Here is a 57,671-nt window from a genome sequence, read left to right on the forward strand (position 1 = left end):
TATTTCAATAAAAGACGACGAGTTGGGAATTTACCACCTATCTCTTTATATTTTAAGCTTAACGCCCATGCGGTTGATAGCACCTGTCAGCAAAATGACTAGCAACGAAAAGCAAGCCGACTTCACCAGACCGATGACCCCGGTACGCAGAATCATGGGAAGGCTGATGCCTGCCAGCGTGATAACGGCGTACCATATATATGGAATTAGATAGCAAGTCAATGTTGCTGTCCCGGCCGGTTTAATAATGTTCGCCCAGTTTTTGAACTTTTGCAGATCGACCAGCCAGAATAGAAAGGAAAATGCCAGAAAACTGATTCCGGTACAAATGCCAACCCATGCGGGTGTAGCCCTGATCTTGGAAATACCCCAAAACGGCCGGGTGCCAAATCCGTAGGCCAGGCAGACGACACTCAGTACAATCAGAATTATCCAATAAGTATTCCCTATCGTATTTCGGCTGACGCCGTTCCGATAAATCACCGAAGCTACCACGCCACCCACCACAAATGCAGGCATCGAACCGCTTCCGACGATCCAGACATACTTTTTCACCGGATCGAGAAAATCCAGAATGCCTGCGAAATCAGCAAGATTGAAAAGTTCGAAAAACAGCCAGCCTGCAATCGCCCACTTCATGCGGTCGCCGGTAAGCAGGTATGTGAGCGCCCCTAGCAGGTAAGACCACCCGATCAGCCCGAGAATGCCATACCAATGCACCCCCATCCACGACGGATTCTCCGAATCTCCGCCTTTGTAGATCATCGCCAACCCTGCAAGTAGCAGATAACCAGCAATTCTCAATGCAGTGTAAAGCCCGTTCTTTTCTGGATTTGCGGGATAGACATTCCAGATCATAAAGAAAGCCACGACCATTCCGATTTCCCAGACATACTTACTGACAGCCATCGCAGGGCCTGCGATATTTTCATAGTTGACAATGAATATACCCATGAGCAACAGTGCGAACGTCCTCTCCGCAATATGCATGATAATCAATGTATTATTATCACCTTTTTGCTTACGATTGGAGATCGCAAAGGGAATCGAAAGGCCTACAATAAATAAAAATCCAGGAAAAACGACATCGGAAAGTCCCATGGCGTCTTCGGCGGCTTTGCTGTGTTCCAACCAGTCGGGCACATCTTCGAGCGTCCAGAGGTCATTCACAAAAATCATTAAAAACATGGTGACCGCCCGGAAAACATCAATCGAATCCAGGCGGAGCGAGGGAGAGGCAACTTTGTTCATCAGAAATGATAGGATTTAGGAAAGTCGAATATAGCGGTTTTTCGTCTTTCTATGTTAAGTTACAGGCCCCACATACTCCTTTGGGTTAAGTTCGCTCATAGATTACGCTGCGACCGCTGTCATCTATTCGCACATAAAAAAATCGTCCCTAACAGTTAGGGACGATAATTCTCTATTCGGACTCCGAAAGCGTTCAAATGGATTAAGCAATGGGAGGTTGAGAATGTTCTCACATTGCAACCTCCTCGACTAGCGTCGATTAAAAGCTTGCACCTGCTAGCGATTTACCATATTCGATTACACCATTTTGATACTTTACATATGACCTCGCGTTCATGCGTTTCGGCTTTGCAATAGGTATCACTTTGCTGTGAAAACCGAGTGAGACTGGCAAGTCAAAAGTTAGTTTGTTATCGGCCAAGGTGGGGAAATCGGCCAAAGTTTCGCCGTCATTATTGATGTAAGAATATACGATACCATATTCTGCAATTGGAAGTCCCCCTAAATCGGTCACATTCATTTTACCAAATAAGAATCCATTCAGAAAGACCGGCGACTCCGCTTCAATGACCGCCGTGTCATACCAAATATATTCCAACACGTTTCCATAGACAACCGTATCATCTTCCAGAATTGCAAACGCACGATAGTACATTTTCTCAAAACTGCTTACAGGTAGATTGCGCCCAGTCCGATAATTGTCGATTTGTCCGGGATTTGTCTCGGAAACAACTTTTGTGTCAGCGAGAGTTGGGATAGCATGAAACGATGGATTGTTCAAAAAACGAAGAGAATACACAATTCCAATCTCTTTTATCGACTTAGAACCAACCACTTCAAGCCTTGCACCAAAGATGTAGAAATTTTCAGGCTTATAATTTAATTGTGTTTCCAAGGTCGTTATTGTAGTCTCAACTTCCGGATCAGGTGGTATTACATGATCCGTACAACCAATACAACATAAAAAGACAAACGTGAGCATTCCGCAGTGTCGGAGAGATAATTGTTTCATGACAAAATTTCGTTTAATTGGAAGAGTTTCTCGATTATGCGGCAATTAAATACGGTTGCGCAATAATCCGATCACGACCTGCGCCTGTATTGAACTAACGGCAGCTAGTGAATTAACTACCGGGCGTCATCGCTTTTATCCGGTACTCCCGAACCTGGTCAAGCTAGATACGATTACTTCTTAGCATGTCCGATATATCTTCCGTAGTCGATTGCACCATCAGTATATTCGACGAAGCTTCGGACGTATATCTCATTGATGCTATTGTCCGCAAGGTTATCGAGAAGAAATCCTATACCGGCTCCGCCAACCGGGATCTTAACTTTTTCGTACGAAAATTTGATGGATTTGTCCGCAATAGTCGGGACTGACTTGATCGCCTGATTAGCCGCGGTATTGTAAGAATACACCACACCGAAATTCTTGATTGGTTTCTGCCCGAGATCCAGCAGAATCACGCCGGCATGATAGGGCTTGGCCAGCTTCGGAACACCCACAAATTCGAGTATCGCCCTTTCCGATTTATCTTGCTGATAAGATTTGACTTCGCCATACAATGTCGACCCATTGTTCAGCACCGCATACGCACGGTAATAAATCCGAAAAAAGCTTGTGGCTGGGGCTACCACGTCCTTGGTGTGAAGCGCATTAGATGGACTGTCGGTGAAGAGGATTTTTGACCAACCCAGCTCAGGTTTGTCTGTGAAGGCTGCCTTCAATACATCGTAATACTGAACGCTGTAAACTACGCCAAATTCTTTGATTGCCTCGGCCGTGAATTCATTCAAATTTACTGCGAAACGGAAGAGATCCGGGTTTATCACGGCCATATTGCCGGTCGTCACCTGAGGCGCATTGGTTTGCGGGCCATGATCGGTACAGCCGATGTAGAGCAAACCCATTAAAAAAAACACGAAATTAAGTCGGCAAGAACTCGTTCTCATAGCTGTGATGTGTTAGTGTTTTGTGATTAATATCACAATGATACACATGACAAATCAAGCCTGTAAGCAATAGATCTTGACGATGAACAAACGGCTAGCACTGTTTATCCCGTTACAAAATCAAGGGCCATTTCTATTTTGTAAACAGGTCAATACTGGATCTTAAATCGCGAAAGATCCGGCAGGAATTCCTTTTTCCTCTTTAACTCGTAATCATAGATCAGCTGCCCCAAATTTTTCATAAAAGGGTAGCAAACCTCTTTGTATTCATACCGATCGTCGTTGTAGACACCATCCTCATTGGACTGCACGACGGCGCTCAGCATAAATTCCACTCCGTTTTCAAAATCAACGATGTAAGCATTGTCTATAATGAAGCCGTAAGAATCGCCATATTTGTTGAATATCCGCATTCCGCGCTGTGGAGCGCGCTCCTTATCAGCACCATAGAAAAGAAATTTTGCATATAGCGGCCGGTATTCGACGGGATCATAATGTGGATAATCGCTTTCCGTCGGCAGCTTACTCATATAGGTGTAAATTAATTTATAGTCGTCTGCCGCGAGGTTGAAGCGCTCGTTAGCCGGAAAAGCCTCTGGGAAAAGTAGCTTTTTCATCACACGTTGCTGGTCAGTGAGGCTGAATGCATTTTTGTTAGCCATGTTGAAAGGCCTGTTCACGAGCCGATCGGAACTGTCCATATAGGCCCGCCCCATTAATGTGTTGGACAGGTTTAGCGGATAATTCTGCGGATCAAACTGCCCAGGCTGGCTGTAAAGTAGCTTTTGACCATCATAAAAACTGACCGGATTTGTGTGCCTGGAAGTTTCTTCGGTGTCCTTAACCGCATACCGGTTCAGTATCCTGCTGGTGGTAAGGCCGTGTTGCCGCAGCCGCTTGTTGATTTCCGCCCGGCCAACCCATTCGTAAAGGCGGTTGTAGGCATCATTGTCACTGACCAGCAGTATTTTTTTGATGTAATGCCCCAAAGAAGGCGATCCGCTGGCAGAAGTACTGTCTTTTTCCACCCGGGTTTGTTTGGTAAAATCAGCACCGGTTATCATCGTACTGGTGCGCGTCAGACCATTGATTTTGAGCTCATTCAATTTTTCCAGCGCAAAAATCACCGTAGGCAACTTCACCGTGCTCGCAGGGAAGAAGTAATGCAAATCGTCGAGGTTGTAGCTGTAACTTTTGAAATGCGGCACATTATTCCTGTCCCGGTCGATCTGCGTGTAAAGGATTTGAACCTGATTCTTTTGCGGATGACCCAGGATCTTGCGAAACAGGTCCGGACGGCTGCGAAGCAGGTTTTCGAGTAGCAGCGTGTCCGGTCTCTGAGCCATCGAGGCCAGGCTGATGGTGAGGAGTACGACCAGGATTAGTGATTTAGGCATATCTTTTGGAGATAATGTTTTAGTGCTGTGCATCGGGGAGCTGTTGGTCTGCGCCTCGATGTCCTGCTGCCGTCCGGTCGCACGCCCAGGGTTGAAACCCTTCCTCCTTTCTTCCCCTTATCTCTCTACTCGTCCCATTCGTCAAGGTACGAGCCTTCTTCCGTCTTGGTCGACTGTCTCACAGCTTCGTTGATTTCGTTCATTTCTGCGGGTGTAAGGTCTCGCCATTTGCCTGTGGGCAGGTCGTTGAGCGTTACATTCATGATCCGTACGCGTTTCAGTTTGGTTACATTGTAGCCCAGGTATTCGCACATACGCCGGATTTGGCGGTTGAGGCCCTGGGTCAAAATGATGGTAAATACGAAACTACTTTCTTTCCGTACAAAGCACTTTTTGGTGATAGTCCCTAAAACAGGTACACCTGAGGCCATCTTTTGCAAAAAATCGGGTGTAATCGGTTTGTTAACGGTTACCACATATTCTTTTTCATGATTATTTCCGGCGCGCAGGATTTTATTCACAATGTCGCCGTCGCTGGTCAGGAATATCAGTCCTTCCGAAGGCTTGTCGAGCCGGCCGATCGGAAAAATACGTTCCTTATGGCGGATGTAATCGATGATATTACCTTTGATGTGTCGCTCCGTTGTGCAGGTAATGCCTACCGGCTTGTTGAATGCGATGTATACGGCGGGCTTTTTGGCTTTCAGCGCTTTTCCGTCGACACGTACATCGTCGTCACTTGTCGCCTTGTCGCCCAAAACTACTTTCCGGCCATTAAGCGTAACACGGCCTTGCTCTACGAGCTTGTCGGCTTCCCTCCGCGAACAAAAACCGGTTTCACTGATAAACTTGTTGATCCTGACTGGGTCCAATGCTTTCTATCCTTTTTCCAATGCCTTACCCGACATTACTGGCCGCAAATTAATTGAAATCACAAAAAAAATAGGGTTAAATATAAAGATTCGGGCATTTTTGCCCTTTACCTCTCAATGCTAACTCTTTCCGATCACAAAATAGAACAAATTGCCGGTCTATGAAAAATCGCTTTTTACTGAGCCAATTATTTATTTGGATAACCATTCTGTCCTTGCACGCCCAGCCAGTGCGGCGGCCCGTTGAGGTAATCGTCACTGCCGACCGCGATGACTGGACTTACAAACCGGGCGATAAAGTACAATTTATCGTTAGTGTTCTCCGCAACGGCAACCCCGTCAAAAATGCGCAGGTCCGCTATGAAATTGGTTTGGAAAAACTCGACCCAACCGTTAAAGAAACCAAAACAGCCACTAATGGCGCATTAACGATTGATGGCGGCACCCTTAAAACCCCGGGATTCCTGCGCTGCATCGCCTGGGCGACCGTGGACGGTGTCGAATATCGTGGACTGGCCACTGCGGGCTTTGATCCATTAAAGATCCAGCCGACAGTGGCTAACCCGGAGGATTTCGACACATTCTGGGACAATGCGAAAAAGGAACTGGCTGCCGTTCCAATGGATGCCAAAATGACCCTTTTGCCCGAACGCTGCACTGAAAAAACCAATGTGTATCATCTGAACCTTCAAAATAACCGTCCTGGCGTACGCGTCTACGGCATTTTGAGTATCCCTAAGAAGGAAGGAAAATACCCTGCGCTTCTGCGCGTGCCGGGTGCTGGCGTACGCGCATATTATGGTGATGTGGTTACGGCTGATAAGGACATTATCACCCTCGAGATAGGTATCCACGGCATTCCGGTGATTATGGACCCATCGGTGTACCTCGACATGGGCCAGGGCGTCCTGAACGGATATCCAGCTTATAATTTAGACGATAAGGACAAATTTTATTACAAACACGTATACCTAGGCTGTGTTCGTGCAAACGATTTCCTCACCAGCCTGCCGCAATATGATGGTAAAAACCTGGCTGTCACTGGTGGAAGTCAGGGCGGTGCATTGTCTATTATCACAGCTGGTCTGGATCCGCGCGTGAAATGGCTGGGCGCATTTTATCCGGCATTAAGTGATGTAACGGGTTATCTGCATGGACGCGCGGGCGGATGGCCACATTATTTCGATAAAAACGGTGTCAAAACCAACAACACCAAAGAAAAGCTGAATACCGTTTCCTATTACGATGTCGTCAATTTCGCTAGACGTGTGAAAGCACCAGGGTTCTATATGTGGGGTTTTAATGACGAAACCTGCCCCCCCACTTCCATGTACGCGGCCTATAATGTGACTTCGGCTCCTAAAGAATTGAAGCTTTATCTGGACACAGGCCACTGGACCTACTCCGACGAACGTGACCTGATGAACAACTGGCTCATCGAAAAATTGAAAGGCAAATAATAAAATCAAGCAAACCGGAACAGACCTATATGGATCGCAGAACATTCATTGAAAAATCGACGTTGGCGGGGGCTGCATTCTCTTCGCTACCACTGCTTACTGCATTAAAACGCGCTGCACCTTACCGAACGGCATTGATCGGCGCGGGCTGGTGGGGTACGAACATCCTTCGTTGTGCAGTTCAGGCGGGGGAATCGAAACTTGTTGCATTGTGCGATGTCGATCAAAACCAGTTGAAAATTTGTGCGGACGTCTTTTCCAAACTCACCCCGGACAAACCGAAGCTATACAGCGACTACCGTGAAATGCTAGCCCAGGAAAAACCCGAGATCGTGATCGTGGCGACACCCGACCACTGGCATGCCTTATGCTGTATTGCGGCCATTGAAGCCGGTGCGCATGTGTATGTCGAAAAACCAATTTCCCATACTATCAAAGAAGGCCGCGCGATGGTGAATGCTACGCGCAAGCACGGGCGCATTGTGCAAGTAGGCACACACAGACGGGTGTCACCGCATAATGTATCCGGTATGGAATTCCTGAAATCAGGAAAAGCTGGTAAAATCGGGATGGCACGGGCATTTGTGCATTATGGTGGCGGACCTGGGCAGAAGACGCCTGATTCCGAACCGCCACAAGGTCTCGACTGGGACTTCTACTGCGGACCGGCCCAACTCGTTCCCTATAATAAGACAATCCATCCCAAAGGTTTTAGGGGGTATCTCAATTTTGCAAACGGCACATTAGGTGACTGGGGCATCCACTGGCTAGATCAGGTGCTCTGGTGGTCGGAACAGAAATACCCGAAAAAAGTCTACTCGACGGGGGGAAGGGCCATCCGGCAGGACAATACCGATGCACCCGACCATCAGGTGGCCGTTTATGATTTTGATGGGTTTACGCTTGAATGGGAACACCGCAATTTCGCGGCCAATAATGCCGAGAAGACACATCCCAACCAGGCAGTGGGCGTCTACTTCTACGGCACCGAAGGCACATTCCACATGGGCTGGCTTGATGGCTGGACATTTTACCCAACCAATCCTAACAAGCCGGTAATCCACCAGGATGCGCAGCTCAACAAACCCGATGATCAGAATATCCAGCAGCTTTGGGCCAATTTCCTCGAATCCATTAAAACCAATAAACCGCCGATCTCCGAAATAGAAGTGGGACAACGCTCCACAAACGTGGCGTTATTGGGGATGCTTTCCTACAAGCTCGGACGGAGCATCGTTTGGGACGGTGAAAAAGAAATTATTCCGGGCGACGACGAAGCTAACAAGCTCCTAAGCCGGAATTACCGCGGGGAATGGAAGTATCCGCAGGTGTAAATGTCAGATATTGTCAAGGATAGTCAGGCATTGTGGGGCAAATTATTGAAGTAGATTTAAATTCTCTACCTGATTAACCATGACAATACCTGACTACCCTTAACTACAAATGACCACTCCTGACGACAGCTGACCCGTCAATCGATTTTAACGACCTCTGCAGGAATCTTATACTGGTCCACGGCCTCACGGGCGAAGCGGACGTGCCCACGCGGGGCCATCAAATAAAGTTTTGCGCCTTTTGCACCAGCTAATTCGCTTAGTAGTTTCCATTTGGAAATATTACCGCGCATTTCGTCTGTCTTCACACACACTTCTAAATAATGGCGGTTGAACATATTTACGCCGGTTACGTCGGGTGTGAAACGGATATTGTCAGCCGCCCTTTCATATGACTTGGGTGTTTCATACCCTTCCATGTTTGCCTGGATTTCCTTAAACCCATGCGATTTTGCCCACTTTATTACCAGCGGGATAAATGCTTCCTTTTCCATATTATGCATGAATAATTTTTCCGACAGGATCTTCCAAACCGGAAATTTGTATAAAAATCAATCTTGACCGAGCAGAGGAGATGGGGCAGGAATGATAATCCCAGTGTAAGGGAAATTTCATCAAAGATAGCCTATTTTCCTCGAAAGACCTAGTTTCAGATTAATCTTCCCATTCATCCAGAAAATTATTGTATGCCGATACAAGTTCCCGGTGCGTTTTGGCATTCCCTTGCAGAAGCGCCAATTTCACCCCTTTCTGATAGATTTCCTCAGCCTTAGCCACATTTTCGATGCCAGCAAAAAATGCACCAGCATGGTAATAAGTCGGCAAATAATCGGAATGTTTTTCGAGAAGAATGTTAAAAAAACGCTGAGCTTCCTTCAAATCCGACTTGGTATACTCGATAGCCAGCGCATACGCATTGAACGGGTCGGCCGGATCCTCGTCATAGAATGCCTGTAAATTGGTGAGCAGGGTGTTATTCATCGATTTTATTATGCTTGCATACTGTTTACTTTTCCCTTAATTTGCCGGGCAAAGTTATTCTCTTCAAACGTAAAGAAAAGGAACCATACCATCATGAAAATACTCGTTTGTATAACCAATGTCCCCGATACAACAGCCAAAATAAGTTTCACCGACAACGACACCAAGCTCAATAAAAACGGAGTGCAGTTTATCATCGGCCCGTACGACGACTATGCGCTGGCCCGGGGGGTAGAGTTAAAAGAGCAACTGGGTGGTAGCCTCACCGTGCTGCATATAGGCGAGGCCGATGCCGAGCCACAAATCCGCAAGGCCTTGGCAATTGGCGCTGACGATGCAATCCGTGTAAATGCCGATCCGCAGGATTCCTATTTTGTCGCGACCCAAATCGCCCACATTGCCAGCCAAAACAGCTACGATCTCATTCTGATGGGCCGCGAGTCGATCGACTATAACAGCGGCGTAGTACATGGTCTGGTGGGCGAAATGCTGGGCGCCCCCTCCTACTCGCCGGTGATGAAGCTCGATCTCGACGGCAGCAATGCGACTATTACGCGGGAGATTGATGGGGGAAAAGAAGTGTTGAAGGCACCTCTTCCGCTCGTACTAGGCTGCCAGGAGCCAATTGCCGAATGGAAAATCCCGAATATGCGCGGTATTATGACAGCGCGAACCAAGCCGTTGAATGTGGTAGAGCCGATTTCTGTCGACGATGTGACCGTGCCTCAATCGTACAAACTGCCTGCACCGAAGGGTGCTTGTAAAATGATTCCCGCAAGTGAGGCGGAAACGCTCATCAGATTGCTGCAAACAGAAGCAAAGGTGCTTTAAAGCATTCCCTATTTTTTACTTACAAAAGAAAACAGTCATGTCAGTCCTTATATGTGTAGAACTCGATAACGGTTCGATCAAAAAAACTTCCCTGGAAGCCGTAGCTTATGGCGCGCAAGTGGCGGAAAAAACCGGTGGCCAGGCGGTGGTAATTGCATTTGGCAAGGCGGATCCTGCCGAATTGGTCAAGGCGGGGCAATATGGCGCCTCTAAAGTCCTTCATGCTGCCGATGCCAGATTGGAACACGAAAACAGCCTTGCCTACGCGGACGCGCTTGTACAGGCGGTGCAGCAGGAAAGCAGCAAGATCATAATCCTTTCCAAATCCGGCCTCGGCGACGCAATAGCCGCCCGTGCAGCTGCAAAATTGAAAGCAGGTATTGTCTCAGGTGTCACCGCATTGCCTGAAACTGATGGCGGTTTTAAGGTAACACGGGCTATTTTTACCGGAAAGGCCTTCGCCACGGCCGAAATCAGATCTGAGATCAAAGTTTTGGTCATCCGTAAAAATGCGATCGAAATTGATGAAACCAGCTTGTCTGGCGGTGATGCGACGGTTGAAGCATTCCAACCGACGCTTCGTGACAGCGATTTTACAGCCACCATCGTGAGCGTGGAAAAAGCTGATTCTGAGCTATCATTGACAGAAGCCGAAATCGTCGTTTCGGGCGGCCGGGGCATGAAAGGTCCCGAGCACTGGCAGCCGCTGATCGACCTTGCCAAGGCATTAGGGGCCGCAACAGGCTGTTCCAAGCCCGTGTCGGACCTCGACTGGCGCCCTCATCACGAACACATTGGTCAGACAGGCATCAAAGTCGCACCAAACCTGTACATTGCCTGTGGTATTTCCGGGGCTATTCAGCATTTGGCCGGTGTAAACGGTTCGAAATGCATTGTAGTAATCAACAAGGATCCCGAAGCCCCATTCTTTAAAGCGGCGGATTACGGGATCGTCGGCGACGTTTTCGAGATCCTGCCGAGATTAACCGAGGCAGCTAAAAGCCTTAAATAGTCTCGCAAAGGCTATCTTTTCATATTTAGTTAATAGGGGCGAACTCAAAAAGGAAGCTTAAAATCAGTTGATTAACCTCATCCGGTATTTCTTATAACAATCGTCACCCAATCTTAACCCTTACTGCATTTTTTTATGCAGTGAGGGTTATTTATTTTTGCAACTTTGATTTGCGCAATAGCGCTTATTAAACAGGAACACTTTAAAAGGTTTAAATGTTAACCGGTTGAAAATCAACATTCGTTAACATCTAAATTTGCCGAATTAACTGGCTTCCGTAGCCAGGAGAGATATTCACCACGACTGTTAACCATTTGCGCATTTAATTTACACGTGAAAAAAATCAAGTTAGAAATCCTGGGGCTCTCACCAAGCCAATCCCAAGCCGGTTCGTTTGCATTGGTACTTGGAGAAGAACTAGGCAACCGCAGGCTGCCTATTATCATCGGCGTATTCGAAGCGCAAGCCATTGCCGTCCAGATTGAAAACATAGTACCCAACCGCCCGATGACGCACGACCTTTTCAAGTCGTTCGCCGACGGCATGAATTATACATTAAAGGAAATCGTCATTTCCGACCTTAAAGAAGGCATTTTTTACGCCAAGATCATTTGCACCGACAATCTCCGCGAAGTAGAGATTGATGCCCGCCCATCGGATGCCATCGCAATCGGTTTGCGTTTTGACATACCTATTTACACCTACGAAACCATCTTATCGGAAGCCGGCATTGTTTCCAGCTCCGTGAGCGAGGAAGAAGATGAGGATGAAGACGCAGTTCGCGAAACCATCCGGCCTGCCGGATCAAAAGATTCCCTCCGCGACCTTAGTTTTGACGAGTTACAGCGCATGCTTGATGATGCCCTCACAAAAGAAGATTACGAAAAGGCCGCCAAGATCCGCGACGAAATGGGAAGAAGGAACTAATGCCTTCATGATCGTTAAAAATAGTTAAGGATTACACCAAGAAGGGCTGTTTTGAAATTTTAATCCTTATTTTTGCCCGAGTCGTTTTCCAGTAAACCGAACCAACGACGAGCGAAATCCTACGCTGTTATGCCTAAAAAAAAGAAGATCGGGAGTTATCCCAACGCGATGATCGTCATGAGCCTTACGGCTGCATTATTTCTGATCGGTTTTTGCGGACTCCTGGTGATACAATCCAAAAAGCTGGTATCCATCATCCGCCAGAACATCGAAGTAAGGGTGTTCATTAATAAAGAAGTCTCCAAGGCCGGGCAGGATTCGATACTCAATATCATTCAGGCAAAACCATTTGTCCTGAAATCCACTGATGTAAAGCCTATTACATTTGTCTCAAAAGAAGAAGCCGCCAAAGAATTCATTGAAGGCACTAAGGAAGATTTTGCGACGTTCCTCGGCGAAAATCCATTGCGCGACAGTTATCGTGTAAAAATCCAGGAAGATTATTTCGAAGAAGCAAAGCTGCAACAGATCAAGAAAGAGCTGGATCAGGTGAAGGGTGTATACGAGGTGGTGTACCAGGAAGATCTGGCCGATAACATCAACCGCAACGTAACTAAAATCTATGTTGTACTGGCAAGCTTCGCGTTGATCATGCTCGTGATCATTGTGCTGTTGGTCAATAACACCATCAAACTCGCGATCTACTCGCAACGCTTCCTGATCCGCAGTATGCAGCTCGTGGGCGCGACCAACGGCTTTATCCAGAAACCCTATGTGCTTCGCGGGGCCATTCAGGGCCTTGTGGGCGGGGTGTTGGCGGGTGCGCTGCTTGTAGGTCTGCAACAATTGGCAATCAGGAATGTAGAAGGACTAGCCATGTTGCAGGAATATGATAAGATCGTGATTCTGGTAGCGACTGTGTTAGGCTTAGGCATTGCAATCGGCGTTGCCAGCACTTACCAATCTCTTGCGCGTTATTTGCGCATGACTCTGGACGATCTGTACTGATACGTACTTCGCCATATCCCTCTTTCAGGCATTCAAAAGAATAGTAACCGATAAATAAACGTTATGAGTACTTCAAAAAATGAGCTTCCATTCTCATCATCCAACTATGTGATGATGCTGGTCGGCATCGCGGTAATCCTCGCAGGCTTTCTGATCATGACTTTCGACGGCGAAGAATTTGGCTTCGGCTTTCTTGGCCTTACCCTCGGCCCCATCGTAACTGTCGCGGGCTTCATCATCGAGTTTTGGGCGATCCTCCGTAAACCCACCCATTCATGAGCATCTGGCAAGCCATCATTTTAGCAATTGTTGAAGGAATTACTGAGTTTTTGCCCATCTCCTCTACCGGGCACATGATCATAGCCTCCTCGTTTATGGGGATCAGCCATCTGGAATTCACCAAAATGTTCACGGTCAATATCCAGTTTGGGGCTATACTTTCCGTACTCGTACTGTACTGGAAGCGCTTTTTTCAAACCACCGATTTTTATTTCAAACTTCTCGTGGCATTTCTGCCGGCAGCCGTTATCGGTTTCGTGTTGAACGACTTTATCGATGCATTGCTCGAAAACGTATGGGTAGTATCTATCTCGCTACTGCTCGGCGGCTTCGTACTGATCTTCATCGACCGCATTGCGAATGATACCGGCGAGAAGAAAATCACTTTTCCAACTGCGTTGAAAATAGGCTTTTTCCAATGTATTGCCATGATTCCGGGCGTTTCTCGTTCTGCATCTACCATCATCGGTGGTATGCTGAATGGGCTTTCCAGAAAACAGGCAGCCGAGTTTTCATTCTTCCTGGCGGTGCCTACCATGGCTGCTGCGGGCGGTTACAAGCTTTTGAAAACTTATGATACGATTCAAAAGGAGGATATCCAGACGCTGTTGATCGGTAATGCGGTTGCATTTGTCGTGGCAATGCTGGCGATTAAATTCTTCATCAGCTTTTTGACCAAATACGGTTTCAAAGTTTTTGGTTATTACCGCATCATCCTCGGCCTGATCCTGCTAGGTCTGCTGGCGTCGGGTTATCAGCTGGATGTTGTTTAAAAAGTTTGACCACCGACCGCTGACGGCCGACCGCTGACTAGCATATTCAATGATCCATCGTTCCATGGTTGGCCAAAGGCGACAAGCAATCGGCGGTCAGCAGTCGGCGGTCATCATTTTTAACATCCCCCAATTTGAAACAAGAAGAAAATATACCCGATGAAGGCGAGGTCATTCTGATCGATAAGCCTTTGACGTGGACTTCCTTTGACGTGGCTAACAAGCTCAAAAGGGCTTGCAAATTCAAGAAAATAGGCCATGCCGGTACATTGGATCCGCTTGCCACTGGCCTGCTGATCCTTTGTACCGGTAAAAAAACCAAGCAAATCGATAACTATCAGGCGCAGGAAAAAGAATATACCGGCACATTGGTACTTGGTAAAACAACGCCGTCCATCGATCTTGAAACCGATTTCGACGCCGAATATCCCATTGATCACATTACCGCTGAGGTGCTCGAAAATGCGCGGCTACAATTGAGCGGCCCCATCGAACAGGTTCCGCCTATTTTTTCGGCTGTAAAGATTGACGGCGTTCGGGCCTACAAGATCGCGCGGCGCGGGGACGAAGCCGAAATCAAGAAGCGGGCGGTTGAGATTAAGCTCTTTGAAATTGACGCTACCCATTTTCCTTCCATCGATTTTAGGATCATTTGCTCAAAAGGTACTTATATTCGCAGTATCGTTCGGGACTTCGGTGTGCTGGCGGGCAGCGGGGCGCATATGAGCAAGCTCTGTCGGACCAGGATCGGCGATTTCGAATTGAAAGATGCATGGCAGCTTACTGCTTTCATCCATCAGAAACGAGTAGCTTTGAATTTGGAAGTTGACGAATGAACATTTATCATAGCCTGGATTCCTTCCAAAAACTGGAATATGGCGTCGTAACCAGCGGTACTTTCGACGGGGTGCATCTGGGACATCAGAAAATACTGACCCGTCTTAAAGAAATTACAGCGCAATCGGGCGGCGAATCAGTGGTAATCACTTTCTGGCCGCATCCGCGAATGGTCGTATCCGAAGACAGCCAGGACCTGCAACTGCTTTCCACGATCGACGAGAAAATCGAATTATTTTCTAAACAGGGCATTCAGCATCTCGCGATCATTCCCTTTACCCGCTCTTTTTCGGAACTGACCTCCAACGAGTTTATCCAACAGATATTGGTTGAAAAGATCGGCACCAGGAAGCTGGTGATCGGTTACGACCACCGTTTTGGCCGCAACCGCGAGGGAAGTTTTGAGTTCTTGCAAAAAAACTGTTCGGAATACGGTTTTGAGGTAGAAGAAATCCCCAGGGAAGATATCGAACACACGGCGATCAGCTCCTCGCGCATTCGTAAGGCATTGATTACCGGGCATATCCAGGAGGCAAACGAACTACTCGGCCGCTCCTATTCATTGTCGGGAACTGTGGTAAAAGGGAAACAACTCGGCCGCACCATTGGCTTCCCGACCGCGAACCTGTACGTGCACGAATCTTACAAGCTTATTCCCATGAACGGCGTCTACGTAATCAACGCTATCTACGAGGGACATGTTTTTAAAGGAATGCTCAACATCGGCGTCCGCCCGACTGTCGACGGCACGTTGCGAACGATCGAAGCGCACTTATTCGACTTCGACAAAGAAATTTACGGTGAAGATCTCAAACTGGATTTACTTCATTACCTTCGTCCTGAACAGAAATTCAACGGGCTCGATATGCTCGTTAAACAGATCGAAATAGACAGGGAAAACACCATGGCCTATTTCGCCTGATCCCCCCCGAACTCATTTTATACTACTCATACAGTTTAATTGTGCGAAAGCGTGTCCCAACCGGCACGCTTTTATTACGTCTATACGTAAAACGCGCGGCAAACCTGCTTTCCTATGCAGGGCCTCTTACCATTCCCTTTTTACTTTATGAAACACTACGACGCTATTGTAATCGGTGCAGGCCAGGCAGGCACGCCGCTTTGCCGTAAACTGGCCGAATCAGGTTTAAAAACCGCATTAATTGAAAGAAGATGGGTCGGAGGGACCTGCGTGAACGACGGCTGCTCCCCTACCAAAGCGCTGATAGCTTCTGCAAAAGCCGCGTGGTCGGTGCGGCACAACGAAGTACTCGGCGTGAGCGTCGGTGGTATAACGATCGATTTCGACGAAATCCTAGAACGCAAAAACAACATTGTCAAAAAGATGCGCGGCAGTTCCGAGAAGCGCATCCTCGACACTCCGAACCTGGACTTGCTCTACGGCTCCGCGCGCTTTTCCGGCCCTAAAGAAATCACCGTGACATTAAACGATGGTGGTACCGATACTTTCAGCGCCGACAAATTCTTCATTAATACCGGCCTGCAACCCGTCATTCCCGACATTTCCGGTATCAAGGATATTCCGTATCTCACTTCCACGACCATTATGGAGCTCCCCGAGGTGCCAGAGCATTTGCTGATCCTCGGCAGCGGCTACATTGCGCTTGAATTCGGGCAAATGTTCGCGCGGTTCGGTAGCAAAGTAACATTAATCGAGCCTTCTGAGCGGATCTTAAAGAGAGAGGATGGAGACATAGCAGAAGAAATCGCGAAAATCCTCGCGCGGGAAGACATTGAAATACTCACTCATACGAAGGCTGTGCAATTCTCCAGAAACGGCGAAATAATTACCGTCGCGCTCGAAAGCAAGGGCATTAAAAGTCAGCGCTCGTGCACACACGTGCTGGTGGCCGCCGGCAGAAAGCCCCAAACTGGTAGTTTAGGCCTTGATATTGCAGGCATTGTCACCGACGAGAAGGGTCATATCAAAGTCAATGCGCGCCTTGAAACCTCGGCGGAAGGCATTTACGCGCTAGGCGATGTAAACGGCGGCCCCGCATTTACGCACGTTTCGTACGATGATTACCGCATTATCGTTCAGCAGGTTATTAAAAACAAGAATGCGAGCATTGAAGGCCGACTCGTTCCCTATTGCATATTTACCGACCCCCAACTGGGACGCATAGGCATTACCGAGCAGGAAGCGCGGGAAAAAGGGTTGGATATTAAGGTGGCAGTCTTAAAAAATGACAGCGTGGCCCGTTCCATTGAAACCGGCGATGAACGAGGGATGGTGAAAGCTGTTGTAGACGCAAAAACGGGCAAAATCCTTGGAGCCGCTGTGCTGGCCGAGCAAGGCGGCGAAATCGCCACTATTATGCAAATGGCCATGATCGGAGGCATTACCTACGAACAGATCATGAACGGCGTTTTCGCCCATCCAACTTATGCCGAGTCGCTGAACAACCTCTTCATGACGCTCGAATCGTAAGTCCGATTTTGTTTTTTCAATGTAAATGGATCGATTTTCGACCGATTTATGTAGAAAAGAAACATGCAAATCCCATTGCATACCTGAACCACGTACCTGTTCGCATACATCATGATCGTTGCCGACCACATCAGCAAACATTTCAATGGCATTGAGGCAGTCAGTGATGTATCCTTCCGGGTTGGCGCTGGTGAAACCATGGTACTGCTGGGCACGAGCGGTTGCGGCAAGACCACCACACTCAAAATGCTCAACCGTTTGATCGAAGCAACTTCGGGCAGCATTGAAATTCTTGGAAGAAGAATATCCGAAGAAAAACCGGAAATACTTCGCCGGTCGATCGGCTACGTATCCCAAAACAACGGGCTTTTTCCGCACTATACCGTTTCTGAAAACATAGCAGTCGTGCCCAAATTGCTTGGTTGGGCTGCAAATGACATTCAAGAACACACGGAACGCCTGCTCGAACAACTTAAATTACCAGAAAATTTCAGGCAAAAATACCCGAGCGAGCTTAGCGGCGGCCAGCAGCAGCGTGTGGCGATTGCCCGTGCGCTCATCGCCGATCCGCCCGTTCTGCTTCTTGATGAGCCTTTCGGCGCGCTAGACCCTGTGACACGTGCCAGCGTACGCAAGGATTTTGCAGAGTTACCGGCATTAAAACAAAAAACCATGGTGCTCGTCACGCACGATGTGCAGGAAGCACTCGAAATGGGCGACCATATCTGCCTGATGGATAAAGGACGGATAGTTCAGTCCGGTGCATCAGCCGATCTGCTATTTAAGCCTGCCAACGATTTCGTACGCTCCTTCTTCGATCAGCAGCGCTTTTTGCTTGAATTGAAAATTATTTCGCTCCGTTCGATATTTAATGTGTTACCAAATTCAAAAGCAACGTATCAATATTACTTGACCACAGAACAGAATCTTTGGGACGCATTGGAAATACTTTCCGTTCGACATTTAAATGAGGTTATCATTCGCAATGAAAAGGGAGAATCAAGATCGCTAGCCATGGCAGACATTCAACGCGCTTATCACCAGGCAAAACAACAAGGTTAATGGACGAACAACAGTCGTTATGGGCATTTATGACGCAGCAATCAGGTAAGCTGTGGAGCCAGACCGTGGCCCATATCGGCCTGACCTGCATTTCATTACTCATCGCGATTGCTGTCGGTTTACCTTTGGGAATTTGGATCGCACGGCGGAAGAAAGCGGCCTGGCTGGTACTGGGAGTCGCAGGTATACTGCAAACCATCCCGAGCATTGCGTTGCTGGGCTTTATGATCCCGCTGCTCGGCATCGGTGCATTGCCTGCGATCACTGCGTTGTTCCTTTATGCATTACTTCCCATTATCCGAAATACTTACACGGGTATTACGAACGTCGATCCGGCCATTACCGAGTCGGCACGCGGAATGGGGATGACTCCGTGGCAGATACTAGCCAGCGTGGAACTACCATTGGCGATGCCGGTGATCCTGGCAGGCATTCGCACGGCGACGGTCATTAATGTGGGTGTCGCAACGTTGGCGGCGTACATTGCGGCCGGCGGTCTGGGCGAGTTTATTTTCGGGGGCATTGCTTTAAATAATACACAAATGATCCTGGCAGGTGCCATTCCGGCTGCGCTACTTGCCGTAGTGCTCGACTTTCTGCTTTCACTCGTTCAAAAGACCGGGCTGCGCAAGATGCGCAAAGTGTCCGTCATTTTGCCCGTATTGCTGCTTCTACTTTCTTCTTTTTACCTCATCCCTTACACCAAAGGAAACTTGCTGGCTGGCTTTACACCCGAGTTTATGGGACGTGAAGATGGGTATCTCGGACTAAAAACAAAGTACGGGCTCGACATGCAGACGGTTGTTATCAGCGATGCCGTAATGTACAAGGCCGCATTTGAGAAGAAGCTGGATGTGATCAGCGGGTATAGCACAGACGGCCGATTGAAAGCATTCGATTTGATCACGCTCGACGACGATCAGTCTATTTTTCCACCCTATTACGCCGCGCCGGTAGTACGGACGGCCGTTTTAAACCAATATCCTGAATTACAGCCGGTCCTTGAAAAATTGACCGGGCATATCAACGATTCGGTGATGACGGAGCTTAATTATCGCGTCGACTATTTGAAGCAAGCGCCCGAGCGTGTCGCACATGACTTTTTGGTATCTAAAAAGCTTTTCCAAACGCCGCATTCGGGCAATAAGGGTAGGATCCGCCTCGGATCAAAGATTTTTGCAGAGCAGTACATTTTGATCCAGATGTACAAAGAGCTCATCGAAGGTAATACCGATCTGGCAGTAGACACCAAAACCGGTCTCGGCGGCACCAAGATCTGTTTCGATGCGCTGACCAATGGCGAGATCGATATGTATCCGGAATACACCGGAACGGGCCTGCTGGCGATTTTGAAAGCTGATCGGGCTACGCTTCAAAGCCTCGGCGGCGACCGTGAGAAGGTTTACAATTATGTCAAACAGGAATTTTTAAACCGTTACAAGCTGCAATGGCTCCGACCCATTGGTTTTAACAATGCTTATGCGCTGATGATGCGTCGGGCACAGGCACAATCATTGAATATCCATTCCATCACAGATCTAAAAAACCATGCAACTAATGGAAACCACCGGCATTAGGGAAGCATTTCACAATGTCAGAAAACATTCCGAACACATTTGCGCACCGCTCGAAACGGAAGATTACGTGCCCCAACCAGTAGCCTTTGTAAGCCCGCCTAAATGGCACCTCGCACATTCGACCTGGTTTTTTGAAACATTTATTCTTAAACCAAATGTACCCGGCTACCGGGTTTACGATCCCGACTTCAATTATTTGTTCAACAGCTACTACAACAATGTAGGGGAGCGAACGCTCCGCACCGATCGGGGGAATGTAACCCGCCCGACCACTAAGGCCGTATATGCTTACCGCGGGTATGTGGATGCACAAATGGATGCATTTCTGGAAGATCTCACCGATCCGGAACTCCTGGCCCTGATAGAACTTGGCTTGCATCATGAACAGCAACATCAGGAGCTGCTGATTACCGATATTAAATACATTTTAGGTCACAATCCGCTTTTTCCTGTTTATCGCAGCGGTCAGAACATGGTAGGCGACCACAACACTGAAACCGGCTCTCTGATCATTCCAGAAGGTATTTACGACATTGGACACCAAAGCGAGGGATTCTGTTTTGACAATGAACTCGGTCGTCACAAGGTATATTTACATGAATTTGAAATCAGCAAAACACTCGTTACTAATGCAGAATACCTGGAATTCATAGATGCAGGTGGTTACCAAGATTTCAACCTCTGGCTCGACGAAGGATGGTCTTGGGTAAATAGTAATGGCATTTCGTCACCGATGTACTGGCATCTGATTGACGGCACCTGGCATTACTTTACCCTGGGCGGTTTGCAAAAAATAGATCCAAATGCCATCCTAAGCCATATCAGCTTTTTCGAGGCGGCCGCATTTGCGCAATGGAAAGGCATGCGACTTCCAACCGAATTTGAATGGGAAATTGCCGCCACCAACCTCGACTGGGGCCAGCGCTGGGAGTGGACCAACAGCGCCTATCTGCCCTATCCCGGTTTCTCCAAAGCACCAGGGGCTGTTGGGGAATACAATGGCAAGTTTATGGTAAACCAGATGGTGCTTCGCGGTGCGTCGGTAGCAACATCGCCCGGCCACTCACGCAAAACCTATCGCAACTTTTTTCACACACACGAGTGCTGGCAGTACACAGGAATCCGGCTTGCGCGATAATCAATAAGTTATGAACGATTTACAAACTTTTGCGAGAGACATCCACAAAGGACTATCCGCACCATTGAAACACATTTCCAGCAAGTATTTTTACGACGACATTGGTAGCGGAATTTTTCAGGACATTATGAAAATGCCCGAATATTACCCTACTCCGTGCGAATTCGAGATTTTATCGCTGCAAGGCGAGAACATCATCAACCAACTGCATTTCAGTGAGCCTTTCCAGATCGTTGAATTTGGGGCAGGAGATGGTATCAAGACCCGGCAGTTACTAAAAAAATTGGTGGAGCGGCGTGTGGATTTCACTTATGTGCCTATTGACATTTCGGCCAAAGCCATCGAAGAACTGGTAACGAATATGCTTACCCATTTACCTAGCCTGCAAATCAAACCAATGATCGGAAATTACTTTTCGATGATGGAAGAGCTCGCGGAAACCCGCATTCCCAGTTTGCTGCTTTTTCTCGGCGGTAATATCGGTAACTATGAGCCGTTGGAAGTGAATAGGTTACTTGCCGAGTTCCGCAAATGCATGAACCCTGGGGATTATCTGCTGACCGGCTTCGATCTGCAAAAGAACCCGGCTACAATCCGCTGCGCTTATGACGATCCGCGAGGCATTACCAAGGCGTTCAACATCAACTTATTGCACCGCATCAACCGCGAGCTTGGCGGGAGCTTTAAGACAAACCAGTTTGATTTTTATTCGCATTATAATCCCATTAATGGAGAAGTGCGGAGTTATCTCGTCAGTTTGGTGCCGCAGAAAGTGCATGTTCAATACACGCAGAATTGCTATTCATTCGACAGAAGCGAAGTGATATGGACCGAACTTTCTAAGAAATATACCGTGAGAGAAATCGAAGAGGTGGCAGCAGCAAATGGCTTTCGGGTTATGGAGCATTTTATGGACTGTAAAGCCTATTTTACGGATAGTCTGTGGGCATTATAAAAGCGGCCGGGCGAATTTTCATCATTCCCGGCCGCCTTCACTTTACTAGTGCTTCTTATTAGTTGCTCGAAACAAATTTGCTGAACCGGCTTTCTTTACCGTCGGCTGTTTTTTCCTGGTATAGAAATTCCAGTTTGCTTTCATCGAATTTCTGAAAAAACTCGTCCCAGCTGATTTCCTGCAACGAATCCTCACCACTGTACCCTGGAAAATCAATGCGCAGAATGCCACCGCCTTCTTTTTTCTTGGCGGTACCTTTCACTACCGACGGTACACCGCCTCGCTGCTCCACCCACGAACGGATGGTATCGTGGTCACGTGTGGAAGTATTCGAATTACTCGAAGATTTCTTTGCGTTGCCAGACTTTGCACTGCCGGATTTCGTTTCGCCGGATTTAGAAGTTGTTGACTTCGCCCCGCTTGATTTCGCAGCGGATGATTTTGTACCGGATGATTTTGTGCCGGATGACTTTGCAGCAGGTGCATCTGTCGCGGACGACTTCGTGGTTTCCGATGCTTTCTTGCCCGCAGCACGCGCAGCAGCGGTGGTATCGGCCTCGGTTTTACTTTTTGTTGATGTTTTCGAGGCCGTTGATTTCGTAGTGCTTTTGGTAGTAGCCTTCGTTGTGGCTTTGGCTGCTGTGGTCTTATCGTCAGTGTTTTTGCCAGCAGTCGCCAACTTCGTTTTAGAAGGGGTTTCCTTAGTAGTGCTTTTTGTAGTAGCCATGGTTTCAGTTGTTTGATTGACAAATCAATGACTTCAAAAAGCGTGCCGCACTTCCATTGCCGCAGTGGAAGTGCCTGCCTCCTTCATTCATTCAAAGGCCGTTATCGCCCCTTTCAACCTGAAACCACAAACCGTCAGACCGGCCTTTTCTAATGTAGCCTGAGATATCCGGTTTCCAATATTGCAGCGGGCTGCCGGAACCCGGCCCATTATATAGGCGGTGCGTTTAAGTTCCTGCACAATGTAAGTCGCATAACCCTTCTCCCGGTGCGGCTCTTTGGTCTGCATATAAATATCCGCATACGGAATGTTATAATTGAGCATTAACCCACCGCTTGCAACTATTTCGCCACCCACATCCAGCACATACTCGCTGTCATCCCCGTCCATGGGATCGTATTCGGAGCGTTTGCGGAAAATGGCCCCGGGAATTTCAAACGACGTCTGGAAATGGTCTTCAAAAAGAATGGCCTCTGCAAATGACGTTTTGCAGAACCGGTATAGCATAGTCGTCAATAGAACGTCGTTACTCTGGCTCTCGATCCAGATCGCCTTACATGCGCGCTGCATTTCCTCGAAAATGGTGCTGGCAAATTTTTGGTAGCCCGGCAGCAGATAAAACTCGAAGATCGTGTCGCGGTCCTGACGGCGATCTGTCCCCCACACGGAACCATAACCGACACGGACGTTGTCGATCCTGAACAGCCAGGTATCAGCCCAGCCATAGTCGTGGCACTTGTTGCAGACGAACTGGAAGTTATTCTCATGCAGGAACATCGTGCGCAAATCCCTGATCTCATCCAGCTCGGTTTTAATAATGTCGACTCGCATAGTTTGGAAGGGAATCCGATAATAAGGTAACATAATGGGTTGAAAAAAACTAGCTCCATTGCACGTAATACATCGCATTGGGCCGACTTTTTTGTACGGGCAAAGCTGGCAAAATCCCGTCAGCAAGGCAACAGCGATGCATTTCTGTTAAACTCGATTTTTATTAACCATATCCTAAACCGGCATGAGGCCTCTTATTCAGACCGTTAGCTTACTCATATTCATCATCCTTCAATGTCACGCCCAAAACGACATTCATTCAAAACTCTGGTATAAACAACCTGCAAAACAATGGGAAGAAGCGTTGCCAATCGGTAATGGCGCATTGGCAGCCATGATTTTCGGAGGCGTGGAAACCGAGCAGATCCAGTTTAACGAAGAGACCTTATGGACCGGCGAACCAAGAAGTTACGCGCATAAAGGTGCATCAGTGCATCTGGCCGAGATTCGAAGGTTATTGAATGAGGGCAAACAAAAAGAGGCCGAGGCAATGGCCAATGCGCAGTTCATGAGCCAGCCACTTCGGCAAATGGCCTACCAGGCTTTTGGTGATGTGTATATCGATTTTCCGGGCCACGCGCAACATACTGCATATCTACGTGAACTCGACCTCCACACGGCCACTGTAAAAAGCAGTTACCAAGTCGGTGCCGTCCGGTACACGCGTCAGGCTATTGCCAGTTATCCGGCTAAGGCCATTTATTATCACATGACTAGTTCAGAAAAGGGTAAGTTGGATTTCACCATAAGATTGGATGCCATCCATGCAAAGAAAGAGTTGAGTATCACCGAAAACCAAATGGAATTGGAGGTCTACGTCGATAAGGGCGCGCTCAAGGGCATTGCAAAATTGAAGATTCTTACCGACGGAGAAGTAAAACGAGCCGATGGGAAACTCATCGTTTCAAAAGCAACGAATGCAACCCTGGTGCTCGCAGCAGCTACCAACTACATCGATTATAAAAACATCGGTGGTGATCCCGCCGCAAAAACTGCTGAAATCCTTCGGGAGGCGCCGACGTTTGAAAAGGCCTACAGTTCGCATTTAACAGATTATCAGAAACTCTTCAACCGTTTCGCCATTGCATTAACGTCAAATGAAGCTTCCGCACTGCCAACCGACGAGCGGTTGAGCCATTTCAAAAAAGATCCCAATGATCCGGCTTTGCTTGCCCTATACGTACAGTTTGCCCGCTACCTGCTGATTGCCAGTAGCCGTCCGGGAAGTCATCCGGCCAACTTGCAGGGTAAATGGAACCACAAGCTAAATCCCTCCTGGGACAGCAAATACACCGTCAATATCAATACGGAAATGAATTACTGGCCGGCGGAGCTGACCAACCTCAGCGAATGCCACGAGCCGCTATATCAAATGGTAAAAGAAGTTTCCGAAACCGGTGCCGAAGTCGCCAAGGAGCATTATAACGCCAAGGGCTGGGTATTGCACCATAATACCGACGTTTGGCGCGGTGCGGCACCTATCAATGCTTCCAACCATGGCATCTGGGTCACTGGTGGCGCGTGGCTAACCCTGCACTTGTGGGAGCATTACCGCTTTACGCAGGACAAAGCCTTCTTGCAAAATACTGCCTATCCTTTAATGAAAGGAGCAGCGGAATTCTTTGTTGACTTTCTGGTCAAAGATCCGAAAACAGGTTATCTGATCAGCTCGCCTTCCAACTCTCCGGAAAATGGCGGTTTGGTAGCCGGCCCAACAATGGACCATCAGATCATTCGCGCATTGTTTAAAGCGTGCATTGAAACGGCAGGCATTCTTAAAACCGACGCCGCATTGGCAAAGAAACTTGCGGAGACCTCTAAGCAGATAGCCCCTAACCATATCGGCCAGTACGGACAATTGCAGGAATGGATGACCGATATCGACGACACCACGAGCCATCACCGGCATGTCTCGCATTTGTGGGGGGGATACCCGGGCGAAGAAATCAGCCCGGCCACACCCGATTTGCTCAAAGCAGCCATTAAATCGCTCAATTACCGCGGCGACGATGGAACGGGATGGAGCCTGGCCTGGAAAATCAACTACTGGGCGCGTTTCCTCGACGGCGAACATGCCTATACGATGATCCGCAAGTTGTTCAATCCGGTGTACGATGCCGGCCAGAAAATGAGCGGGGGCGGCTCCTATCCCAACCTTTTCGACGCTCACCCGCCTTTTCAGATCGACGGTAACTTCGGAGGAGCTTCCGGAATCCTCGAAACACTGGTACAAAGCCATTTGGGTGAAATCAATTTGCTTCCGGCATTACCGAAAGCCCTGCCCGACGGCAAGATCAGCGGCTTGTGCGCCCGAGGCGGTTTTGAAATGGATATGGAGTGGAAAGAAGGCAGGCTGACCGGACTGGCGATCCGTTCCCAGGCCGGAAATACCTGTAAAATCCGGTACGGCAGCAAAGTCGTGTCGATACCCACGGCGAAGGGCAAAACCTACCGTCTCGGCCCGGACCTGACGGTCTTGAAATAAATTCAAACTTTTTCGGAGGTGTCAAAATCCTGCTGACATACTGCTGTCACTGGCCGGTGTTTAGTTTGTAATGTAATCAAACAATAAACTTTAAAAACCTTTGACATGGAAACTAACAGCACCGAAAAAGAGATGGCAACCACCACGAACGTTATCACTGCCGAGGCACTACTGGAACATTGGCAAGGCCACCGCAGGCTCAGCCGCAAGGTTATTGAGGCATTTCCTGAGGATCAGTTTTATACTTTTTCGATCGGCGGCATGCGTACTTACGCCCAGCTCACCATGGAGATGATTGGCCTAGCCGCTCCCGGCATCCGTGGTATCGCATTTGGCGACTGGACATTCAGCGATCCGGCACTTGATTCCTCAACTCCTGCCCCGGCTACCAAAGCGGAAGTGCTTAATCTTTGGGATCTGGTAACAGAGTACATCAATACGCTGTGGCCGCAAATCCCGCCACAACGCTTCACCGAAGTAGAAGCTGCTTTCGGGATGTACGAAAACACGATTTACGGAACGATCCTTTATCTCATCGACAACGAGATTCACCACCGTGCACAAGGATTTGTATACCTCCGTGCCCTTGGCATTGAGCCACCATTCTTCTGGGACCGTTATTGACAATTAGCCACCCTTTGCCCCATTTCTAGTCCGCCGAATGCATTTACCGCCAGGAGAATATGCACCAGGAATAGAAATGGGGCTACGATTTTCATGGAATGGTTTTAGTATATAACTTAGTGCGATTGAAACAACTGAAAACGAGACGTATGCCGCACATGAAATCTAAGGGTTGGACGCTGATTGCAGCGGGCTTACTGCTGACATTGAACCACGTGAATGCACAAATAAGGCAACCATTGCCCACAGGACAAGTACCTAAGGCGTACACAGGTGTACAAGCGGGCGCTGCTCCTACATTCAAGCCAAAGCCGACCGGGCAGATTGCGCCGGAAGTACCCGGACAGCCGGTAGGGACGCTACCTCAGCCTGCTACCACCACGCAGAAAGTACCGGAGGTTCAGAACCTGGGTTTTGAAAGTTATACGGCACCGGCCACCCAGGCCGGGATGGTTCCCAAAGTAAATACTTCCCAGGACCCTAGGGTAATGCCTGAACGCTATCAGCCGGATGCAGGGCAGCCGCAGCCGGTGGTTACAACGGAGCAGTTCATCCAACAGGTGCAAACACAGCAACTGCCATCAACAGGGGCTTATGCCCCGGCCGACCAAACGGTGCCTGCTCAGACCAATGCGCAGTCGACTCCGGGCACGGTGGTTAATACAAGCCAGCCGACACAACCCGGGCAGGGTAACATGCCGGCCCCCACACCACAATTGCCTCAATCAAATACTCCCAAAGCTGCGCCCCAGCGCGTGGATCCTAATTAACTTACACCCCGGACCATTCCGGGGTTTTTCATTTCATCCGGTCCGGCAGATCTGCTTGGAATGGCAAAATACACCTGTAAATTGGGCGTAGCATAGCAGAAGGAAGTCGCGTTTAGCAATGACCCGATCGTGGCTATGCACTGGCCATTTGGAAGTTCTCATACTTCTGCGGCGGTATGAAAAATCTCAATGATTAAATAAAACGCCACAAATCCCTCTGAATGCACGGAAGCGGGAATAAATGAAGCAGAGCCGTTTTCTCCAACCGGATCCGATGCTTTGAGCACCCATAAAAACCCTCGACTCGCGAATCGCCTCCTTCAATTCTGATCGATTTCTATTCTTGTCGTTATCAACCATTGCATAGTTAACTCGCTAACCAAGGTATGTTCTTTAAGCGAGCAAAGATCGAAGCCATAAAAGAGTCTAGCAAAAAGAAATGATTGACATGCAATATCTAGGAATCCGAAGCGTACTGAGCAGCCCCATAGACGTGAGAGAGAGTATGCGATCGCTCACATTACCTATTGTTTAATCCCAACAAAATGAAAGCTCCGCCTGGATCGGTCGAGAAAGTGATAACTTCCTGTCATTTCGAGCGTATCTCCTCTTGATAGACCTGTTGCAGAAACCCGTAAATCACCACCATCGCGTATATCCGTAATGTTAAACGCATATGGATAATTTCTTTCGATGTCCATTTTTACGGCCACACTATCGAAACCAACCATGGTGCCGCCTGCTTCACCAACAGTGATCTCGAAGGTGGCTGGTTCAGTAAATGGGATTTGCCCGGAAGCTGGAAAGTTTGAAGGATAGAAGCTACCTTCAAGCGTGCCGTTATACCGACCAGAAATTTCTTCCATCTTCGGCACCGGAGAATCCTTTTTACAGGAAATCATTAATGTAAGAATCAGAATGGCAAGAACCTGTTTCATGGCTGTTTAATTTTTACGGAAATCTGACTAAGATTGAATTTAATAAGTAACCGGTTATTATCTATTACTTATCTATTCCACATTACGCCCCATTCGGATATTTTGTTGAGCAATTTTCGAATTAGGTAGATGAGACGTATAATCACATTTACATTAATCAAACCAACTTCACCTGCCGGGCTTTTTGTTGTAGACTTAATAACAGGAAAAGTTCATGTGAGCTTCCTCAACGTCCCCTCAAAACAGCCCTAGAATGCGATTGAGCCACATTTCTAATTTTTGGCTTATTTCACCCGTAAATTGTCCTATACCCCCACCGGTTGATGGACCGATTGGCTGTATTTTTGTATCAACACTTCAACAAGCCGGTGATTGTCCGGTCACTAATCCCCATCGTTATGAAAACCTTTTATGCGGTTCTCGCCAATTCGCTGGCAGCCGCGCTTACGAACACATTCGTCTGGTTTGCCATTACATTCTGGGTTTATCTCGAAACGAAGTCTGTATTGGCCACATCCGTAATGGCGGGCGTTTACCTGGCAACAGTGGCGGTTTCGGGTTTCTTTTTAGGATCAATTGTAGACAGGTACCGAAAAAAAACCTCCATGATGCTGTCGGCGGTAGTTACACTTGCCTTGTACATTCTCGCACTGATCATTTACCTCTCCACTCCCCCAGCCGTTTTCAAGGACGATTCGAGCATTAATCTCTGGCTTTTTATCGTACTATGTCTATTCGGCGCCATTACCGGTAATATCAGGACCATCGCGCTTTCGACGGTGGTAACCATCCTCATTGAGGAAGAAAACCGCGACAAAGCCAATGGAATGGTGGGTACAGCCAACGGCGTTTCATTTCTGGTCGCTTCCATTTTCAGTGGATTGGTGATTGGCTACCTGGGTGTTTTGTGGATGTTGATAGTGGCCATCGGGTTAAGCGTGCTGGTGATCCTGCATTTACTGACCGTATCCATCCCTGAGAAAGAAGTGGTCCATACCGAATCGGGTACGCAGCATGTCGATATACGTGGTACTATAACCGCCGTGGGCGCAGTTCCCGGACTTTTCGGACTGATTTTTTTCAACACTTTCAATAACTTCCTCGGCGGCGTATTTATGTCGCTGATGGACGCTTATGGGCTTTCAATGGTATCGGTGCAGGCCTGGGGCATACTTTGGGGCGTACTGAGCCTGGGATTTATCGTCGGGGGGCTAGTGGTTGCCAAGCGCGGTTTGGGCAAAATGCCTTTGAGAACGTTGTTCACGGCTAACATCGTGATGTGGGTGATCTGTATGATCTTTCCTATGCGCTCCTCCATCATACTGCTTGGCAGTGGTATGTTCGTTTATCTTTGCCTGATCCCTGTCGTCGAAGCGACGGAGCAAACCATTTTGCAAAAAGTAATCCCTCCCGAAAGGCAGGGACGTGTTTTCGGGTTCGCGCAAAGCATCGAACAAGCTGCTTCACCTATTACAGCATTTTTGATCGGACCCATTGCCAAGTTCATTTTCATTCCTTTTATGACTACCGGTGCGGGCGTAGGCTGGATCGGTTCCTGGTTTGGCACAGGTACGGCCCGCGGTCTTGCACTTCTATTCATTGTTACCGGTATAGTCGGCCTGATCGTCACACTCTTCGCTATGAGGTCGGCCGCATATCGGAAGCTTTCTCTTGTTTATAAAAAGCCGTCACCGGAATATGACACCGATGGTGTAGCGATCCGGGAGCAGGCGTAGATTTCTTCATTTTTAATCAACAACTAACCATTACGACTATGTTTGGACAAACTAAAGCATTCAGTGGGTACTCCGTCGATAATTTAAAAGAAGCGCAGAGATTTTACGGGGAAGTCCTTGGAATCGAAATTTCACAGCAGCAGGAAATGCCGGTCCTCCATTTGAAAATACATGGAGGACATGACGTGATCCTGTATGAAAAAACCAACCACCAACCGGCCACGTTTACCGTACTAAACTTCCCGGTTGCCAACATTGAAGAGATTGTGAAAGCGCTTAAATCAAAAGGCGTACCGTTTGAAAGCTACGACTTTCCCGATCTCAAAACGGACGATGACAATATTGTGCGCGGTAATGGCCCTACCATCGCCTGGTTTACCGATCCGGCCGGAAATATCCTGTCCGTCATCGAAACAGAACATTAATAATCCCTTAACCTTCAACCAACCTATGGAAAACGTAAAAAGCGCACGAATGTATGGCATTATCAGCCTGTACGACCTGCAAACTCCATTTTCGAGTTCGTCACCGAGAAATTCACTGACGAGGACATCCACAAACGGCTGGATACCAAAGCTAACCACGTCGGCTGGCTGGCCGGGGCATTGGTGGAGCAACGCTTCGACCTCGCCCGGCAGCTTGGACAAGATATTCACCAGCAGGCCCATGAACTGTTTAAAGACAACAAGGGCATCCAGGAAGGCGTCACATATCCTTCACTCAACTCATACCAGGAGGATTGGAACAAGATCACACCGATTCTCAAAGAAGCTTTGAACCAACTCAGTGACGAAGAGCTGGAAAAACGCATTGAAATGGGTCCCGACTTCTCGATGTCGCTGTACGAACTGATCACATTTGTGAGTTATCGCGAAGCCAATATTATCGGCCAGATTGCCCTCTGGAGAAGGCTACTGGGATATCCGGCTATGCGCTATATGTAAAAAGGTGGAATTGTGCTTTCTTGCGGGCCAAATATCGAGCAGGCAGTCTATGAAAATGTTCCAGCAAGGCATTCAGCTCAAAGCAAGGAGCCGCGGTTTCCACCTCATTACCGGAGATATCCTTCATGCATTACCATCGATCAGCGAAATAAAGGCCGGGATGTGCCAGGTATTTATCCAGCACACCTCGGCTTCGCTGACGATCAATGAAAACGCGGACCCGACGGTTCGCATAGATTTTGAGATGTATTTTAACAAGGTGGCCCCTGAAAATGATCCCGAGTACCAGCATGACTACGAAGGCTCGGACGATATGCCGGCACATCTGAAGGCGGCTCTGCTCGGGAGTTCGGTCATGATACCAATTCGCAACGGACGGCTGGCGCTGGGAACCTGGCAAGGTATTTACCTCTGCGAGCACCGCGATTACGGCGGGTCTAGAAGCCTCATTATTACTGCCTGGGGAATCTAAGCTCCTTCCGGCACAAGCCTGAACGCCATGCCGTTGCCTGCATCAGACTAAGTAGAAATCCAGCACGAAGTGGCCTTTGCTAGTGCACGGACCAGATGTTTCCCCAAGCCCGTTTAGATCCCGATCGCGGCATCATCGTTGTACAGCGCGATAGCGAATGGCCTCAGGCTAGTGGGAAGCCATATTTTTCCGAGCCATCTCAATATTATTAAAAGTAGTAAATGTATTATAAGTACCACCCATATTTTGGAACACTTCAATTGTCCGTAGGCAAGAATGATTTTCGCACGGTAGCCGCTTCTTGTAAACAGCTGACCCGCGTTATTCCAAAACCACCACCACCACATTGAACAGAACTCCCTGACATCCGCTCAGCGCCATTGTGTAATAGTTTCCGAACCCGGTCCTTGGTTTGTCCAAATAGCATCACAGCGTGCGATTTGCTTCAAAAATGAATCCCTGTCGGGTACTGTCACTAGATTTCCTGCCGTAAGATATTGAAATGTCGTTACCTGGTCCAAGCAGGATATTACCATATGTTTTTGGGCATTTTCTGCGAAATTTGCATCGCATTGAAGCGCGTACCTAAGCAAATCAGTATCCAGAACGCCCGTCCGGAACTCGCCCTGATGGCCGCCCGGTCCATTTGTTTCATTCGCATTATTGACGAGTGTCACCGGATATCCTTCCGACGACATCCACCCGTTGCCATGCCTAGACTGGTAAGCCCTTGTCAGGTAATAGACATCCGAATCGCGGCATATGTTATTGCGCCGCAGTATTTCGAATGCATTTTTGCTTGTCGTGTTGGATCGGGTAACGTTTGGGAAAACGCCAAAATCCATATCCAATAAGATTCCCTGACCACCTTCGAAAATGTGGTTTTCAAATCCCATTGAAAACAATTGCTGCTCCGTCAACAAGCTGATAATTTCGCGGGTAAGCTCTACTTCCCGGCGGAACTGGTCTATACGCATTATTTCCAGTTCCAGCGCTTCCAGGCAGCATTCTAGCCCACGTGCTTTGAGCCGGGCGCGGTAAGAGTCCCTTACCGCTTCCAGTTTTCGATGGAAAACAGTGGGGAACAATAGATCCTGCGCGTAGAGTTTATACGGCCCCTGATTTCTCTCAATGGTCGCGCCGAACCCCACCCCCACCGTTCCATGTGCAAGATTCGCACGGTCATTTACATTATAAAATTTGTCGAAAGGCGTGGTTACCATTGCCAGGGGATCCACAAACAGCACCGGAGTTACTCCCAAACGTTGGAGGGCATTAAATTCACGGACAATCCCCATTGGGTCGATCGTACAAAATCGAGAGAAAAAGACCGGAACCTGGCGGAAGGAGCCGGCTCCGAAATTGGAAAAAACATGAAAATGGCCATCGGCGTGTCTGACAGTATGCCCGCATTGGTGACCGCCGTTAAAGCGGATCACCACCGGCCTGTCGAGTCTTGATGAAAGGTAATCCGTGAAAACGCCCTTCCCTTCATCACCATAACCCATCCCCAAAATAATATGGTTTCCGGCCATTATAATGCGATAATGCCTGATGTGCCATGATCGCGACGAACCAGCGAATCCTTTACTGAAACCAACGCATTCGAAACCGAGAGGCGCGTTTGGGCGTCGAAACCGCTCATAGCAACATCTGCATGGACGCCTTTCACGAGCGCAACAGTCGTAGCAATCAATTCTGCAATATTGTTTTGATCTTCTAAAACCAGGAAACGCTCGCCTAAAAGCGATTTCCATTGTGAGAAAACGAAATGGTCGTTATGATAACTCGCTTCGTTGGCGTGGATGTGAAAAATAAAATAGGATCGGCTGGCTTCGTTCAGCAGCGACGACGCGGTGAGATTTTCCCTGCCTTTGTATCCGCATTTGGCCTGTAACAAATCGGCAGCCATCTGATCATGAAAACCTTCATCCCCAATCGTGAAAAGAAAGCCTTTTTCCTGTCTCTTCTCGAATGAGTCGATCGACGTATGGCGGGCTGCGAAATACCAGGCCAGCGGATAGCTTTCGCGGTTCTGTCCGCCGCCGCCACGTTCAATAAAAATCTTCGAAAGGCATTCATCAAGTTCTATAGTCCCCGACTCAAACTGTCCGACCTGCAACGGATAGTCGTCGGAAATGTGGTCGCCCACGGCCATAAACATGATTTGTGGATCCAGAATGCCATTATTGATCAGTGTATTCATCAAGGCACCGAGTTTATTTTTAATCAGGTTTTCAGGGATCGACCCCATTGACCCTGTTACATCCAATGCCACAATGATCGGCACAGAATTGGGATGCAAGTGAGAGTCCCTCGATTCCCTGACATCCACATTACTGGGTGAAAGGTCGGGATGGATTACGCCTAGCTTGTTCTGAGTAAAGTTGTCGTCAATCGACCGAGTTTTGCGCACCCGGCTCACGCTGTCATAAGCATCGCTGCTCCATGATGAATAGCCCATTGTATCAGATATTTAAATGTATGAATTGGGATGGAAAGTTTTTGTCGAGCATTCCTCGGTATTTTTCGTAGCATTCCAGCGAATCGTCGTCGGAACTCAGCAAAAAGTCTATGAAATCGCGATTATGCGTCCTTATCAGGGAAGTCCCCAGTCCGGAACAATCGCCCAGCAGGTAGGCCCCGATCCGTTTTACCATTTCGAGGTCCGCATTTTCGCTGGCTTTTTTTTTCCTTAATAACTCCCCGGGATACCAATGCCGGAAAGCGGCAGATATGGTAGACACGCGCTTATCCAGCGGGGTAGTATGGTAGAAACCTGCCACGGCGATCCCGTGCGTTTCGGGTATGAGCATTACATGTGCGGGTGTAATGCCCAGATGTGCATGGCCCGTCTGCCTGTGCAAGAGCATACAAAATTCAAGCAATCGCGACGTTACCCAGTTGACGTGGTCCTGGGACAGTGTAAGATTCAACAATGGAATTGCTCTCCGACTTAGCACAAATCTGTCTCCGGAATCCCAGGTGTATGGCATGTATCGTTTAAGATGTTCGTTTGCCAGTGCAGCTATTGCCTGTTGCTTCTGCCTGCCGTGCTCGACGACGGTGCCTTCACCTTGATAAAGCACCCAATAGTCGTTGGTTAGGAAATTACCGGAATCATCGGTAAAGGCGGTGCCGCTGATAAAATGGCGGTGTATTGCCAGTAAACGATTGGTTGCCTCCTGCGCTTGGGGATGCTTGCATTTATCCGGATGGATTATTTTCAACAAGTCCCGGAAATTGAGATCTGTACCATCCGCCGGTTTCAAGGCATTAAAATGCGTGGCTCGCATTACCCGGTCAATTATTTCGCTTTCGCTCGTTATCACTGTCAAATCTGATTGCAGGTCGACCAGGTAATGGCCGACGAACAGGCAATCTATCAGATATGGCGGCTTTCAGAACGTTTAAATGATCTTCCGGCATTCCCGGATTACTATCCGGCATTAAAGGCCGATCGAAAAGCAACGTCGGAAAACGCGGTACGTCATGGGGAGCTCAGCGCAAAGTTCAACAAAATAAACACTTAGCATAGTAAGGCAGGCACGCAGGACGTTGAACGCAAAGAAATGTTGGGCATAGTCTCGGTTCGGCCGCGTTAGTGTACGGTGCAAAAGTCGGACGTTCAAACAAGCTGAATGTACAAACAAGATAAGCGTGCAGACAATTTGGGCGTGCAGACAGGTTGAGTGTACAGACAAGTTGGGCGTAGTCTTCAGACTTCGTCCGAGCGTCAAGCGGTCTCCGATCGCAACCAATCATTAAACATAAACTATCTGAATAAACGCCACCTCAATTAATCCCTTCCACCCCGCATAACAACCCGCACTGGAATACAAATACTCCTCCGGCCGCTCTACCCAACCCGCGCGGACAGGGTTCATATGAATGTAATTCAGCTTCTGCTCAGCGAATTTGACAGAAAACAATTCAACCGGATGGTTCTCATGCGTCCAAAACTGATGAAAGCTGTTCCGCATATTTCGCCTCGCCGCGAATTCAAAACGCTTCAACATCCAGTCCTTTCGACTCTCGGTCTCGCTTTGAATCGTTTCGATGATTGTCCTGCCGGTGAATTTTTTAAACTCCCTTACTACCTCCGACAGGTTACCTTTACTGGCCCGCCATATTACGTGTACATGATTGGTCATAATGACGTATGCGTAGATTTCCAGGCCCATTTTAGATTGGCAATATTTCATGCTGTCAATCAGAATATCCCGATAGATTTTTCTTGAAAAAGTGTCGACCCAGTCGATGACCTGGAAAGTCATGTAGTGTGCTGCGTCCTGGTCTGCGATTTTGTAGGTTTGGCTCATAACATCGGCGTTTTTACTGTTGATACGCTCGATTGTTGGATTGGTCACAATTGGGGTTTGTTGTTGTTTGGTTGTATTACTTTTTAGTTACGGTTTTCGTTTTTTGGTTATCGATTTTTAGGTTGGTTGGGTTACTTTCCGGTCAGAGACCGGGTGACGCTCGGACGTAGTCGGAGACTACGCCCAACATCTTCGCTGTATTCTCTACGAGATTTTGTAAGTCAAAATTTCGCCACATTGACTCACGCAATTCCTGAGTAAACTGCGCAACGTGCAGAAAACATCAAAAACAGATCACGCATAAAAAATTGAACGCCAAAAGTTGGGCGTAGTCTCAGACTACCTCCGAGCGCCAGGCAGTCTCCGGCCCCAACAAAAATTTGACCACACCAACAATCAATAAAGCAATCAAAACAAAGTCCCACACAGGATCCATTTGTCACAATCCCCCCCTGACAATGTCGCAAATCACATCTCTTTTTGTAAACAGAACCCGCTTAGTTTGTAACATCGGATTCATGTCGGGCGCAGCACTTAAAATGCTGTCAAAAAGATCGGAAGCACATGGTAGAAGTATTCAAAACAGACGTAGAGAAACAAAGCCAGGCAAATCTTTTGATCAACCTGATCTGCATCGCATTCAACGGCTATCAGGCCAGTTTTGATCTCGAAGATTGCGACAGGATTTTGCGGATCACATCCTCAGGCGACCCGGTATGCGATATCAGCATAATAGGGTTACTGGAAAGCTTTGGATACCAAGCCGCTGTCCTGGAAGAATCATTTTCCGGGCCTGCATTCCGAAACAACGCAGAAGCGAAGATTAACAACTAAACTACATCAACAATGAAAAAGACAAAGATTATTTTCTGGGTCGTTACAGGATTACTGGCGGTCATGCTCGGCATCGGTTCCGTTTTTGATGCCATTTCGGCCCCCGAAGCTGTGGCACATGTAACGCGGATCGGCTATCCGGTATACATTGTCCCGTTTCTGGGCGTGGCCAAAATTTTGGGCATTATTGCTATCGTCGTTCCCGGTTATCCGAGGATCAAGGAATGGGCATATGCCGGAATTTTCTACGATCTGCTGGGCGCATTTTATTCGCACATCGCATTCGGCGACGGGCCGGACATGTGGGCCGGATTCATTGTAGGTTTTGCACTGATCGCCACATCTTACATTTATTATCACAGAATACAGCAACAAACCTACACTGCCGTTTAGCCACCAACGTAACCGGGCACCAACATCCTTTTGGCACGTTCACTGCCTCTTTCCCCGTTCCCGATTAGCTTTTAACGTTCTTATTACGCTTTTTTTCCAAAACCTAAAAAATCTATAAAATGAAGATTGTCAAGAAAATACTGTTTGTCATTGCAGGTATCATTGTTCTCGCACTCATCGTTGCGCTTTTTGTGAGCAAAGAATACACCGTCAAACGAGAGATCACCATCAATAAGCCCAGCCAGCAAGTTTTTGAATACGTCAGACTCATCAAAAACCAGGCGCATTATAACAAATGGGTAATGATGGATCCGAATATGAAAAAGGATTACAAAGGCACCGACGGAACGATCGGCTTTGTTTACGCCTGGGACAGCAAGGACGATGGCGTTGGAAAGGGCGAAGAAGAGATAAAGCAGATCGAGGACGGTAAGAAGGTCGACCTGGAAATCCGGTTCATTAAACCTTTCGAAGGATTGGCACACACCGAAATGACAACCGAAGCTGTCTCGCCCACCCAAACCAAAGTAGCCTGGGGAATGACCGGCGAAAGCAAGTACCCCATGAATTTCATGAATATTTTCATAGACGGTATTTTGGGCAAGGACCTGGACGAAAGCCTGAACAACCTGAAAGGCGTCCTGGAAAAGTAAGCACTCATCTATTTCCAACTCATCAGCAACTAAAAACAATTAAAGCTATGTCAACAAACAACCTGGGACCATCCCCCGTGCCGCAATCGAGAGAGACTATGGACAGACGACGGCTACTGCTTGAACTCGATCAAACCGAGCAAGACTTTTACTCCACCCTAGCTTCATTTCAAGCAAATGAGGTAAACGTAGTCCCGTTTGAGGGCAGTTGGACGGCCGGGCAAGTCGCCGAGCATATCCTGCTGTCGGAATCCGGTATCCCGGAAACCGTGCTGGGATCCACGGATGAAACCGATCGCCCGGTAGCGCAATATGTACCCGTCATCGAATCGATCTTTTTGGATTTCTCGGCCAAGTACAAGTCTCCGGATTTCATCTTGCCCTCATCAGGCCCTCATAATCAGCAGGAACTGTTGGAAGCATTCAAAGGGGAACGCGCTGAAATTCGTAAAATTGCGGCTAGCGAAGACCTAACGCTAACATGTACAGACTTTGAATTTCCCCAGATCGCCAAATTGACGCGCTGGGAATGGTTGCAATTTGTGCTGTGCCACTCGAAAAGACATGCGCGACAGTTACGCAACATTTATGAGAAAGTTACCCGGTAGGTCTCGGCATAGTGGATCAAAGATTTGATAACTTGCGGTTCCATTTTATGACACAAGTTTTATGTTCCAAAAGTTATTGTTTTTGTTTCTTTTACTGGTGGGATCGAACGGCTTCGCCCAATCGACTGCCAGCCCCCAAAAAATAGCCCCGTTTCAGATCAGACTGGTTAGCGGCCAACAATACACATCAGCACAACTGGCCGCCGGGCCCGTTGTGCTGATCTATTTTTCACCCGATTGTGAGCATTGTCAGAAATTCACGAAAGACCTTTTAAAGAATTACAGTGTGGTTGCGAACAAACAGGTGGTGATGGTTACTTTCCAATCCATGGAAATGCTGAAACCATTTGTGACGCAATACAGCCTTGGCACTTATCCTAATTTTAAAGTCGGTACCGAAGGGACTTCTTACCTCGTGCAGCGCTACTACCAGATTCGTTCATTTCCCTACATTGCCATCTACGACAAAAAAGGCAACCTCGTCAGGACATTTGAAGGAGAGCAGCCGCATGCTGAAATTTTTAAAGCGTTGAAGCAAATCTAAAAACAGCTTAATTAGCCGTTAAACATCCCCTCATAATGCGCCGAAGGTGCCAGTATTCCCCCACTTTCGGCGTAAAAGGATTTGTCGGTAAGATATACGCCTTTCCGGGTCTTCGTCCAGCTGCCGTCGGCCTTCGGATGGAAGGTCATTAACTTATCCCAGTTCTTGTAGTATTGATGTCCGTTGGTTTCCTGTAACCCAATGGACATTCCGGGAAACGGTTGCAAGCGGGCCGCCACATTCTTGTTCCAATCGACCAGGATCGGATTCACCGTCAGGTCGGCACAAAAACACGGAACCTTTTTTTCGTAGGCTAATTGGGTGATTTTCATAGTCATACTCATGGTTTTAGCAATAGCTTTCACCGCAATGGCCGAGTACCCAAGCTCGATGCGATGCGCGGCGTCCTCGACCGTATGTGCGCTTTCGTCAGCAGCCACACGTACGCCCAGGTCACCCACATAAGTCTCGTTACTCTCCTCAAAAGGCTCCTCGATTACGGCTATCTGCTCAAATGCCCCAATTTTTCTCGCATGGTCGAGGAATCGCATCAATGTCTCTTTTTTTTCATAACGGCCATTCACATCGAAATAATAAGGGATTTTACCGTTTTGAGTGTAAGGCGTTTCATAATGTCCGATGGCCTTGTGCACAGCCGTCAGAAATGCGATGTCCTTTTCGATCATTTCCTGCTGTGTGCCTGCCGCCCCGGTTTTTAGTTTTAAAATAAAATAGCCCTCGTCGGCAGCCTCCTTGACGCGCTCGGGCGTCGTTCCGACGGCGAACGAAGGGATACTCGCCACTTTCTCATGTCGGTAAGAAAGGCCAGGCCGATATGCTGCCGGTACCATTTCATCAAACTGTTTCATCCCATTCTCCTGCGCGTAAAGCAGCCAGGCCGCATTGTCCACGCATACCAATGCATTCAATGCAAATGTTTTGCGGAGGTCGGGGTTACCGGTTATTTTCTTACCATAAGCAAGCACTTCGGGCAGAATATCGTTGAGCAACTGAACCGGATCGTGGAATGACGTCCCTTTGATCATTTGTAATGCGCGTTCGCTCATTGCATACATTAATGCATTACCCGCACTTTCGGAATGCGCTGCAAAAACTTTTGAATCAGACCATAAAACTCCCTGCGTTCCCAACCCAACCTTTTTGATACCCGAATCGGATTCGAGCATCGCAATGGCCTGCCAACTATCGGTAATGGCGCTGCCCTTGAAACGATAGGGATTCAATGGCTCGCGCTCGAAATTAGAACTGACGTTTTTAATGGTGATCTTTTTCACGGTTGGCTTTGGCAATGGGTTCAGGATATGGTTTTCAGGCGCAAATATACCGGCTGCCGCCAGCAAGCCCGCGCGACGGGCAAATTCACGGCGTGAAAGATGATCGGATTGTTGGGATACCATGGGTTCAGGATATGTGATTCAAATATGCAGACTTCTTAACCAGCCGCTACCCTGACCCAATTTCTAAATTTCATCCCATTTTACACACCTAAATTCCAACAAAAACAAAATCAGCCGGCTTCTGCGGAGGCCGGCTGATTTACATTACGCTATGAGAATTAACTAAGACTTATTGACGTGATTACTGATAACCCGGATTTTGCGTCAAAGTAGGCTTGCCGTTCAAGGTGCTAAGGTCGATCTGCGTCTGCGGAATTGGATAGAATTCATTTTTGTTCGGGATAAATTTCATCCCGGTCACTTCGCTTACCTTCGTTACCTCGTAAGCATAGTAACTGTTCAAAAAGCTATTCGCTAACCCCCATCGCACAAGGTCAAAAAAGCGGTGTCCCTGCATGGCGAGTTCGATCTTCCGCTCAAAATAGATGGCTTTCAAGGTATAATCCTTCCCGCCTGCTTTGAAATTCCCTTCCGGATAAAGCTTGATCAGATAATTGGCTGCCGGAGTAGTCGAAAAGCCCAGCTCGGGTTTAGAGTCATCCTTGTACTTATATGCGAATCCCTTTGGATTAGCCGCGCGGCTACGGATGCGATTCACATAACTTTGCGCTACATCCAGGTTTCCGAGTTGCGCTTCGGCCTCGGCAGCCAGCAGGAGCACATCCGCAAAGCTGACCACATTATAATTGATCGCCGATCCGGGCGCCCAGGCAGTACCGTCGTAATAAAGGCTTTTGGTAGCATTCCAATAGATGTTTTTCAAATTGACGTACGGCCCTGTCGACACCGAATTGCGGATCCAGGCATTGCCGGGCATCAATCCCCAGTCTTTAAAAGGAATGCCCCGTCGGCCGGCCGTCCAATCCAGGCGCGGATCCAGCGTGCCTGCATCTGGCGTGAACGGCTGGCTCGAAAGAATCCCGATGTCAGCCTTCACTTCGTGCTTGTTATAATCGTCCAGGTACGGCAAACCCGTCTCCGGATTCGTGCGAAACGAATTGACCAGATCAATGGAAGGCAGGAAGTTACCACAGCAGCCGAACGGACTGTTAATGGGAAAGTTAAGCATGCTCCCCTGGTTTGCCGTCGCGATCGTTCCATTGCCTACATTGGCCGACATATCTATTGAAAACAATGCTTCCGGACTATCCAGCTCTTTCTCCGGGCGGTGGTTATCTTCGAATTCAGGGTTTAAGTCTACTTTTTTGCCCCTGCTTGTAATGCCTCCATTGATGACCAGGTCAAAATTGGTTTTGGCTTCCGGGTATTTCTTTTGATACAAATACACTTTCCCGAGGTAAGCCTGCGCAGCCGTTTTGTTGATCCGTCCGGCATCCGGCTGCGTTGCGGTCACATTCTCGACCGCATATTTAAAATCCTCCTCGATTTTCGGCCAGATATCCTTGTCATTCGGCTGTTTAAATTCCGTAGTCGACTCATCGATCCACGGCACCATATTGTACATACGTTTCAGCTCGAAATAGTAATGCCCGCGCAGAAACCGCGCCTGACCAATGATATTTTTCAACTCCGCTTCACTCAACTCTGTCGTTTTTGCCGCCACACGCAATATTGCATTGCAACGGCTCACACCCGCAAAACTGGCTTTCCAACGCTCATTCAGGAATTCGTTGATGGGCTCCACACTGGTCGACAACGGCATCGCGTGCGATTCGCCTCCATAACCACTTCCGTAAATGGCATTATCCGGCCCAACTGCCCAGGCAGTGCCCCCATTGATGTTCAACCCATAATTACCCTGCCCGTCGAGCGCCGCATAAGCTCCGATCAGCAGTGAGTTGACACCGTCTTTGGTCGCTAGTAAATCTTCACCGAGTGCACCCTGAGGGGTGTAATCCAGGAATTCCTCTTTGCAGGATGTCATCGAAAAGGTCGCCACAGCGCATGCTAGCAGCCATTTTTTATAGCTTTTCATAAATTCTGATTAAAGGTTTAGAAATTAAGCTGTATGCCGCCAAGGAACTGGCGATCATTTGGATAGACCCCTTTGTCTACCCCAAAACTGGTTGCCGAGCCACCAATTTCGGGATCGAGCCCAATATATTTGGTAATTGTAAACACATTGGCCGCCTGCACATAAATGCGGAGGCTCGACATATGGAGCTTGGAAAGCAGCGTAACGGGGAGGTTGTACCCGAGCTGGATGTTTTTGAGCCGCAAGTAAGAGCCGTCCTCGACGTAATAGGAAGTTGGTGAGCCGTTTGTGGCCGCGGTCATTTTTGTTTCCTGGATTGGCAGGGTTGCATTCGTATTTTGTGGCGTCCATGAATCGTACAATGCGCGCTTGCTTTTGGCCTGCACAAACGAAGCGTAGAAATCGTGGGTATACCGTAGCTGGTTCCAGATATCTCCCCCCTGCACGCCGTACAAGAAAGCACTGAGATCGAATCGTTTATACGTCAATCCAATGTTCAGGCCGTAGTTGAAATCAGGGTTCGGGTTTCCGAGAAAGGTCCGGTCGTCGGCGGTAATGATGCCGTCGTCATTGACGTCTTTGAAGCGGAAACGGCCCAGTGCCTGGTCGGTCTGGTACACGGCCGCCACATTGCCCGTCACCTGCCGTGCCTGCTCGTTGGCGGCATCCAGCTCCTGGGTAGTGTTCCAGAAACCGGTGATCTGATAGCCGTAAAACGATCCGATCGGGTGGCCTACTTCATTCCGCACATAGTTGATACCATTCAATGCGCGGCCGGTGGAGAAGAAATAATTCGTGTTGTCGGTCACACGTGTGACCTTGTTTTTGTAGGAAGTAAATGTGGCACCGAGATCCAGTCGCAAGTCGGTTGCAAGGTTTTTGTGAAAGTTAACCGACAGATCGACGCCGCGGTTGGTAGTTCCTGCAATATTTACAAATGGTACAGTACCGGGCCCTTGCGTCCCCGGAACTGCCGGATTATAGAGCAGGTCCTTGATATCCTTCCTGAAATAGTCAACCGAAACGTCGATCATTCCATTCAGGAACGTAGCGTCGATTCCGACATTGGCATTAATATTCCGCTCCCATTTCGCATCCGGGTTGCCGATTTGGCCTACCTGAAAGCCCGGCTGGTTGGAATTGTTTGTACGCGCAATGTCGTAATAGGAAGCCGCTTTGTCCATGATAAACGTGTAATAGCCATTATTGGCATTGACATTCAACTGGTTACCCATTACACCCCAGCTTCCGCGCACTTTCAGGTCGGTGAGCCATTTGATCCCCTGTAAAAAACTTTCCTCGGACAACCGCCACCCGGCACTCACTGACGGGAACCAGCCATACTGGTATTTGACAAACTTCGAGGATCCATCACGCCGCAGTGTCCCACTCAACAAATATTTGCCCCTGAACGCATAATCCAGCCGTCCGAACTGCGAGTTCAGCGACTCAAAACTCCGCCCGCTGTAATTACTCTGAATGCCAGAACCGGTTGATAATGTGGAATAATTGGGGTCGAACGTGTAATAATCGCGTGTGGTACCGCCCAGGTTCTCGTAGTAGGATTTATAGGCCTCATTGCCCAATACCACGGTAATGTCGTGCAAACTACCTATCAGTTTTTTGTAGGTCAATGTGTTGGTCCAGGTCCACGCGTAACCGCTCGAAGAGCCCTGTGAAAATGCGTTGTACTTGGTATTTTCATTGTTTTCATAAGTTGGGTACACAAACGACCGCGAAGTGCCCGAATACATTTCACCCCCAAAATTTGTCCTGATTGTGAGGCCTCTAAGCACATCTATTTCCGCAAACATATTTCCGAAAAGCCGGTTGCCGAGCGTGCGGTTGTCCTTCAAACGCTCCAATGTCCCCACCGGGTTGTTACCATTATAACCCGTTCCGAAGATGCCCGCATAGTTACCCATGATATCCCGTACCGGAAAGATCGGCGACATTTGAGCGGCCGTTTGAACGATGTTCAGGTCGGAAAGCTCGGTCTGCTGGGGGTTGCTGGTGATGGTGTAGGTCAGGTTTTCACCAATGCGAATATGCTTGCTGACGTTGAAAAGCGTGTTTGCCCGTAGGTTGTAGCGTTTCAGGTAAGTCGAAAGCATTGTGCCTTGCTGGTTGAGGTAGTTGAGCGAAATCATGTAGTTCCCTTTGTCCGTGCCGCCGCTAACGGATAGGTTGTGGCTCGTGTTGACAGCAGGTTTGAAAACTTCGTGGTACCAGTCGGTACCCGCCTTGTTTGCCCGGATAATGCGGTAAAATTTGTTGTAATCGTCGTCGGTTTTGTAGTTGGGATTGATGTAATATTTGGATGGATCTACCGCAGGATCGCCTTCCATTTTACCCAGCGGATAAATGTAGTCGGGAATCACCGGCTCAGGTCCCGAACCGTAAATGGGGTCATTAATGGGTAAACCCGAATTCTTGTTTGCGATCCAGCGCAACTGCGCTTCTTCCGTCGGGCTCAGCAAATCCCACACATTCCCCGATTTCGGCACCTGCACGCCATAATAAGCATCATATTGTACCGACACCTTACCCGTACCTTTTTTAGTAGTAATGATAATCACCCCATTTGACGCCCTTGACCCATAAATGGAAGCTGCACCGGCATCTTTCAGCACCTGAATGGATGCGATGTCATTGGGATTCAGGTTTGTACTGTTCTGCGTAGGCACACCATCGACCACATACAAAGGCGTATTATTGCCAAATGTATTGATCCCCCGGATACGCACCTGCGGCTCCGCACCTGGCTGACCCGAGGAAATCACCGTCACCCCGGAAGCTTGTCCTTGTAACAAACCCGAAACGAGCCCATTCGGCTGTTTGGTAATATTTTTCATATCCACCACTGCCACAGAGCCGGTAATGTCCTTTTTCTTCTGTGTCGCATAGGCCGTTACCACTACCTCACTGAGGATCTTGGTATCAGGCATCAGCTGCACATTGATTTCAGAACGGTTGCCAATGACAATTTCCTGAGACAAATAGCCGATAAACGAAAACGTCAATGTGCCATTTTCAGGAACTGACAGACGAAAATTGCCATCCGGGTCCGTCGTAGTGCCAACCGACGTCCCTTTCAGGATCACGTTTACCCCAACGAGCGGCTCATCCTTGTCCGAAAGCACTTTTCCTTTTACTTCCGCATCAGCGTACAATACATCCGCGACGATGAACTTTGTGGGCAACGAGGCCAGCGCGAAGCCCGCATTACAGCTTGTAAAAGCCGCCAATGCAAGACATAAAGCCCGTTTCCCTGGTGAGTAGTGTTTTGAATTCATAAGTAAACAGAAGGTTTTTCGGCTACCCACAATCGGGGAGCCTGGTTTAAAAAATGAAAAGGATAGGATGTGCCTGATTGGACTCTGCCGGGATTATTCCTGACCATTAAATTGTGTCAATCACACACTTTGATGGTAAGATGAAAGAATATTTAACTATCTGTTGATAAAACAGTTAAAAAATTTCCGCAAACCTTTTCGCAATCCTTTGCAGAAATCCGTTTGCTTAACATGAGGGCATATTTTGCAGGTTCTTAAAAAGCAAGTGTGTGTCTCGCCACTTCAAAAGAATTATAACTATTTTAAGGAGATCTCTTCAAAAGAACTTCCGCGAAACAAAAATGCCAGGCTTTATCACCTGGCATTCAATGCTATTGTTCAAAATTCGGCTTGGTATTATACTGGTCGGATTGCAGTCCTCGCAGCTTCACTTTGAGGATCACGCCGTCGGGTGTCAGCGTAGAATGGTACACCTCATCACCGTTCCAAATGCGCCTTCGTTTCCATACGCCTTGTTCAAAAGTACCTTCCTCAACATAAATCAACTCTGAAGCCGAAAAGCCGGAACCTAGTCTTGGCCGGAACTGAAACTTCGCATCGAAACCCATCAGATAGAATTCGTCCGGGGCGGTTTCACCCACAAGCACACGACCGGTAGGTTCTTTAATTGTCTTATAGGAAGGAAAGCCAAACGTAAGCAGCAAATCATAATCAGAGAAATGCAACAGCTTCTCCCCCAGCCCGTCTTCCTCAACGGCAGCTTTGAGCTTGCCAGTGCCCTGCAAGCTGGTAATCAATGGAATGGCCGGATCCAGCAACTTGTAATTGGCTGCAATAGCCGAGAACTTCTCGTCGAGCTTCGTCTTGTCACGTTGGTCATGCGGGTCTGCATGAAAAGGGTCGATGCCGTACGGGGCCACGCCAATGGTGTTATAATCGCCAATCGCGTAGAAGTGAAACCGCGCAAAGAGCACTCCCTTACCGGTTTCCGGCACGAAGAGTGCGTTATCGGGACGGGCATATTTCTCACACAAATCCCTAAACTGCACATAATTCCGGTTATAAATATCCACCGCCAAAAAGTCGATATCTGGCGCCACGGCCTTGTAAACGTCGATCATATTCGAAGTAGGTCCGCCGCTCGGGTGCTCGCCCGCACGCTCGAAGCGGTTTTCGCGCAGCCAGGCGTTCGCGTACATGGGAAGTGGATATTGCTTTTTGCCTTCTGCTGTGACGTAATTGATGTACTGGGCCATATGATAAGCCGAAAAAGTCTCCGGCGCATCGAAACCGAACACCTGTTGCCAAGTGCCTGGCTTTTTCTTCAAAGTTGAAACCAGTTTGGCCGGAACCTGGCCATTGAATAGCTTCGTGGCGTCGGGCGAATAATCCCTGTCGGTTCCCAGCGAACCCGGCTCATTTTCAACCTGCATCATAATAACCGTACGATGCGCCTCGTCGATTTGCCGGATATGCGCCATCACAGCCGCAAACGCCTTGGCATCTGCATTGCGGTTATTTTCGGAAATCGTAGCCTGAACCTGGATCGGCTGCCCGCCGGCATTAAGCATCCGCGTGTACTGTTTTGTATTTTCCTTCATCCAAACCGGAATATACTGCGAGCTGCCATTCTTGAACGACGCAAACCAAAGCAGCACCAGCCGGATGTTTTCCCGTCGGGCGTCGAGTATCAATTTATCCAGATCCGCAAAATCATATTTCCCCTGTTCCTTCTCTATATTTTCCCAATAAATAGGCACTTCAAGCGTGTTGCAATGCAGCTCCTTCAATTGCGGCCATGTCTTATCGAGGATATCCGGCCATCCGCTCGAATTCCACATTTGCGCGCCGAGAATTAAGTAAGGTTTTCCATCGACCATCAGCGTGTGACGACCGTTTTTGGAAACAAGTGCCGGGATCGGCTTTGAATTGGTTTGGCTAAAAGCGGGAAATTGGGCAGAAAGCATTAAAACGCCCGCAACCAGGCCATTCAGGTATCGCTTGATCATATTCAGGTTTAGAAAATTGAGACCGGAATATGAAGCAATATTCAACCCACTGCAAACAAATAAGTTAAAAAATTTCCGCAATGCGTTCCGCAAAGGTTTGCGGGAATGCATGGGTTTACAATCTCATGCAAAGGCCGTGACGGATTCCTTCATCGCTGTCAAATCTATTTCTGATAATAGAATAGAATTGCTCATCCCCACGCTCATAATATCGAAAAATGGCATAAGCTATAAGATCCGCCAGTTGTATGATCCTCGAAGCTCGCGAATCCAAAAATAATGGTACCTCAGAAAGATTGCGTAAAACTCCCCATCGATGGCCTAACGTTCGAAAATTAGTTGCCAATCCTTGAAGCGCCACCTCGTAAGTAGATTTGTCGACAATAATCAATCCACGTTGCGGATCATTTACTTTGTGAAGCCTTCCCAAATAATGGTCGAACCTGCTCGCGATCTGCTCGAACGCAATTTCAACAGGATCTTTCGGAAATACTTTTGCCTTGTTGACCACACATGCAAATATGCGGTTCGACGGATGGGACTTGGCCAAGACAGTCAGTGCATCGCGGACAGCGTCGATGCGTTGTTGTTTTGAAAAAGGCTGCCAGAAATGCCGCCCGCCCATCATAGGACTTCCATGGAGTTCAACATCGCATGTATGGCTTGGATCAAAGCGTTCTGCTATTCGGTCTAGTTCGTTAGCAAGCCAGAACACTTGTCTTTCAAATAACGATACACCTGCCAGAACGAAATGTCTTTGATTCGGATCCTTCGCGCTACCGGATTCATCGCAGTACAGTAAATGCATAAAAAAAACAGTTAAGGAGAAACCATGTTCTCGCGATCCATCAGGCAGGACCTCTCAACTGCATGGTAAAAGTAGGTAAGTTATTTTTAGAAGTCAAGACGGAAAGCCCGGCTATTACCCAACCGGGTCATTCCAATTTCCAAACGGTAAAAAGATGTATTACTAAACCAATAATGGTCACTCTTTTCTTAAAATACTTACTTCGGAAGATAGAAACCTTCCCCAAGTTTCGCCCCTTTCCAATCCATCAACAATTTCCCTTTCAACCCCGAGTGTAAAACCGAAACATCCCTTATTTCCAACTCCCAACCGTCATATTCTCATCAAACCGAAACATAGGCTCCGGCTAGCGATGTTCTTTCCTGATGACATTTTCAATTACCAAACGGTCGATTTCGGAATTTTTGAAGGTAATGGGCGCATAAGATGCATGCAGGTTCGCGTGTTCCGATCGGGATTAGATGTTGGTGCCTTCAATGCGTGAGACTTTTACATTGGAGAAGTAGCCTCTCTTATCAAACAAACTATAAAAAAGAATGGATGCCGCGGCGGTATTTCCCTTGATGCTTTGGTAAGTAAATATAAGGGTTTAGGTAGAGACTGCACGTAGCCAACCGATAGGCCGACTACGTGAGTCCTTTTTTCAAAATCAATATCCGTTATTCTGTTTTAATCCGCTCGAAAGGTCGATTTGTGCCTGCGGGATCGGGTAAACTTTCATGAAATCCTTAGGCGCAAGCTCAACGACGACCGGCGTTTTGGCAGCATAATTGTAAAGGCGCTCCTCTTGCTTCATCACTGTGAGGTATTTGCCTGAGCGTACCAGGTCGAACCAGCGCTCGTGCTCATAGGCGAGCTCCAACTGGCGTTCGTTCAGGATCAGATCCATCAAATCGGCCGTTTCGGTGCCTTTGTAGTTATGCGCGGCGTTGCCGAATGCACGTTCGCGAATTTTGTTCAGTTGCACCAATGCATTGGCTTTGTCGCCTTGTTTGAACAGTGTTTCAGCATACAACAATACAATGTCCGCGTAACGCAGCACAGGAATGTCAATCCCCGACGCGCCGTAGGAATGCTTCACGGCATACTTGCTCACATAGGGATAATAGATTGGCTCCGCATTGGGTTGCGCAGGCGATGTCCACCATTCCTTCACAGTGGCGGCCTTGCGTTTGTCGGCCTCTTCGTATTTTTTCAGGAGGCTCCAGGATGGCAGCGATGTTTCCGCACCACGGTCGGCGATACCCACCAGACCGCCATTTGGCGTATAGGAGGTCGATAGGCTTTGTCCGTTGGTCCCATCCACATATTTGACGGTAAAAATCACCTCGTCGTTGTCCTCGGTTTCAAGCTTCCAAAGTGACGCAAAATCCGCTACCAATTTGTAATCCAATTCATTGATCACTTTTTCCAATTGGGTTTTTGCATTAGCCCAATCCTGGCGGTAAACATATACCTTTCCAAGTAATGCCATCGCTGCACCTTTGCTCGCACGTCCGGTCGCGGTGGATTTGCGGGCGGGGAGTTTGGCGGCTGCGTCGGTCAGGTCTTCGATAATAAGAGAATAAATCTCCTCTTCCGTTGCTTTGGGCAATGCCGCAGCCTCGGGAATCGAAATTTTGTCCACCACTTTGGGCACCGCTCCGAACACACGAACCAGATCAAAGTAGTACAATGCACGCATGAATTTGGCCTCGCCGATATACTGATCTTTCTGACCGGCAGTATAATTCGTCGGCGTGTCGATGTTGAGCAACACGGCGTTGGCGCGGAAAACACCGTTGTAGGTGGTGTTCCAAAATGCGGCAGTCAATGCGTTATCGGCATTCACGGTAAGGAAATCGACATCGTTGGAGCCCGCGATGGTTGTGTTGGCCGACATATAAAGGTTGTCTGCCGGTACTTCCATCAACAAATAGTCGGTCTGGCGGCGCGTTTGCAAACTATTGTAAATGCCCAACACAGCCTGATTAATGTCCGCTGCATTCTTATAAAAATTCGTAGGCGTCAGCACCGAATCCGGTGTCAGGTTCAGCAGCTTGTCTTCGCAGCTGGTAAAGCCTAATGCCATCAACATCAAGCCCGTTTTAATATGTCTTGAGATATTCATATCCTGGTGCATTAGAAATTGAAATTGAGACCCAGCGTGTACACCCGGTTGATAGGCGCAGCACCGTTATTATAACCTGGCTTACTGCCTGTTCCGGCGATCTCACCACCTGTGTAACCCTCCGGGTTGTAGCCATGGAAGCCTTTTTTCGTAAACATGAACGGGTTCGCGAGCGATGTATACACGCGCAGGCCCGACAAATGCAGTTTTTGCGACACATTTGCCGGAACCGTGTAGCCAAGGTTGATATTCCGAACGGCCAGAAATGAAGCGTCTTCAATATAAGCGTCGGATGACGACTGGTAAGTCAGCTTGCTGAGTGAACTTGCTGGCACCATTCCATTGCCCGGCTCGGCTTCCGACCACCATTGGGTATCCACCATCGAACGGCGCATGGCACCCAGTAATGCACCCTGATAATATTCATTTTCAAAATTATACATCTTCGCGCCCACCGATGCCTGCATGGCAATGCTCAGGTCAAATGCCTTGTAAGCGAAGTTGTTGATCAACCCAAAATAGGCTTTGGGCTGGAAGTTGCCGAGGATCACTTTATCAGCCGAAGTAATCTGCCCGTCGCCGTTTACATCCTGAAACTTGGGGTTACCCGGCACCGAACCGGCCAAAACCGGTGAGTTTTTCACATCCTCCTCATTTTGCAGCACACCTACGATCTTGTAACCATAGTAAGAAAACATGGGCTGGCCCAGGCGCAGAATCCACCCCATACCGTAAGTATCAGTGGCAATGCGCTCCGTCACGCCGCCGAGATCTTCCACCTTGTTGGTGTTTTTGGCAAGATTGAACGAAGTTTCCCATTTGAATTCACCTACCAGGTTTTTGGTAGTCAGTTCAATTTCAAAACCTTTGTTGCTCACACTTCCGACATTCGAAAGTGAACTCGTAAAGCCTGTGATCGACGGGATCGAGACATTATAAAGCAGGCCGCTTGTACGCTTGTCATAGTAGTCCAGCACGAGGTTCACACGGTTGCGGAACAAGCCCAGTTCCAGACCAAAATCGTAGCTTTTGGTTTTTTCCCAGCTCAGGCTGTTGTTGCCGTAGGATACCTGGGTCTGTCCTTTTGTCAATGTGTTGTTGGGTGAATAATACACATCACCGATCTGTCCCAGGTATTCGAAATCTCCAATATTGAAGTTACCCGTCGCGCCGTAGCTGGCTCGCAGTTTCAGCTCGCTCACAGCGCCGACATTCTTCATAAAATCCTCCTGCGACATACGCCAGGCCGCCGAAGCCGACGGGAAGTAACCCCATTTGTTTTCAGGACCAAACCGCGAGCTTCCGTCCGTACGGATCGAGGCAGAGAGCAAGTATTTATCCTTATAACCATAATTCACACGGCTAAAATACGAGATCAACCCCCATTGCGATTTCGACGACGTCGAGGCCGAAGGGTTAATGATCGCGTTGTTCAAAGTGTGAATGATATCATTATTAAACGAGCCATTCACAGCGGCCATCGAGCTGTTGCTGGAATTGTATTTTTGATAAGAAGCTCCGGCTATTGCGCTCAAACTGTGCACGCCTTTGAATGTGTTGGTATAGCTCAAAACATTCTCGTTCGCAATGCTGGTCGTTGAGCTCAATGCTTGCGAACCGGAGTTCAGACCGGTACTAACTGCCCAGGAAGCCTGGAAGCGATCGGTGGAGTTCGAGGCAAGGTTGGTGCTCAAAGATGAACGGAACGACAGGCCTTTCGCCAAATTCAGGTTAATGAATGCTTCGCCGAGATTGTTGACCGTCGTGCCATAATAATAGCTGCCATCCAGTGTCGCCATCGGGTTGGTTTGGCCGCTCACCACAGCGCCCCAGTACGAGCGTGCATTCGGATATGTCCCATCAGGATTCTGAACCGCAACGAAACTGGGGAATTTTACATAATTATTGATGTCGGCGGAAGCAAAACGGCGCTTTGCATATGACGGATTCAGCATAAAACCCAGACTTACAATGGAGTTGACGGTCACGTCCACGTTCGCTCGCACGCCGTAGTTTTTGTACGAGGTATTTTTCAATGTACCCTGTTCGTCCTTCAATGTGCCTGATACGTAGTACTTCACGTGGTCATTACCACCGCCTACCGAAAGATTATAGTGTTGAATGACAGCACTTTGCAGTACCTCATCTTCCCAAATCACATTATTACCATTCTTCAAAACATCGCTCACCTGATAGGCATTGGGGCGGCGGGCGTCGTTCCATACCGGAATACTGGTATCGCCGCCGATCCATTTATATTCGCGGTTCTGATAGCGCACGGCATAGTCGTAGTATTCCTGACCTGTAATCCAGTCCTTGTGGCCCTTTGCATTCGCTACGCCGGCATAGGCATTGAAATTGAACCTGGCTTTGCCCGATTTGCCCTTTTTGGTCGTCACAATAATGACGCCGCCTGCACCGCGAGAACCATAAATCGCCGCTGCGGAAGCGTCTTTCAGCACTTCGATCGACTCGATGTCGTTGGTGCTCACACTACCGAGACTACCGCCGGGAAAGCCGTCTATCACCACGAGCGGATCGTTACCTGCGTCGATGGAACTCGCACCACGGATGCGGATCAACGGCGCACTCCCTGGTGAGGTGTTGTTCTGTGTCACATTCACCCCGGCCAGCCGCCCCGCCAGCACCGATTCCGGCCGACCGACGGGGATTTGGTCTAGTACCGTGTTTTCGACCTTCGCCACGGATGCTGTTACCGAACTCTTTTTGACTGTACCGTAGCCGACCACCACCAGCTCGTCGAGCACAGTATTGTCCTGCCGCAACACCACATTGATCACCGACTGATTACCCACTGGGACTTCCACTTTTTTGTAGCCGATAAAGGAGAATGTCAGCACATCGCCAGCCGATGTCTGAATCCGGAATTTGCCGTCCACATCCGTAGTAACACCTTTACTAGTGCCCTTGATCACCACGCTCACGCCAGGAAGCGTCGCATTGCCGACGCTGTCAACAACCGTTCCGGACACGTTTCCCGCACCCTGAGCCTGCAAACGGGCCGATGTACACAAGACCAGCACCAGCATTACAGCCAGCAGTGGCCATTTGAGGTAAAACTTCATTTTCATCATAAGGTATTTGGGTTTAAACTAGATTTACAATTGGTGACGTGCACGTGCCCGAACACGCATGAAATGATTACTTCGCTCTGACATTTGACACATCCCGAGCGCTCACCGGGTCCAGATCCTGGTTGAAGAACTGACGCACGTAAGTACCGATTTCGGCAATCGAATCATCAGGCAAAAAGCCCAAGGCCGGCATATGCTGGTCGAACTCTTCACCCTTGACGATGATCTTCCCGGAGAGGCCCGTGAGCATGATTTTCACCAACTGGCCCTTGTCTTTCACCTGCTCCGTGCCATGCAGTGTCGGGAATATACCTGCCGAGCCTTTCCCATCGGGCTTGTGACAGGAAGCGCAATATTGGCGGTATAATCTGGCGCCGTTGGAAGCTTTATCATTAGTGGCTTCTCTTGCGGCATTCTGAGTTAGTAAGTCGGCCTGCGTCCCGCGCTTGATGCGGAGAATGCGATCATCTTTGGGTTCTGGAAAACCGCTGCCGGGATTCCAGTCGCGGTTGCTCGTCGAAACATAAATGCTGCCATCGGGCGCTACACACACAGCGCGCAGGCGTCCGTATGTGGCGTCCAGGGGAATCTGTTCCGAAACGAAGCTTGTGCCCTTCGCGTTGGTTTTCAGAACACGCAAATCAGCTTCTTTTAATGTTGTCTGCAAAACAGCTCCTTTCCATTCGGGAAACTCTTTACCTTCATAAACGGCTATTCCCGCCGGAGCGATCGTCGGTGTCCAGGCTTTCATAGGTTCGGTAACTTTCATCGAATCACAGAACGCCTGCTCGTTTGGCTGATCGCAGAAACCTTCCACTTTGGGCCAACCGTAGTTTTGTCCCTTACGGACGATATTCAACTCGTCTTCGACCGCGTCGCCGTGCTCGGAGCTGTACAGGATACCGTTTGCGCCATAGGCCAGCCCCTGAATGTTCCGGTGGCCCCACGACCATACGAAACTTCCTTTAATCGGATTATCGGCCGGAACGCTGCCGTCCAGGTTCATTCTTAACACCTTTCCATTCAATGAGCCAGTATTTTGTGCGTGAGTAATGGTAATGGCGTCACCGGTGGCGAACATCAGCTTACGATCCGGCGAGATGACAATCCGCGAACCGTTGTGACCTGTATGAGCGGGAATTTCCAGCATCGTGTGCGGGTCTGCAAGGTGGTTTTGGTGGTAGGTAAATCGGACCAGCTTTGTGGTGATCGCGGAATCTTTTTTGCAGGTATAATCTACATATACATAAGGATTTTGAGCAAAATCCGGGTGCAAAGCCATTCCCAGCAACCCCAGCGACCGATACCGGTACACTTCGTTTATCTTGACCAACAATTGCTTTTCGCCCGTGTTGGGATTCAACCTGCTGATAGTCCCGCTTTGCTCGGTGAACCATATCCAGTTATCCGGCCCCCATACTATTTCCCAAGGCACATTCAGCCCTGAGGCGACTTCGTGCACGTGCACGGAAATCGGCAAAGGATTCAACACGCCTGTACCGTTCCGCCCATGGGAATCTTTACCGGTCGGAGCTGTGAAAAACAGCGCCACCGCCACTATCAAAAACGGTATGGAACGAAAAATCTCCATCAGATTACATTTACCTCATTTTCGAGAAAACGCGCTACAAAAGCATCGTCCACCAAATGCGGGTACGCTTCGATTACACGGGTAATTTCCTCATACTGACCTGGTGAAAGGGTTTCCTTCGGGTTCAGCGTCCAGATACCTTCCATTAATCCTTGGCGGCGGAGTACTTCATGTACACCCGTAATACAGCCATGAAACGCGTTAGCAGGATCAAAAATGGCGGCATTCATGTCTGTCACAGCGACGTTTGCGCTTAGCATCGAATCCGCGTCGGCATAAGCAGTTGCCAGTGTGTGCTTTACAGCCACCAGCAGCTCAACAGCCTTTTCAGTCCAAACCGCCCAATGGCCGAGCAAACCTCCTACAAATCGCATTTCAATTGTTTTTCCCTCAATTTCAAAACGGTAAGGCGTTAGCAGATCGGCCACGATGTTATCGTCGTTGCCCGTATAGAGCGCGATCTCATCACGGCGGCTCGAATGCGCCACCGCGCGAACCACGTCCAGCGTTTGGTAGCGGTTAAATGCCGCGATTTTAATGGCGTACACATTGGGGATTTCGGCAAATTGCTGCCAAAAATCGTAGCTGTAAACCCTCCCGCCAATGGCAGCCTGCAAGTAGAACCCGAAAACCGGTATCACTTCTGCTACCTGCCTCACATGCGCGATGATCTCCGATTCCGGCTCCGTTTTGAATGCCGCCATACTGACCAGCCCAAGGTCGTAGCCATATTTCACTGCTATTTCGGCCTCGTTCAATGCCTGCTCCGTCAATCCACAGATGCCTGCCACCTTTATAAACGGCCGGTTCAGCGCAGCGCGGTCAATTTCATCAGCCGTGATGGCCAGCACTTTCTCAAATAAATTCACTGCCGGATCCCGGATTTCGAATTGCGTTGTATGCACACCGATAGCCACTCCACCGGCCCCACTCGCCATATAATAGCGTGTCAGCCCGCGCTGTTTTTGTTCGTCGAGCTGCAATTCGCGCGTCAGTGCCAGCGGATGCGCCGGAATCACCACCCCCTCGAACAGCAGCCTCTTTATATCTTCTTTTAACATAATTTATTTATCCTCAATACATTAACTATTACACCTACAAAACTCAACAATACACAACAACGCCTGACAAAACCTTGACGTACCGACAACACCTGACTCACCTACAAGAAGCAACTTCCCTTCCTCCATTAATTTAAAACTCCCCCTTCCGCTCCTGAAAGTGCGTAGGCTTGTTGATCGTCTTCCCACCTTCGAGCAACCACTGCGCTGTAATGCCGATCATCTGCTTCAAGGTCGTGCGTGGATAGCCAAACAGGCGGAATGATTCCGACGCATTGCTTAACAAAGCAGTAGCCTGTTCTTCCCCGACAAATTGCGGTTCGATATTGAATATACGTCCGAACTCCTTCGCCAACCAGCGCAGCGAAACCGTCTCAGGACCGGTAATGTTCAAGATTTTAGACGGCGACTCGCAATGCAGCAGCGACCTAATCGCCATCTCATTCGCATCTCCCTGCCAGATCACATTCACATTCCCCATTGTTACGTCCAGCGGCTTACCGTTCAGCACCGATTTCGCCACTTCCAGTAACACGCCATATTTGAAATCGATCGCATAGTTCAACCGGTAAAGCAGGATCGGCGTGCCGTAAACCGAGGAAAAGTACTGGAACATACGCTCGCGGCCTAAACAAGACTGGCCATATTCCCCTATCGGGTCAGCCCGCATTTCCTCCGTGGCCCCGCCGGAACCCACCGGTGTGAATGGGTAAACATTACCGGTCGAATATACGACGATGCGAGATTTGCGGAATTTCTCGGCCACACGCCCCGGCAGATAGGTGTTCATCGCCCATGTGTAAGGCTCGTTACCCGAAGTACCAAACTTCTGCCCGGCCAGGTAAAGTACGTTTTCTACCTCTGGCAAGCTCTGCAATTGCGTGTCGTCGAGGATGTTGGCTATAATCGTTTCAATTCCCTCTGCATTGAGCTCTCCGACAAGACCCTCCTCGCTAAATCGTGAGACGGCGATCACCCGTTTGTCGAGCCCGGCACGTTCGATGGCCTGCATTGTAAGCCTCGCAATGCTCGGGCCGATTTTCCCTCCCGCGCCCAGGATCATAACGTCGCCCTCGATGCTCTTCATGTCCTCGATCAGTTCGACCGATGGGAGAAGCCATTGTTCGTCAAAAGATTCGTTACCGTTCATTTATTTAAAAAGCGGATTGTTGAAAAATAATTCTTTACTATTAATGATAGCCAGGCTGAACACGATCAGCAAGCCGATGCCAGCTACTACTTTCACAAGCGGACTGTTGACTTTATCGCCCATGATCTGCTTGTCGTTCCCCACCATATACAATGCCGTTCCGATGAAAGGCACTACGAAAATCGTCACGCTCTGCGCGAATACGATCAGTTCT

53 protein-coding genes (1 of these 53 running past the window's edge) are annotated in these 57,671 nt (G+C 48.5%); 28 read left to right on the forward strand and 25 right to left on the reverse strand.

Features of this window, described 5'->3' with window-relative positions:
• Positions 1–45 precede the first annotated feature (45 nt).
• The 5 genes from LZD49_RS06450 to rluF form a co-directional block, all read right to left on the reverse strand.
• A complete protein-coding gene (locus LZD49_RS06450; protein ID WP_234666494.1) occupies positions 46–1,251 on the reverse strand; it encodes a heparan-alpha-glucosaminide N-acetyltransferase domain-containing protein in 1,206 nt (401 codons plus the stop codon).
• 259 nt (positions 1,252–1,510) lie between these two features.
• Positions 1,511–2,263, reverse strand: coding sequence for a hypothetical protein (locus LZD49_RS06455; RefSeq protein WP_234666495.1), 753 nt, complete (start codon positions 2,261–2,263; stop codon positions 1,511–1,513).
• 173 nt (positions 2,264–2,436) lie between these two features.
• Positions 2,437–3,207: a hypothetical protein gene (locus tag LZD49_RS06460; protein ID WP_234666496.1), complete on the reverse strand. Its 771-nt coding sequence runs from the start codon at positions 3,205–3,207 to the stop codon at positions 2,437–2,439.
• 149 nt (positions 3,208–3,356) lie between these two features.
• Positions 3,357–4,604, reverse strand: a complete 1,248-nt coding sequence (locus LZD49_RS06465) for a serine hydrolase (RefSeq protein WP_234666497.1) — start codon at positions 4,602–4,604, stop codon at positions 3,357–3,359.
• A gap of 125 nt (positions 4,605–4,729) precedes the next feature.
• The gene (gene rluF / locus LZD49_RS06470; protein WP_234666498.1) at positions 4,730–5,476 is read right to left on the reverse strand and encodes a 23S rRNA pseudouridine(2604) synthase RluF; all 747 of its coding nucleotides are present in this window, start codon (positions 5,474–5,476) and stop codon (positions 4,730–4,732) included.
• Positions 5,477–5,637: 161 nt separating this feature from the next.
• On the opposite strand from rluF, the gene LZD49_RS06475 reads away from it, so the two are divergent.
• The gene (locus LZD49_RS06475; protein WP_234666499.1) at positions 5,638–6,936 is read left to right on the forward strand and encodes an acetylxylan esterase; all 1,299 of its coding nucleotides are present in this window, start codon (positions 5,638–5,640) and stop codon (positions 6,934–6,936) included.
• A gap of 29 nt (positions 6,937–6,965) precedes the next feature.
• The gene (locus tag LZD49_RS06480) at positions 6,966–8,270 is read left to right on the forward strand and encodes a Gfo/Idh/MocA family protein (RefSeq protein WP_234666500.1); all 1,305 of its coding nucleotides are present in this window, start codon (positions 6,966–6,968) and stop codon (positions 8,268–8,270) included.
• Positions 8,271–8,407: 137 nt separating this feature from the next.
• Here the strand turns inward: LZD49_RS06480 and LZD49_RS06485 are convergent, their stop codons facing one another.
• Both LZD49_RS06485 and LZD49_RS06490 read right to left on the reverse strand, forming a co-directional pair.
• Positions 8,408–8,764, reverse strand: a complete 357-nt coding sequence (locus tag LZD49_RS06485; RefSeq protein WP_234666501.1) for a hypothetical protein — start codon at positions 8,762–8,764, stop codon at positions 8,408–8,410.
• 160 nt (positions 8,765–8,924) lie between these two features.
• A complete protein-coding gene (locus LZD49_RS06490) occupies positions 8,925–9,251 on the reverse strand; it encodes a tetratricopeptide repeat protein (protein ID WP_234666502.1) in 327 nt (108 codons plus the stop codon).
• Between the two features lie 93 nt (positions 9,252–9,344).
• On the opposite strand from LZD49_RS06490, the gene LZD49_RS06495 reads away from it, so the two are divergent.
• The 13 genes from LZD49_RS06495 (at position 9,345) to LZD49_RS06555 (ending at position 22,102) form a co-directional block, all read left to right on the forward strand.
• Positions 9,345–10,082, forward strand: a complete 738-nt coding sequence (locus LZD49_RS06495) for an electron transfer flavoprotein subunit beta/FixA family protein (RefSeq protein ID WP_234666503.1) — start codon at positions 9,345–9,347, stop codon at positions 10,080–10,082.
• 37 nt (positions 10,083–10,119) lie between these two features.
• A complete protein-coding gene (locus tag LZD49_RS06500; RefSeq protein ID WP_234666504.1) occupies positions 10,120–11,094 on the forward strand; it encodes an electron transfer flavoprotein subunit alpha/FixB family protein in 975 nt (324 codons plus the stop codon).
• A gap of 333 nt (positions 11,095–11,427) precedes the next feature.
• Positions 11,428–12,021, forward strand: coding sequence for a bifunctional nuclease domain-containing protein (locus tag LZD49_RS06505; RefSeq protein WP_234666505.1), 594 nt, complete (start codon positions 11,428–11,430; stop codon positions 12,019–12,021).
• A 129-nt stretch (positions 12,022–12,150) separates the two neighbouring features.
• Positions 12,151–13,029, forward strand: coding sequence for an ABC transporter permease (locus LZD49_RS06510; protein WP_234666506.1), 879 nt, complete (start codon positions 12,151–12,153; stop codon positions 13,027–13,029).
• Positions 13,030–13,092: 63 nt separating this feature from the next.
• Complete coding sequence (locus tag LZD49_RS06515; RefSeq protein WP_234666507.1) at positions 13,093–13,308, forward strand: DUF3098 domain-containing protein; 216 nt, start codon at positions 13,093–13,095, stop codon at positions 13,306–13,308.
• A complete protein-coding gene (locus tag LZD49_RS06520; RefSeq protein WP_234666508.1) occupies positions 13,305–14,081 on the forward strand; it encodes an undecaprenyl-diphosphate phosphatase in 777 nt (258 codons plus the stop codon). The genes LZD49_RS06515 and LZD49_RS06520 overlap by 4 nt, the downstream gene beginning before the upstream one ends.
• 134 nt (positions 14,082–14,215) lie before the next feature.
• The gene (gene truB, locus LZD49_RS06525; protein ID WP_234666509.1) at positions 14,216–14,917 is read left to right on the forward strand and encodes a tRNA pseudouridine(55) synthase TruB; all 702 of its coding nucleotides are present in this window, start codon (positions 14,216–14,218) and stop codon (positions 14,915–14,917) included.
• The gene (locus LZD49_RS06530; RefSeq protein WP_234666510.1) at positions 14,914–15,840 is read left to right on the forward strand and encodes a bifunctional riboflavin kinase/FAD synthetase; all 927 of its coding nucleotides are present in this window, start codon (positions 14,914–14,916) and stop codon (positions 15,838–15,840) included. Before truB ends, LZD49_RS06530 begins: the two co-directional genes overlap by 4 nt.
• A gap of 147 nt (positions 15,841–15,987) precedes the next feature.
• Complete coding sequence (locus tag LZD49_RS06535; protein WP_234666511.1) at positions 15,988–17,370, forward strand: mercuric reductase; 1,383 nt, start codon at positions 15,988–15,990, stop codon at positions 17,368–17,370.
• 111 nt (positions 17,371–17,481) lie between these two features.
• Positions 17,482–18,432, forward strand: a complete 951-nt coding sequence (locus tag LZD49_RS06540) for an ABC transporter ATP-binding protein (protein WP_310590472.1) — start codon at positions 17,482–17,484, stop codon at positions 18,430–18,432.
• Positions 18,432–20,009 (forward strand): ABC transporter permease/substrate-binding protein, encoded by a 1,578-nt coding sequence (locus LZD49_RS06545; protein ID WP_234666512.1) that lies wholly within the window; start codon positions 18,432–18,434, stop codon positions 20,007–20,009. Before LZD49_RS06540 ends, LZD49_RS06545 begins: the two co-directional genes overlap by 1 nt.
• A complete protein-coding gene (egtB, locus tag LZD49_RS06550; protein ID WP_234666513.1) occupies positions 19,990–21,147 on the forward strand; it encodes an ergothioneine biosynthesis protein EgtB in 1,158 nt (385 codons plus the stop codon). Before LZD49_RS06545 ends, egtB begins: the two co-directional genes overlap by 20 nt.
• A 10-nt stretch (positions 21,148–21,157) precedes the next feature.
• Entirely contained in the window at positions 21,158–22,102 is a 945-nt protein-coding gene (locus LZD49_RS06555; protein WP_234666514.1) for an L-histidine N(alpha)-methyltransferase, read from the forward strand.
• 58 nt (positions 22,103–22,160) lie between these two features.
• Here LZD49_RS06555 and LZD49_RS06560 read toward each other — a convergent pair whose 3' ends face one another.
• Both LZD49_RS06560 and LZD49_RS06565 read right to left on the reverse strand, forming a co-directional pair.
• Positions 22,161–22,829: a hypothetical protein gene (locus tag LZD49_RS06560; protein ID WP_234666515.1), complete on the reverse strand. Its 669-nt coding sequence runs from the start codon at positions 22,827–22,829 to the stop codon at positions 22,161–22,163.
• An 87-nt stretch (positions 22,830–22,916) separates the two neighbouring features.
• Complete coding sequence (locus LZD49_RS06565) at positions 22,917–23,660, reverse strand: N-acetyltransferase (RefSeq protein WP_234666516.1); 744 nt, start codon at positions 23,658–23,660, stop codon at positions 22,917–22,919.
• A 184-nt stretch (positions 23,661–23,844) separates the two neighbouring features.
• Here LZD49_RS06565 and LZD49_RS06570 point away from each other — a divergent pair, with 184 nt between their 5' ends.
• The 3 genes from LZD49_RS06570 (at position 23,845) to LZD49_RS06580 (ending at position 27,539) form a co-directional block, all read left to right on the forward strand.
• A complete protein-coding gene (locus tag LZD49_RS06570) occupies positions 23,845–26,145 on the forward strand; it encodes a glycosyl hydrolase family 95 catalytic domain-containing protein (protein ID WP_234666517.1) in 2,301 nt (766 codons plus the stop codon).
• Between the two features lie 105 nt (positions 26,146–26,250).
• Positions 26,251–26,769 carry a DinB family protein gene (locus tag LZD49_RS06575; protein WP_234666518.1) on the forward strand — a complete coding sequence of 173 codons (519 nt, stop codon included), beginning with the start codon at positions 26,251–26,253 and terminating at the stop codon, positions 26,767–26,769.
• Positions 26,770–26,894: 125 nt separating this feature from the next.
• On the forward strand, positions 26,895–27,539 hold the full coding sequence (locus tag LZD49_RS06580; RefSeq protein WP_234666519.1) for a hypothetical protein: 645 nt from the start codon (positions 26,895–26,897) through the stop codon (positions 27,537–27,539).
• 524 nt (positions 27,540–28,063) lie between these two features.
• Here the strand turns inward: LZD49_RS06580 and LZD49_RS06585 are convergent.
• Positions 28,064–28,477: a hypothetical protein gene (locus LZD49_RS06585; RefSeq protein WP_234666520.1), complete on the reverse strand. Its 414-nt coding sequence runs from the start codon at positions 28,475–28,477 to the stop codon at positions 28,064–28,066.
• Between the two features lie 398 nt (positions 28,478–28,875).
• Here LZD49_RS06585 and LZD49_RS06590 point away from each other — a divergent pair, with 398 nt between their 5' ends.
• The 4 genes from LZD49_RS06590 to LZD49_RS06605 all read left to right on the forward strand — a co-directional run bounded on the left by LZD49_RS06590 (position 28,876) and on the right by LZD49_RS06605 (position 31,629).
• Positions 28,876–30,213 carry an MFS transporter gene (locus LZD49_RS06590; RefSeq protein ID WP_234666521.1) on the forward strand — a complete coding sequence of 446 codons (1,338 nt, stop codon included), beginning with the start codon at positions 28,876–28,878 and terminating at the stop codon, positions 30,211–30,213.
• 38 nt (positions 30,214–30,251) lie between these two features.
• Positions 30,252–30,638 (forward strand): VOC family protein, encoded by a 387-nt coding sequence (locus LZD49_RS06595; RefSeq protein ID WP_234666522.1) that lies wholly within the window; start codon positions 30,252–30,254, stop codon positions 30,636–30,638.
• A gap of 183 nt (positions 30,639–30,821) precedes the next feature.
• Positions 30,822–31,157, forward strand: coding sequence for a hypothetical protein (locus tag LZD49_RS06600; protein ID WP_234666523.1), 336 nt, complete (start codon positions 30,822–30,824; stop codon positions 31,155–31,157).
• Between the two features lie 49 nt (positions 31,158–31,206).
• Positions 31,207–31,629: a secondary thiamine-phosphate synthase enzyme YjbQ gene (locus tag LZD49_RS06605; protein WP_234666524.1), complete on the forward strand. Its 423-nt coding sequence runs from the start codon at positions 31,207–31,209 to the stop codon at positions 31,627–31,629.
• Positions 31,630–32,000: 371 nt separating this feature from the next.
• Here the strand turns inward: LZD49_RS06605 and LZD49_RS06610 are convergent, their stop codons facing one another.
• Genes LZD49_RS06610 through LZD49_RS06620 form a run of 3 tightly spaced genes read right to left on the reverse strand, consistent with a single transcriptional unit; the run spans position 32,001 to position 34,925 of the window.
• A complete protein-coding gene (locus LZD49_RS06610) occupies positions 32,001–33,164 on the reverse strand; it encodes an adenylosuccinate synthetase (RefSeq protein WP_234666525.1) in 1,164 nt (387 codons plus the stop codon).
• Positions 33,164–34,093: a hypothetical protein gene (locus LZD49_RS06615; RefSeq protein WP_234666526.1), complete on the reverse strand. Its 930-nt coding sequence runs from the start codon at positions 34,091–34,093 to the stop codon at positions 33,164–33,166. The genes LZD49_RS06610 and LZD49_RS06615 overlap by 1 nt, the downstream gene beginning before the upstream one ends.
• A gap of 4 nt (positions 34,094–34,097) precedes the next feature.
• Positions 34,098–34,925, reverse strand: a complete 828-nt coding sequence (locus tag LZD49_RS06620; protein ID WP_234666527.1) for a hypothetical protein — start codon at positions 34,923–34,925, stop codon at positions 34,098–34,100.
• 48 nt (positions 34,926–34,973) lie between these two features.
• On the opposite strand from LZD49_RS06620, the gene LZD49_RS06625 reads away from it, so the two are divergent.
• Positions 34,974–35,162 carry a hypothetical protein gene (locus LZD49_RS06625; RefSeq protein ID WP_234666528.1) on the forward strand — a complete coding sequence of 63 codons (189 nt, stop codon included), beginning with the start codon at positions 34,974–34,976 and terminating at the stop codon, positions 35,160–35,162.
• Between the two features lie 231 nt (positions 35,163–35,393).
• Here the strand turns inward: LZD49_RS06625 and LZD49_RS06630 are convergent, their stop codons facing one another.
• On the reverse strand, positions 35,394–35,951 hold the full coding sequence (locus LZD49_RS06630) for an REP-associated tyrosine transposase (protein WP_234666529.1): 558 nt from the start codon (positions 35,949–35,951) through the stop codon (positions 35,394–35,396).
• Positions 35,952–36,515: 564 nt separating this feature from the next.
• Here LZD49_RS06630 and LZD49_RS06635 point away from each other — a divergent pair.
• The 5 genes from LZD49_RS06635 to LZD49_RS06655 all read left to right on the forward strand — a co-directional run bounded on the left by LZD49_RS06635 (position 36,516) and on the right by LZD49_RS06655 (position 38,983).
• Complete coding sequence (locus LZD49_RS06635; RefSeq protein WP_234666530.1) at positions 36,516–36,785, forward strand: hypothetical protein; 270 nt, start codon at positions 36,516–36,518, stop codon at positions 36,783–36,785.
• Between the two features lie 12 nt (positions 36,786–36,797).
• Positions 36,798–37,178: a DoxX family protein gene (locus LZD49_RS06640; RefSeq protein WP_234666531.1), complete on the forward strand. Its 381-nt coding sequence runs from the start codon at positions 36,798–36,800 to the stop codon at positions 37,176–37,178.
• Between the two features lie 119 nt (positions 37,179–37,297).
• A complete protein-coding gene (locus LZD49_RS06645; protein ID WP_234666532.1) occupies positions 37,298–37,831 on the forward strand; it encodes an SRPBCC family protein in 534 nt (177 codons plus the stop codon).
• A 98-nt stretch (positions 37,832–37,929) separates the two neighbouring features.
• Entirely contained in the window at positions 37,930–38,439 is a 510-nt protein-coding gene (locus LZD49_RS06650) for a DinB family protein (RefSeq protein ID WP_234666533.1), read from the forward strand.
• Positions 38,440–38,521: 82 nt separating this feature from the next.
• Positions 38,522–38,983 carry a thioredoxin fold domain-containing protein gene (locus LZD49_RS06655; RefSeq protein ID WP_234666534.1) on the forward strand — a complete coding sequence of 154 codons (462 nt, stop codon included), beginning with the start codon at positions 38,522–38,524 and terminating at the stop codon, positions 38,981–38,983.
• An 11-nt stretch (positions 38,984–38,994) separates the two neighbouring features.
• Here the strand turns inward: LZD49_RS06655 and LZD49_RS06660 are convergent, their stop codons facing one another.
• From LZD49_RS06660 to LZD49_RS06710, 11 genes are all read right to left on the reverse strand, one after another.
• Entirely contained in the window at positions 38,995–40,401 is a 1,407-nt protein-coding gene (locus tag LZD49_RS06660; RefSeq protein ID WP_234666535.1) for a mandelate racemase/muconate lactonizing enzyme family protein, read from the reverse strand.
• 181 nt (positions 40,402–40,582) lie between these two features.
• Positions 40,583–42,337, reverse strand: a complete 1,755-nt coding sequence (locus tag LZD49_RS06665) for a RagB/SusD family nutrient uptake outer membrane protein (RefSeq protein WP_234666536.1) — start codon at positions 42,335–42,337, stop codon at positions 40,583–40,585.
• Between the two features lie 17 nt (positions 42,338–42,354).
• Positions 42,355–45,633: a TonB-dependent receptor gene (locus tag LZD49_RS06670; protein WP_234666537.1), complete on the reverse strand. Its 3,279-nt coding sequence runs from the start codon at positions 45,631–45,633 to the stop codon at positions 42,355–42,357.
• A gap of 371 nt (positions 45,634–46,004) precedes the next feature.
• Positions 46,005–47,642 carry a DUF5597 domain-containing protein gene (locus LZD49_RS06675; RefSeq protein WP_234666538.1) on the reverse strand — a complete coding sequence of 546 codons (1,638 nt, stop codon included), beginning with the start codon at positions 47,640–47,642 and terminating at the stop codon, positions 46,005–46,007.
• Between the two features lie 115 nt (positions 47,643–47,757).
• Positions 47,758–48,450, reverse strand: a complete 693-nt coding sequence (locus tag LZD49_RS06680) for a DUF3800 domain-containing protein (RefSeq protein ID WP_234666539.1) — start codon at positions 48,448–48,450, stop codon at positions 47,758–47,760.
• 649 nt (positions 48,451–49,099) lie between these two features.
• Positions 49,100–50,560: a RagB/SusD family nutrient uptake outer membrane protein gene (locus tag LZD49_RS06685; RefSeq protein WP_234666540.1), complete on the reverse strand. Its 1,461-nt coding sequence runs from the start codon at positions 50,558–50,560 to the stop codon at positions 49,100–49,102.
• 11 nt (positions 50,561–50,571) lie between these two features.
• Positions 50,572–53,655: a TonB-dependent receptor gene (locus LZD49_RS06690; protein WP_234666541.1), complete on the reverse strand. Its 3,084-nt coding sequence runs from the start codon at positions 53,653–53,655 to the stop codon at positions 50,572–50,574.
• A gap of 67 nt (positions 53,656–53,722) precedes the next feature.
• Positions 53,723–55,246 (reverse strand): PQQ-dependent sugar dehydrogenase, encoded by a 1,524-nt coding sequence (locus LZD49_RS06695; RefSeq protein WP_234666542.1) that lies wholly within the window; start codon positions 55,244–55,246, stop codon positions 53,723–53,725.
• On the reverse strand, positions 55,246–56,307 hold the full coding sequence (locus tag LZD49_RS06700) for a dihydrodipicolinate synthase family protein (RefSeq protein ID WP_234666543.1): 1,062 nt from the start codon (positions 56,305–56,307) through the stop codon (positions 55,246–55,248). Before LZD49_RS06700 ends, LZD49_RS06695 begins: the two co-directional genes overlap by 1 nt.
• Before the next feature lie 133 nt (positions 56,308–56,440).
• The gene (locus LZD49_RS06705) at positions 56,441–57,457 is read right to left on the reverse strand and encodes an NAD(P)-dependent oxidoreductase (RefSeq protein WP_234666544.1); all 1,017 of its coding nucleotides are present in this window, start codon (positions 57,455–57,457) and stop codon (positions 56,441–56,443) included.
• A protein-coding gene (locus LZD49_RS06710) for an Nramp family divalent metal transporter (RefSeq protein WP_234666545.1) crosses the window boundary here: on the reverse strand, positions 57,458–57,671 show its 3' end. Its footprint extends 1,019 nt past the window's final position; only the last 214 of its 1,233 coding nucleotides appear in the window; its start codon lies off the right edge, out of view; its stop codon occupies positions 57,458–57,460.

It is taken from the genome of Dyadobacter sp. CY261 (assembly GCF_021440085.1).
In the GTDB taxonomy this organism is placed as follows: Bacteria; Bacteroidota; Bacteroidia; order Cytophagales; family Spirosomataceae; genus Dyadobacter.

What these genes read in the sequence shown, in the direction of transcription:
- LZD49_RS06450 (WP_234666494.1), bottom strand. Translation starts at nt 1,251, where the DNA reads ATGAACAAAGTTGCCTCTCCCTCGCTCCGCCTGGATTCGATTGATGTT.
- LZD49_RS06455 (WP_234666495.1), bottom strand. Translation starts at nt 2,263, where the DNA reads ATGAAACAATTATCTCTCCGACACTGCGGAATGCTCACGTTTGTCTTT.
- LZD49_RS06460 (WP_234666496.1), bottom strand. Translation starts at nt 3,207, where the DNA reads ATGAGAACGAGTTCTTGCCGACTTAATTTCGTGTTTTTTTTAATGGGT.
- LZD49_RS06465 (WP_234666497.1), bottom strand. Translation starts at nt 4,604, where the DNA reads ATGCCTAAATCACTAATCCTGGTCGTACTCCTCACCATCAGCCTGGCC.
- LZD49_RS06475 (WP_234666499.1), top strand. Translation starts at nt 5,638, where the DNA reads ATGAAAAATCGCTTTTTACTGAGCCAATTATTTATTTGGATAACCATT.
- LZD49_RS06480 (WP_234666500.1), top strand. Translation starts at nt 6,966, where the DNA reads ATGGATCGCAGAACATTCATTGAAAAATCGACGTTGGCGGGGGCTGCA.
- LZD49_RS06485 (WP_234666501.1), bottom strand. Translation starts at nt 8,764, where the DNA reads ATGGAAAAGGAAGCATTTATCCCGCTGGTAATAAAGTGGGCAAAATCG.
- LZD49_RS06490 (WP_234666502.1), bottom strand. Translation starts at nt 9,251, where the DNA reads ATGAATAACACCCTGCTCACCAATTTACAGGCATTCTATGACGAGGAT.
- LZD49_RS06495 (WP_234666503.1), top strand. Translation starts at nt 9,345, where the DNA reads ATGAAAATACTCGTTTGTATAACCAATGTCCCCGATACAACAGCCAAA.
- LZD49_RS06500 (WP_234666504.1), top strand. Translation starts at nt 10,120, where the DNA reads ATGTCAGTCCTTATATGTGTAGAACTCGATAACGGTTCGATCAAAAAA.
- LZD49_RS06510 (WP_234666506.1), top strand. Translation starts at nt 12,151, where the DNA reads ATGCCTAAAAAAAAGAAGATCGGGAGTTATCCCAACGCGATGATCGTC.
- LZD49_RS06515 (WP_234666507.1), top strand. Translation starts at nt 13,093, where the DNA reads ATGAGTACTTCAAAAAATGAGCTTCCATTCTCATCATCCAACTATGTG.
- LZD49_RS06520 (WP_234666508.1), top strand. Translation starts at nt 13,305, where the DNA reads ATGAGCATCTGGCAAGCCATCATTTTAGCAATTGTTGAAGGAATTACT.
- LZD49_RS06530 (WP_234666510.1), top strand. Translation starts at nt 14,914, where the DNA reads ATGAACATTTATCATAGCCTGGATTCCTTCCAAAAACTGGAATATGGC.
- LZD49_RS06535 (WP_234666511.1), top strand. Translation starts at nt 15,988, where the DNA reads ATGAAACACTACGACGCTATTGTAATCGGTGCAGGCCAGGCAGGCACG.
- LZD49_RS06540 (WP_310590472.1), top strand. Translation starts at nt 17,482, where the DNA reads ATGATCGTTGCCGACCACATCAGCAAACATTTCAATGGCATTGAGGCA.
- LZD49_RS06545 (WP_234666512.1), top strand. Translation starts at nt 18,432, where the DNA reads ATGGACGAACAACAGTCGTTATGGGCATTTATGACGCAGCAATCAGGT.
- egtB (WP_234666513.1), top strand. Translation starts at nt 19,990, where the DNA reads ATGGAAACCACCGGCATTAGGGAAGCATTTCACAATGTCAGAAAACAT.
- LZD49_RS06555 (WP_234666514.1), top strand. Translation starts at nt 21,158, where the DNA reads ATGAACGATTTACAAACTTTTGCGAGAGACATCCACAAAGGACTATCC.
- LZD49_RS06560 (WP_234666515.1), bottom strand. Translation starts at nt 22,829, where the DNA reads ATGGCTACTACAAAAAGCACTACTAAGGAAACCCCTTCTAAAACGAAG.
- LZD49_RS06565 (WP_234666516.1), bottom strand. Translation starts at nt 23,660, where the DNA reads ATGCGAGTCGACATTATTAAAACCGAGCTGGATGAGATCAGGGATTTG.
- LZD49_RS06570 (WP_234666517.1), top strand. Translation starts at nt 23,845, where the DNA reads ATGAGGCCTCTTATTCAGACCGTTAGCTTACTCATATTCATCATCCTT.
- LZD49_RS06575 (WP_234666518.1), top strand. Translation starts at nt 26,251, where the DNA reads ATGGAAACTAACAGCACCGAAAAAGAGATGGCAACCACCACGAACGTT.
- LZD49_RS06585 (WP_234666520.1), bottom strand. Translation starts at nt 28,477, where the DNA reads ATGAAACAGGTTCTTGCCATTCTGATTCTTACATTAATGATTTCCTGT.
- LZD49_RS06590 (WP_234666521.1), top strand. Translation starts at nt 28,876, where the DNA reads ATGAAAACCTTTTATGCGGTTCTCGCCAATTCGCTGGCAGCCGCGCTT.
- LZD49_RS06595 (WP_234666522.1), top strand. Translation starts at nt 30,252, where the DNA reads ATGTTTGGACAAACTAAAGCATTCAGTGGGTACTCCGTCGATAATTTA.
- LZD49_RS06605 (WP_234666524.1), top strand. Translation starts at nt 31,207, where the DNA reads ATGAAAATGTTCCAGCAAGGCATTCAGCTCAAAGCAAGGAGCCGCGGT.
- LZD49_RS06610 (WP_234666525.1), bottom strand. Translation starts at nt 33,164, where the DNA reads ATGGCCGGAAACCATATTATTTTGGGGATGGGTTATGGTGATGAAGGG.
- LZD49_RS06615 (WP_234666526.1), bottom strand. Translation starts at nt 34,093, where the DNA reads ATGGGCTATTCATCATGGAGCAGCGATGCTTATGACAGCGTGAGCCGG.
- LZD49_RS06620 (WP_234666527.1), bottom strand. Translation starts at nt 34,925, where the DNA reads ATGCGAGCCACGCATTTTAATGCCTTGAAACCGGCGGATGGTACAGAT.
- LZD49_RS06630 (WP_234666529.1), bottom strand. Translation starts at nt 35,951, where the DNA reads ATGAGCCAAACCTACAAAATCGCAGACCAGGACGCAGCACACTACATG.
- LZD49_RS06635 (WP_234666530.1), top strand. Translation starts at nt 36,516, where the DNA reads ATGGTAGAAGTATTCAAAACAGACGTAGAGAAACAAAGCCAGGCAAAT.
- LZD49_RS06640 (WP_234666531.1), top strand. Translation starts at nt 36,798, where the DNA reads ATGAAAAAGACAAAGATTATTTTCTGGGTCGTTACAGGATTACTGGCG.
- LZD49_RS06645 (WP_234666532.1), top strand. Translation starts at nt 37,298, where the DNA reads ATGAAGATTGTCAAGAAAATACTGTTTGTCATTGCAGGTATCATTGTT.
- LZD49_RS06650 (WP_234666533.1), top strand. Translation starts at nt 37,930, where the DNA reads ATGGACAGACGACGGCTACTGCTTGAACTCGATCAAACCGAGCAAGAC.
- LZD49_RS06660 (WP_234666535.1), bottom strand. Translation starts at nt 40,401, where the DNA reads ATGGTATCCCAACAATCCGATCATCTTTCACGCCGTGAATTTGCCCGT.
- LZD49_RS06665 (WP_234666536.1), bottom strand. Translation starts at nt 42,337, where the DNA reads ATGAAAAGCTATAAAAAATGGCTGCTAGCATGCGCTGTGGCGACCTTT.
- LZD49_RS06670 (WP_234666537.1), bottom strand. Translation starts at nt 45,633, where the DNA reads ATGAATTCAAAACACTACTCACCAGGGAAACGGGCTTTATGTCTTGCA.
- LZD49_RS06675 (WP_234666538.1), bottom strand. Translation starts at nt 47,642, where the DNA reads ATGATCAAGCGATACCTGAATGGCCTGGTTGCGGGCGTTTTAATGCTT.
- LZD49_RS06680 (WP_234666539.1), bottom strand. Translation starts at nt 48,450, where the DNA reads ATGCATTTACTGTACTGCGATGAATCCGGTAGCGCGAAGGATCCGAAT.
- LZD49_RS06685 (WP_234666540.1), bottom strand. Translation starts at nt 50,560, where the DNA reads ATGAATATCTCAAGACATATTAAAACGGGCTTGATGTTGATGGCATTA.
- LZD49_RS06690 (WP_234666541.1), bottom strand. Translation starts at nt 53,655, where the DNA reads ATGATGAAAATGAAGTTTTACCTCAAATGGCCACTGCTGGCTGTAATG.
- LZD49_RS06695 (WP_234666542.1), bottom strand. Translation starts at nt 55,246, where the DNA reads ATGGAGATTTTTCGTTCCATACCGTTTTTGATAGTGGCGGTGGCGCTG.
- LZD49_RS06700 (WP_234666543.1), bottom strand. Translation starts at nt 56,307, where the DNA reads ATGTTAAAAGAAGATATAAAGAGGCTGCTGTTCGAGGGGGTGGTGATT.
- LZD49_RS06705 (WP_234666544.1), bottom strand. Translation starts at nt 57,457, where the DNA reads ATGAACGGTAACGAATCTTTTGACGAACAATGGCTTCTCCCATCGGTC.